Raw genomic sequence first — 44,624 nt, forward strand, 5'->3', positions numbered from 1 at the left:
TGCAACACAAGAAATGAAAGATAATTTAAAAGCTTTATATGGCCTTGATAAAGGTGTAGTAGAAGGGTATTTCGCATGGGCAGGAGATGCTATTAAAGGCGACCTTGGAACTTCTTTTGTATATAAAAAACCAGTAGCAGAAGTAATTGGTTCTAAAATGTGGACTTCATTCTTCTTAGCACTGCCAGCTTTTATTTTACAGCTTTTAATAGGGATTCCTTTAGGGATTATTTCTGCAACGAAGCAATATACAAAGACAGACTACTTTGTAACAGCATTAGCACTCTTAGGTATTTCTCTTCCAAGTTTCTTCTTTGCAGCAATCTTACAACGTGTGTTCTCAGTAGGCCTTGGATGGTTACCACTTCAAGGGATGATCACAGCACGTGCAGATTATACAGGTTTTGCCCTTGTTATGGATAAGGCAGTTCACTTTATTTTACCAATTGTGGTACTTACATTTACAAGTATGGGTGCACTTATGCGTTATTCAAGAACAAATATGCTTGAAGAAATTAATTCAGATTATGTACGTACAGCGCGTGCAAAAGGTTTAAGTGAACATAAAGTTATTTATAAACATGCTTTTAGAAACACACTTATCCCAATTGTAACTTTAGTAGGTGGGATGCTCCCATCACTTTTTGCAGGTGCCATTATTACAGAAGGTATTTTTGCTATTGATGGGATCGGTTATACAGCCCTTCAAGCTTTAAAAGCAGGAGATATTCCATTTATTATGGGCTTCAATATGTTCCTTGCAGTCCTTACACTTGCAGGTACATTACTTTCTGATATTTTATATGCTGTGGTAGACCCACGTGTAAGACTTAGATAAAGGAGGAGAAGAGATGGCAAATTTAGAAATGGCAGAAGATCGCATGCAAGATGTATCTGGTCAAGAAAAAGAAACAATTCAAGTTGAAAAAGTAATCACACCAGGTCAAATGGTTATGAAACGCTTTTTACGTAATAAATTAGCAATCGTAGGGATTGTACTTATTGCGGCAATGCTTATTTTCTCCTTTATTGGACCACTTTTCAGTTCATATGGAGAGTATGATATCTTCTTTACAAAAGATGGGGTAGAGCTTGCGGCTAATAGTGAAGATACACTTCAAGAAGGTACAAAAATTTTAACAAAAGCCCCTATTTCAAGTACACACCTTTTAGGAACAGACCGTGATGGGCGTGATGTTTTAACAAGACTTATGTATGGTGGACGTATCTCGTTAATGGTAGGAATTGTTGTTATTGCTATTGAAGTACTTATAGGAATTGTATTAGGTGGGATTGCAGGATACTATGGTGGCTGGATTGATAATATTATCATGCGTATCGTAGATGTATTTAACTGTATTCCAACACTACCTATTATGCTTATTTTAAGTTCTGCAATGTTAGCACTTGGTGTACCACAACAGTCTAAAATTTATGTTTTAATGCTAGCACTTGGTTTACTTGGGTGGGCAAGTGTTGCAAGACTTGTACGTGGTCAGATTTTAAGCCTTCGTGACCAAGAGTATATGGTAGCGACAGAAGCAATAGGACTTCGACCAGCACAGAAGATTTTTAAACATCTTATACCAAATGTTATGCCACAGCTTATTGTATTTGTAACACTTGGTATTGGTAATGTTATTTTAATGGAATCTTCATTAAGTTATTTAGGAATTGGGGTACCATTCCCATATGCTTCATGGGGGAACATGGTAAATGCCGTAACAGACCCTATTATTATGAAAGGTTTCTTAAATATCTGGGCACCACCAGGACTTTGCATCTTAATAACTGTATTAGGTTTCAACTTTATTGGCGATGGGCTTCGTGATGCCTTTGACCCTAAAATGAAAAGGTAGGTGATTGATATGGCAGATGCAGTAAGTAAAAAAGAAGTTAGAAAACATCTTAAGGCGATTGCAAAAGAAAATGCAAAGATTATTAAAGCTTATGAAAAAGAGAAAAAAAGAAAAAATGTCCCACCTAGTGAATATCAAACACAGATGAGAGACCCTAATAATATTATTGAAATCGATAATTTACAAACACATTTCTTTACAGATATGGGGGTTGTAAAATCAGTAAATGGTGTCACAATTGATATTCCAGCTGGTAAAACCGTCGCACTTGTAGGAGAGTCTGGATGCGGAAAATCTGTAACAAGTCTTTCGCTTATGAAGCTTGTTCAAGGCCCAACTGGCCAAATTGTAGGTGGACAAATTCGTTACAATCGCTCAAGTGGTCCAATTGATATTGTGAAAACACCAATTAGTGAGATGCAACATATTCGTGGGAATGAAATCAGTATGATTTTCCAAGAACCAATGACAAGCTTAAATCCAATCTTCAAGATTGGAATGCAATTAGATGAGACAATTGCTTTACATAATCCACAAATGAGTAAAGAAGAAGTTAAGGCAAGAAGTATTGAGATGCTTAAACTTGTAGGAATTGCGAGAGCAGAGGGAATTTATAATTGTTATCCACATGAACTTTCAGGTGGGATGAGACAACGTGTTGTGATTGCTATGTCACTTTCATGTAATCCTAAGATGATTATTGCTGATGAGCCAACAACAGCCCTTGACGTAACTATTCAGGCACAGGTTCTTGACTTACTTCGTGATTTGAAAGATAAGATTGATGCAAGTATTTTATTAATTACGCATGACCTAGGTGTTGTAGCAGAAATGGCAGATTATGTTGTTGTTATGTATGCAGGACGTGTTGTCGAACAAGGTAATGTACATGAAGTATTCTTAAATCCAAGTCATCCATATACAAAAGGGTTATTAAAAAGTAAGCCAGTTGTTAATAAGAAGGTTGATAAACTTTATTCGATTCCAGGTCAAGTACCAAATCCTATTAATATGCCAAGTCACTGTGCATTTAAAGATCGTTGTGAAGAATGCATTGCAGCATGTAGTGGCGATGTACCAAGTCTTACAGCGCTTACACCAACTCATGGTGTAGCATGCTGGTGTTATAAGGAGGGAAGATAACAATGGCAGAAAATATTTTAGAAGTTAAAGAACTCGTAAAATACTTCCCTATTAAAGCTGGTGTGCTTCAAAAAACAGTAGGGAATGTTAAAGCTGTAAATGGAATTTCTTTTAATATTGAAAAAGGGACAACAATGGGGCTTGTAGGTGAGTCTGGCTGTGGTAAAACAACTGTAGGACGCACACTTCTTCGCTTACAAGAACCAACTAGTGGTGAAGTTTTATTTGAAGGAAAAGATATCTTTAAATTAAATAAAAAGCAGATGCGTGAACTTCGACCTGAAATTCAGCTTATTTTCCAAGATCCATATAGTTCACTAAGTCCAAGAATGCCAGTAGGTGCAATTATTGGAGAAGGGGTAAGACAACATAATATCGTACCAAAAGAGCAAATAAAAGAATACGTACTTAAAGTGATGAAAGAATGTGGACTTCAAGAACATCATTATGACCGTTACCCACACGAATTCTCAGGGGGTCAAAGACAACGTATTTGTATTGCCAGAGCTTTAGCACTTAAACCAAAACTTATTGTAGCTGACGAACCTGTATCAGCCCTTGATGTATCTATTCAAGCACAGGTTATCAACCTTTTAAAAGATTTACAAAAAGAACATGGTTTTAGCTATCTGTTTATTTCTCATGACCTTTCAGTTGTAGAACATATTTCAGATAAAGTAGGTGTTATGTATTTAGGAAACTTGGTAGAAATGGGAAGTAAAGAAGATATCTTTAGTAACCCAATGCATCCTTATACAAAAGCACTCTTTAGTGCAGTGCCTATTCCGGATCCTACAGTTAAAATGAATCGTATTATTCTAGAAGGAGACATTCCTTCACCAGCAAACCCTCCAGCAGGTTGTAAATTCCATACACGTTGTAAAGAATGTATGGAAGTCTGTAAGAGTGTAGAACCTAAATATAAAGATTATGGCAATGGTCATTTAGTGGCGTGCCACCTTTATAATCAAGATTAATGAAGCAGTTTAAAGATGATGGGCGTACCATTGCGGATATGAATGTGGAGGGGATGCCATGGTACAAACCACATAAGAAAAATACGGCATCAAGTGAGCCACTACATTTAACAAGAGCTGAGAAAAGAGCCATGTTTATGGGGATTATGTCAGAACTTATTCCCTTGGTGCTCACAATAGTTGTTGTATTTACATTAGTTTTTTTAGCCTTAGATTTATTTTGGCTACGTTCATAAAGCTTAAGAAAAATTTTTAAGCTGATAGATCATTAAAGTATATATTAGAAAGAGCTACAGTAAATGTAAGCCTATACGGCAGTTTAAAGTAGCTCTTTTTATGCATTAATCTAAAAGAGGAAGCTAGACGCTGAAAATAGATGGTGTTAAGCTAAAGATAAAATGATAGAAAAGGAGAAACAGATGGAAAAGTTTAAAGCATATATGAAGCAGATGAGTGATTTAGGGCATGCGATTATGCTCATTGATTGGGATTTAAAAACCGGTGCGCCTAAAAATGCAGCACCAGCACATATTAGTGCACTTACAAATCTTTCAACACAGCAGTTTGAAATGAGTGTGTCTGATGAGATGGGAGCCTTTCTAGAAGAAGTTGAAGCACATCCTGAGAGATTTGATGAGGTAAGCATTTGGGCAGCTAAAAAATTACGAAAAGACTATGATGCCACTAAAAATATTCCAACAGCACTTTACAGTAAGTTTGTGCGTTTAACTTCTGAAAGCGAGCATGTTTGGGAAAAAGCAAAAAATAATAATGACTTTGCTGGATTTAAGCCTTATCTAGAAGAGATAGTGACGACTTTAAAGGAAATGGCGCATTATCGAAATCCGAATCAAAAACCTTATGATGTTTTACTAGATGATTTTGAACCAGGCCTTACAAGTGATGAAATTACACTTATCTTTAGGGAACTACGTGATGGTATTGTACCACTTGTAGAGGAAATCAAGGAAAAAGAACAGATTGATGATCGTATGCTAATAGGACATTTTAGTAAAGCAGAGCAAGAAAAATTGGCTTATTTTATATTAGATTACATGGGCTATCAAATGGATTCAGGAAAACTCTCAGAAAGTGAGCATCCATTTACAACAGGTACAGCACCTTTTGATGTACGTTTGACGACGCATTATATGCTAGATGATGCCCGTTCTTCTTTATTTAGTGTACTACATGAAGGTGGACATGGCATTTATGAGCAAAATATTAATCCAGCTTTTGAAGCAACACCGCTAGCAACAGGAACATCTATGGGGATTCATGAAAGTCAATCACGTTTTTATGAAAATATCATAGGTCGCAATAAGGCTTTTTGGGTGCCTATTTATGGCGAGGTACAAAAAATTATTCCTGGTTATAAGGATGTTGATTTAGATACGTTTTATCGTGGCATTAATAAAGTGACGCCATCACTAATTCGTACAGAAGCCGATGAATTAACATATAGCTTACATGTAATTTTACGTTTTGAACTTGAAAAGGCACTTTTTGAAGGCAGTTTAGAAGTGAAGGATTTACCAGAAGCTTGGCGTGAAAAAATGAAGCATTATTTAGGTGTAGTACCTGAAACGGATACGGAGGGTGTGCTTCAAGATACCCATTGGGCAGGTGGTGCTTTTGGCTATTTCCCATCCTATGCACTAGGCAATGTTTATGGGGCACAGTTTATGCAGCAAATAGAGAAAGAAGAAGGGCCACTAGAAGATTTGCTTGCAAAAGGTGAACTTGGCTGTATTACAAATTGGCTTAATAAACATATCCATCAATATGGTGCAGCTAAAACACCAATAGAAATTATTAGAGAAAGTTGTCATGAGGGCATTAATACAAGACCGCTAATTCGTTACTTTGAAGAAAAATATAAGAAACTATATCATTTATAAGAAATAAAAAAAGCTAGTACATAAGGCAGAATAATGTACTAGCTTTTTTGTTTGTGATAATAAGTTTTGTACCAAAATGTCTAAAAGGGATAAGCTTTTAAGAAAAAAGTTTATTAACGACGTAAAATATTATATAATATTTTAAAATTATAGTTTAGTATATTGATTTTCTGAAAAGTTTCGTTTATACTTACTTTATTAATTTATTACTTTATCATAGTAAAGTGAGGTCGAGATATGAAGAACTATACATTGCATATTCCAGAAGGGGTAAAGGATTATATTGGAGCAGAAGCAGCTCTTAAGGATAAGATTCAAAATCAAATAAAAGAGGTGTTTAGTCATTATAGTTATGATTTAATTGAAACACCTACTTTTGAATATTTAAATGTTTTTACAGTAGGAGAAGAAGATTTTCAACAACCTAGTTTATATCATTTAATTAGCCGTCAAGGGGAAATGATGGCACTTAGAAGTGATATGACGCGTGCCATTGCAAGAGTTGTTTGTACACAGAAAAGCAATACATCTTTGCCACAACGTTATGGCTATATGGCAAGTAGTTTCCGCTATCCAGCACGTTATCAAGGGAAGCTTCATGAATTCACGCAAGCAGGTGTAGAGTTAATTGGCAAAAACTGCTTAGAAGCAGATGCTGAAGTAATTAAGGTAGCGATTGCAGCTATTAAAGCAGCAGGACTTGAAGAGTTCAGCATTCATATTGGAAGCAGTCAATTTTTAGAAAATGTGCTAAGTGATTTAGGGTTAAGTGAAGGGGTACGTGAGCAAGTTTATGAAGTCATGGAACATAAGGATGGGGTAAAACTTCAAAATATTTTAAAGCTATCACAAATTGAGGATGAAACCTTGAGACTTTTACTAGAGCTTACACAATGTGCAGGTAGCATTGAATTACTTACAGCAATTAAATCAAAAATGACATCAGAAAGAGCACAAAAAGCTTTAAATGAATTGGAATCTTTATATGAACTATTAAAAGACTATGGTGTAAGCGAACATGTCTTATTTGATTTTAGCTTATTATCTTATGGGAAATATTATACAGGTATGATGTTCCAAATCTTCTGTGAAGGTGTAGGAAGCGCCCTTGCAGAAGGCGGACGTTATGATCATTTATTAAGTGAGTTTGGAAGAGACCTACCTGCTGTAGGATTTGGTATTAATATTAATATACTTATGCAGCGCCTTATGCAACTTCAGCCTTTAAGTGAAGCACAGACAAATCGTAGTTTAATTGTTTCCTATAAGAACACAAGAAAAGTAAGCATTGAGGTGGCTGAAGAGTTAAGAAAACAAAATATGGTAATTGAAAATAGTTTCTTTGATAATTTTGAAGAGGCATTGGCCTATGCAAAAGAAAAGAAAATAGGTGGTATTTTACACTTTATAGAAGCGGGTAGTATTGAGATTTATAATGTAGCAACAGACCAAGTAGAGGTCAAATCAGTAGATGAATTGATGTAGGGATAGAATAAGTATGTTAAAAATAAAGTAAGCGTATTATGGGAGGGTTTATATGGAACAAGTAACGTTTGCACTTGCAAAAGGAAGATTAGCTAAGCAAGCTATGGGATTATTAAAAGAACTAGGAATTACTTGTAAGGAGATGGAAGAAGAAAGCAGAAAACTACTTTTTACAAGTGATGATGGCAAATATCGCTTCTTTTTATCAAAAGCATCTGATGTGCCTACTTATGTTGATTATGGTGTGGCAGATATAGGGATTGTTGGGAAAGATACGATTTTAGAGGAAAATCGTTCTGTATATGAAGTATTAGATTTAGGCTTTGGGGCATGTAAGATGGCAGTAGCAGGAAAACCTGAAATGAAAGAACTTTTAGAGTCCGGAAAATTTATTCGTGTAGCAACAAAATATCCAACCATTGCAAAAAGCTATTTTGAAAAATTTCATCGTCCTGTTGAAATTATTAAATTAAATGGTTCAGTAGAGTTAGGTCCTATTGTAGGTCTATCAGATGTGATTGTGGATATTGTAGAAAGTGGGAAAACCCTTCAGGAAAATGGGCTTGTAGTACTTGCAGATATTGAACCACTTTCGGCAAGATGCATCGTAAATACTGCAAGTATGAAAGTTAAACATGATGCGATTCGTAATTTACTTAATAATATTGAGGACTTAAGGAGGAAAGCAGATGCTTAAAATAATTGAAACAGAAGGGGCAAAACAAGAATTTTTAGAAACACTTAAAGTACGTGGCAATATGGATACGAGCAAGTTTGCACTTGCAGCAAAAGAGATTGTGGAAGCAGTTCGTACTAAAGGAGATACTGCTTTATTTGAATATACAGCAAAATGGGATTGCAAAGAGATTACACCAGAAAATGTACGTGTAAGTAAAGAGGAGATGCAAAGTGCTTTTGAAGGCTTAGAAGAAGATTTACAAAAGGCCATGCTTTGTTCCGCAAAACGTATTACGGATTTTCATGAAAAACAGAAACAAAATACATGGTTAGATATTAAAGACAATGGCGAAATTTTAGGGCAACGTGTAACACCACTTGAAATAGCTGGTGTATATGTACCAGGGGGGAAGGCGGCTTATCCTTCATCTGTTCTAATGAATGTGATTCCAGCTAAGGTAGCTGGGGTAAAACGTATTGTGATGACAACACCTGCTTCTAAAGATGGTACATTAACTCAAGAAGTACTTGCAGCAGCCTATATTGCCGGTGTAGATGAAGTTTATAAAATAGGTGGAGCACAAGCTATAGCAGCTTTAGCTTATGGAACAGAGACTATTCCGAAAGTAGATAAAATCGTAGGACCTGGTAATATTTATGTGGCGATTGCTAAACGTGAAGTATTTGGTCATGTAAGTATTGATTCGATAGCAGGCCCAAGTGAAATTTTAATTGTAGCTGATGAAAGTGCTAACCCTACGTTTGTAGCAGCGGATTTACTTTCTCAAGCAGAGCATGATGAATTAGCTTCAGCTGTACTCATTACAACAAGCAAAGAATTAGCCAATCAAGTAGTGAAGAAAGTGGCTGAATTCGTAGAAACAATGCCTCGTAAGGCAATTTTAAATGAGTCTTTAAATAATTATTGTGCCATTGTTTTAGTAGAAAATATAGAAGAAGCTTGTAAGCTTTCAAATCAAATTGCACCAGAACACTTAGAGCTTGCAGTATCAGCACCATTTGAAGCACTGACTAGAATTACAAATGCAGGCGCTATTTTCTTAGGTCATTATACACCAGAGCCAGTAGGTGATTATATGGCAGGACCTAACCATGTACTGCCAACCAATGGTACGGCTAGATTTTTCTCACCACTTGGTGTAGATGATTTTGTAAAGAAAAGTAGTGTCTTATCCTTTACAAGAGATGCCTTACTGCCACTTGGTGAAGGTATTGTAAAATTTGCAGAGAGTGAAAGACTTTTTGCTCATGCGCTTTCTGTAAAAGTCAGATTAGATGAAGAGGTGAAATGATGAGATTTTTAAGACCTAGATTTCGAGACTTAAAGCCTTATCACAGTGCTTATGTGACAGAAGGTGTTATCTTAAATGCAAATGAAAGCCCTTATAAGGCACCAGAAGGTTTAGTACAGCATATGCAAAAATGGCTTTCAACTGAAATGCTCAGCTGTCGCTATCCAGATACAGATAGCTTAAAATTAAGTGCGGCACTAGCAGACAACTTTGGCGTAGATGTACGAAATATTGTATGTGGTGTAGGATCTGATGAACTTATTGACTGTATCTTAAGCAGTACGATTGAAAATGATGACAAGGTAATGATGCCTTATCCGTCATTTAGCATGTATGCACAATTTAGTATTTTAAACAGTGCAAGTTTAATTAAGGTACCATTAACGGCAGACTTTACTTATGATGTAGCAGCATTTATTGAGAGTGTTCAAAGGCATCAGCCTAAGGTTATATTTATTTGTAATCCTAATAATCCTACAGGATGCATTATGGCTAAGGAAGATATTAAGCGTATTCTAGAAGTAGCTAAGGGACTTGTGGTGGTAGATGAGGCTTATGCGGAGTTTGATGACTGCAAAGAAAGCGCAATATCTTTTATTAAAGAATATAGCAATCTTATTGTTTTAAAAACATTTTCAAAAGCGTATGCCTTAGCAGGGGCTCGTGTAGGTTATGGCATTGCTTGCTCAGAAGTCATAGATCTTATCAATACCGTACGTGTACCTTATAATTTAAGTATTTTTTCACAGGAAGCAGCGTTTTGGGCTATAGCAAACAAAGCACTTTATAAAGAAAACATTACAAAGATTATAGCAGAACGTTCAGTACTTGAAAAAGGACTTCAAGCTTTAGGCATTAAAACATATCCATCACATGCTAACTTTATTTGGTGTGAGCTTAAAGCGGGGATTTTTGAAGCCTTAGAAAAGAGGCAAATTTATATTCGCAAAATGAATGTAGAAGATAAACCATATTACCGTATTACGGTAGGTACACCAGCGGAAAATCAAATGCTGTTAAAGGCCCTTAAAGAAATGGAGACAGTTCTTTAAAATAGACGTTTAAGCTAGAGGATTTTTAAAATTAGAGATAATAAAATGCATGAAAATAAGGGTAAGAGGAGGAAACAGGAGATGAGACGTGCGGCAATTGGGCGTGATACGGCGGAAACAAGGATTAATCTTAGTTTAAACCTTGATGGTGAGGGGACTGTGAAAGTGACAACAGGTATCGGTTTTTTCGATCATATGCTCACACATATAGGTAAACATTCACTAAGTGATTTAGTCGTAAATGCAGAAGGCGATTTACAAGTAGATTGCCATCATACTGTAGAAGATGTGGGGATTGTATTAGGTCAGGCTATCAAACAAGCACTTGGGAATAAGGAAGGAATTAACCGTTATGGTCAGGCCATTATCCCTATGGATGAAGCACTTATTTTATGTGCGATTGACTTATCAGGACGTCCTTATATTGATGTAGATACACCTTTTACAACAGATCGAATTGGAGATTTTGATACAGAAATGGTAGAGGAATTTTTCCGTGCAGTTGGTGTAAATGCAGGGATGAATCTTCATATACAGGTACTTCGTGGGAAGAATAATCATCATATTGTAGAAGGTATGTGCAAAGCTTTTGCAAAAGCATTATTACAGGCAGTTACCTTAAATCCACGTATTAAGGGTGTACCTTCTACAAAGGGGATGCTAGAGGTCTAGAAAGATAGGAGGCAGGAAATGAAAATTGTAATTATAGATTATGGCATGGGAAATTTAAAGAGTGTCCAAAAGGCATTTGCAGCCTTGAATTTTGAAGCGGAGATTACACATGATCCTAAAGTTATTCAAAATGCACATAAGGTTGTATTACCCGGTGTAGGTGCGTTTAGAGATGCAATTAATCAGCTTAACGAAACAGGACTTACAGAAGCTATTCATCAGGCAGTTAAAGCAGGAAAGCCTTTCTTAGGCATTTGCCTCGGCATGCAGCTTTTATTTGATAAAAGTTATGAGTATGGTGAGTATGAAGGCCTAAAAATATTACCAGGCGAAATTATAAAGTTTAGAGAAGAAGATATGCACCAGGTAAATGGAGAAATGCTTAAAGTACCACATATGGGATGGAATACTTTAGAATTTACAAAGAAATCACCATTATTTGAAGGGCTTAAAGATGAAAGTAGTGTATATTTTGTCCATTCGTATTATTTGCAGACAACAGCTGATATTGTAAGCAGTTATACAACCTACGGGACGCGCATTGCCGTTTCAGCTCAAAAGGATAATGTGTATGCAACACAGTTCCATCCTGAAAAAAGTGGGGATGTAGGACTTCAAATATTAAGAAACTTCGGAGGGTTAAAAGGATGAAACTTTATCCAGCAATAGACTTAAAAGATGGTCAATGTGTCAGATTGCTACAAGGCGATTACAATGAGGTAACGGTTTATGGTAAAAATCCTGCTGAAATGGCAAAAAAATGGGAACGCCTTGGTGGTGCTTATTTGCACATTGTAGATTTAGATGGGGCCAAAGCAGGAGAAAGTAAAAATGCAAAGGCTGTAGCAGAGATTGTAGATGCAATCCAAATTCCGATAGAGCTTGGTGGTGGTATTCGCAATATAGCACAAATTAAGGCACAGTTAGATTGTGGTGTAGACCGTGTCATCTTAGGCAGTGCAGCCATTAAAAATCGTGCCCTTGTAAAGGAAGCTATCGAAACATTTGGGCCAGAACGCATTGTCGTAGGTGTAGATGCAAAAAATGGGCAAGTCGCAATTGAAGGGTGGCTTGAAGTCACGAATACCTCAGCACTTGATTTTTGCAAAGAGTTAGAGGTTATGGGTGTGAAAACAGTTATTTATACAGATATTTCAAAAGATGGTATGATGCAAGGACCTAATATTGAAGAAACAAAGAAACTTGTAGATGAAACTAATTTACAAATTATAGCATCAGGTGGTGTCTCTTGTATGGCAGATCTTGAGAGACTGGAACAAATTCATGTACATGGTGCAATTATTGGAAAAGCCATTTATATAGGTGCAATTGACTTAGAAGAAGCAGCAAAGCGTTTTAGTTAGGAGGTGGCAAGATGCTCAGTAAACGTATTATTCCTTGTTTAGATGTAAAAGGTGGCCGGGTTGTAAAAGGGGTTAACTTTGTAAACTTAATTGATGCAGGGGACCCTGTTAAAATTGCTAAGGCTTACAGTGATGCTGGCGCTGATGAAGTTGTATTTTTAGATATTACAGCTTCATCAGACGAGCGAAATATTATTTTAGATGTTGTGGAAAAGACGGCACAAGAAGTTTTTATTCCATTAACTGTAGGTGGTGGTGTAAGAAGCATTGAAGATATTCGTAATATTTTAAGTGCAGGCGCAGATAAGATTGGCATGAATTCAGCAGCTATTAAAGATCCAAGTCTTATTAACAAGGGTGCAGAACGCTTTGGTAATCAGTGCATTGTTGTAGCCATTGATGCAAAACGCAGATTGGATGGGAGCGGTTTTGAAGTTTATATTCATGGTGGACGTATTCCGACAGGCATTGATGCCATCGCATGGGCGAAAGAAGCTGAAAAACGTGGTGCAGGAGAAATACTTTTAACAAGTATGAATGCAGATGGCACAAAAAAAGGTTATGACCTTGCTCTTACACGTGCAGTAAGCGAAGCTGTTAATATTCCCGTTATTGCATCAGGTGGCGCAGGGAACAAAGCCCACTTTTTAGAAGCATTTGAAGAAGGTAAAGCAGATGCAGCACTGGCAGCTTCTTTATTCCACTTTAAAGAATTGGAAATTAAAGATTTAAAGACTTATTTAAGGGCAAATAATATACCCGTTCGCTTATAGTATAGCGTCGCAGGAATAAGGCAGTAATAAGTAGATAGACATAGGAAAAGGCATATTTAGGAGGAGAAGACATGAATCAAGCAGAATTTATCAAAGAAGTTAAATTTGACGAAAAGGGGCTCGTACCAGTTATTGCACAGGATTTACATTCTAAAAAGGTAAGAATGCTTGCTTATATGAACGAGGAGGCACTTCGTAAAACTTTAGAAACAGGGAAAGTACACTACTATAGCAGAAGTAGACAATCTCTTTGGCTTAAAGGTGAAACATCATCACACTATCAATATTTAAAGAGTATTAGTATAGATTGTGATGGCGATACATTGCTTCTTCAAATCGAGCAAGCTGGTGGGATTTCTTGTCATACAGGACACTCAAGCTGTTTTTATCGTGAACTAAAAGATGACTTAGTTGTAGCTGAACAAATCAAAACAGAAGGCAAGGAAGAAAAAGGAATGCTTTCAGAACTTTATGATGTCATTAGTGATCGTAAGGCAAATCCAAAAGAAGGTTCCTATACAAATTATTTATTTGATAAAGGACTTAATAAAATTCTTAAAAAAGTTGGCGAAGAATGTACAGAAGTTATTATTGCGGCTAAAGAAGAGGATTACAAAGAGATTACCTTTGAAATTGCAGATTTAATGTATCATCTTACGGTTATGATGGCTGAAAAAGGTTTAACATGGGAAGAGGTTGCAGAAGAACTTGCAAAAAGAAAATAGTAATAAACATAAAAATGGATAGATGTATAAAAAAAATGGTTAAGAGTGGTGGAAATAAGTTATAATAATAGGAGAATTTATTTGACATAAGGAGTAAACAGCATGAATAAACCTAAAGTTTGTATTATTTTTACCGGTGGAACAATTTCAATGACTGTAGATGAGGAGATTGGTGCAGCCATTCCTACTTTATCAGGAGAACAAATTTTATCAATGGTTTATAACATTGATAAAATTGCAGATATTGAAGTGGTGAATTTCTCCGAAATTCCAGGCCCACATATGACCATTAATAAACTTTTAGAGCTTAAAAAGTTAATTATAGAAAAGCTTAATGAAGAAGATATTACAGGTGTAATTGTAACCCATGGGACAGATACGTTAGAGGAAACAGCTTATTTCTTAGATTTAACAATAAATCATGAAAAGCCTGTTGTCGTAGTAGGTGCCATGCGTAGTAGTTCAGAACTCGGATATGATGGTTCAAGTAATTTAGCTGCCGCAGTGTGTACAGCTATCTCACCTAAGGCCCAAAATAAAGGCGTACTCGTTGTGCTTAACAACGAGGTGAATGCAGCAGCAGAGGTTACCAAAACAAATACGCTTTCGCTCAATACATTCCAGTCACCTTATGGACCACTTGGTATTATTGATACGAATGACTTTATTGTGTATCGCGATATTGCTTACCGCCAACATATTGATACAGATGTTGTAGAACGTAAAGTAGATCTTATTAAGGCCGTACTTGATATGGATGAACGTTTTATTCGCAGTAGTGTTGATCTTGGGGCAGTAGGCATTGTCATTGAAGCAATGGGAAGAGGTAATGTCTCTCCTAAAATGCTAGAAGGCATTCGTTATGCAATTGATAAAGGGGTAGTTGTTGTGATTGTTTCTAGATGTAACTCAGGACGTGTTTTTGAAAGCTATGGTTATGCAGGCGGTGGCAAAGAACTTTCTGATCTCGGTGTGATTATGGGCAGTGATATGCGTGGACCTAAAGCACGTCTTAAACTTATGTTAGCACTAGGAAAAACAAAAGATATCAATAAGATTCATGAAATTTTTAAAGAAGAAAATTATGATTTATAACAGATAAATAATAAATAGTTGTAAACAAAGCTTGTTAGATCTTAGCAAAATAAGACCTGATAAGCTTTTTTTGAGTAGAAGATTTCTATTTTTAATCTTCTTACGCCTAGGAATGTTGCATAAGCCTTAGCGTAAATAGGATTATGTAGCATCAGCAATAACTTATATACAAGTTATGTTAATTTTATTTACATTTTAGTAAAATAGTGAACAAAAATATGAAGAATATATTATAATCAAAAAAGCACATGTGCACAATGTGAAACGTTATTTACACGATTTTTAAAGCTAATTTGCATATTAAGTTTAGAATATTCTAAACTAATAAAGAAAAAACTAAAATGAGTATGTAAACAGATAGGGGGGCATTTTATGAGTTGTAAAAAGTTAAATCAAATATTTACAGTAGTCTTGGCATTTATGATGTTTATAGCAATAGGGTCTTATAATATAGTAAGCGCAGCAACGAGTGAAGCAACACTATTAAATACCTATGGTAAACTGTTTGGGAAAATTGGCGGTGAAGTAGTTTATTCAGAGTTATGCGATAGCAGCATACGTAACCATCTAAAGACACAGTACAATAGTACAACGATTGGAAATGAGATGAAACCGGATTATATTTTAGGATGGGCGCCAACGCTTATATCAGTAGAAGAAGCTAAAAGTCTTGGTTATTATATACCGGATAATTATAAAGAAAGTACAGTACCTAAACTCAACTTTAGTCAAGTTGATAATGTTTTAAAAACTTGTTATGAAAATGGCATTGCATTACGTGCACATACTTTGGTATGGCATTCACAAACACCTGATTGGTATTTTAGAAGTGGTTATAGCAAAACAAGTGATTATGTCAGTGAAGATGTGATGAATGCCCGTATGGAAATGTATATTAAGACTTATATGAACCATGTACATTCAAGCCAGTATGGCAGCGTTGTTTATGCATGGGATGTTGTCAATGAGTATTTACATGCGACTTCTTCAGGATGGTCTAAAGTGTATGGGACACCTGGTGTACAGGCTGAATTTGTTAAAAGGGCCTTTCAGTATGCCTATGATTGTATCTCTTACTTTGGACTCACAGATTCAGTAAGCTTATTTTATAATGATTACAATACATATATGACTGTAGATGATACGATTAAGCTCATTAATTATATTAATGCAGATAAGAAGATTTGTAATGGGATTGGTATGCAGTCTCATTTATCAACTACTTTTCCAAGCGTTGCATATTATACAGAAGCTCTTAAAAAATTTGCAGCAGCTGGATTTGAAATTCAAATTACAGAATTAGATGTTGCAAATACTTCAGATACTGAACTTGCTAACTATTATTATGATTTATTTACAGCCATTATAAATGCGAAAAAAGCTGGTGCTAATATTACAAGTATTACGTTTTGGGGTGTTTCAGATAGCAATTCTTGGATTGGTGATAAAAATCCATTATTATTTAGTAATATTTATACACCAAAAGCAGCGTATTATTCAGTTTTAAAAGCCTATACAGATGCAGGTTATTCAGAGGATAGTGGAGACAGCGGCAATAATAATGGTGGGAATAGTGATACAACGAATAATAATTATGTCACATTAAATGATGGATGGTATTATATTAAAAATACCAATGCACAGAAATATCTTCAAGTAAAGGATAACACAGGTGCCAATGGACAAAATGTAGAGATTAGTACTGGAACAGGTGTAGCGGGTCAAAAATGGTACTTAACCAATGTAGGAGAGGGTTATTTTACACTAAAAAATGCTTTAGGCTATATGTTGGATGTAGCAAATGGGACAAATACTGATGGGGCAAACATTCAAACTTATATAGCTAATAACATGGATGCACAAATGTTTAAATTGGTAGCAACATCTCAAAATGATGTGTATGGCATTTTAACAAAAAGTTCAAAAGATACGAAAGCACTTGATGTTTATAACTTTGGAACATCAGATGGCTCTAATGTTTGTCAGTGGTCTTATTATCAAAATGAATGTCAAAAATGGATATTAGAACCTTGCAGTGTAACAGGAGATAGTTCTTCAGATAATAATACAGGGGATTTAAATTCATCTAGCTGTAAAGTAGCACTTAAGGTTGTTTCAGACTGGACAGATGGTGCAACTGCTGAGATTACAGTTACAAATTTAACTGGCAATGACTTAAATAACTGGACATGTCGATTTACAACAAATCGTGAAATAACACAGGTGTGGAATGCTAATTTAGTAAGTAGTGAGGGAACAACTTATACAATTACAGGTCCAGAATGGAATGGTTATTTGGCAGCAGGAGAAAGCTATACATTTGGTTGCTCAATGGGAAGCGGTACTGCTAATGTTGAAATTACAGAGGCCTCTTTAAATTAAAGTACATGGGGGATTGATAATATGCGTAAAGGATTACAAATAACTATGAATAAGGCATTAAAACAAACAGGTACAAGTTTATTAGTATTAGGTCTTATAGTACAAGGTGGCATAATGACTTATGCAACAGATTCTGTAAGTTTATTTAATAATATATCACTTACTGAATCTTATAAGGACCTAAATGAAAATAATCCAATTGTTACACAAAGATACAGTGCGGATCCAGGTGTTATGGTTTATGATGATACCGTTTATATTTATTGTACCAATGATTCATTAGAATATAGTAATGGGAGCATAGGGGAGAATACTTATAGTAAAATTCAGACACTGAATTGTTTTTCCTCAAAGGACCTAGTAAACTGGACAGACCATGGGGTTATTCAGGTGGCTGGAAGTGCTGGCGTGGCAAAATGGGCAAGTTGTTCATGGGCACCCTGTGCAACGCATAAAACAATTAATGGGCAAGAAAAGTTCTTCCTTTATTTTGCGAATAATGCAGGTGGTATAGGCGTACTTGAATCAGATAGTCCTACAGGACCATGGACGGATCCTATTGGTAAAGCCCTTGTAGATAAGTCAACGGCTAATTGTGGGGATGTCGTATGGTGCTTTGACCCTGCTGTATTGGTGGATGATGATGGCAGTGGATACCTTTACTTTGGAGGGGGTGTACCTACTGGACAAAACGCGCATCCTAAAACAGCTCGCGTAGTAAAACTAGGTGATAATATGACAAGTTTAGCAGGAACACCTGTGACTATTGATGCACCTTATTTATTTGAGGATTCAGGTATTAATAAGATAGGTAATAAGTATTACTATTCATATTGTTCAAATTGGAATACTGCGGGATCAGGTATTAGCACAGCTGCTATAGAATATATGGTAGGTGATAGTCCTATGGGACCATTTACCCATGCAGGAGAAGTATTTAAAAACCCAGGACTTTATTTTAAAGAGTCAACTGGAAACAATCATCATACTATTTTTGAGTTTAAAGGAGACTATTATCTTGCCTATCACACAAGAACATTAGAGCAAGCTGCACTTGGTCAAAATAAGGGGTATAGAAGTACCCATATTGATAAACTGATAGTTAATAATGGTCAGATATCAGAAGTTAAGGGGACGATGACAGGCGTATCGCAAGTGACTTATTTAAATCCATATCAAAAAGTTCAAGCTGAAACAATGGCTATTCAAGCAGGTGTAAGTATTAGCGGTAGTGGTGATACAAAGGTTACAGATATTAATAGCGGTGATTGGATTGGCGTAAAGGGTGTAAACTTTTCTGAAGGGTTATCTAAGATAACTGTTTCAGCAAAAGCAAGCAGCAATGGTGTGATTAAAGTATGTGAAGGAAGTCCTTCTGGGCAAGTACTAGGTTATATCGAGGTGCCCAATACAAATGGCGCCTATAAAGAAGTGACAGGAACACTCTCAAATGTATCAGGTATAAAAGATATATACTTTGTATTTAGTGGCAGTATGGCATTAGATTACTGGCAAGCAATGAATCAAACAGATAGCAATATGCCAGATGATTCAACAGTAGAAAATTATGTCACACTTCCAGATGGATGGTATTATATTAAAAATACAAACGCTCAGAAATACCTGCAAGTCACAGAGAATGTAGGTGGGAATGGTCAAAATGTAGAAATTGCAACTGGCACAGGTGTACAAGGTCAAAAGTGGTATTTAACAAATGCAGGTAATGGCTACATAACACTTAAAAATGGTCTAGGTTATATGCTGGATATCTCAGGTGGCATAAATGCGGATGGTACTAATGTTCAAATTTATTCAGAGAATAATATGGATGCACAAAAATTTAAGTTAGTCCCTACATCTCAAGATAATGTATATGGTATTTTAACAAAGAGTTCAGGAGATACAAAATCTCTAGATGTATATAATTTTGGGACATCAGATGGTTCGAATGTTTGTCAGTGGACCTATTATAAAAATAGCTGTCAAACATGGGTGTTTGAAGCTTGCAACAATACTGAAGCACCTGATAATTCTAATGAGAGCCCATCTGATTCAAATTCTGATAAAGAGGCGTATGCAGTGCGTTTAAAGGTCACATCAGACTGGACGGATGGTGCAACTGCTGAAATTACAGTCACTAACTTAAGTAATAAAGATTTAAATGGATGGGAATGTACATTTACCACCAATCGTAACATTACTTCTATCTGGTCAGCAGATTTAAAAAGCAGTAATGGGACGACATACACTATTTCAAATCCCACATGGCAACCGGAATTAAAAGCAGGTGAAAGTTATACTTTTGGCTGTGCCTTGGGAAGTGGCCCGGCGGATGTTGTAGTAACAGGTGTAGCAATTCAATAAGCCAAAAAACCTGCTAATGAGGTCTTGATTTCATTAGCAGGTTTTATTTTTTATCCATCAATTATTTTGTCAAAAAATAAAGGGTGAGATTTGAATACTTTATGAAAAGTAAAAAGAATGATATAATAAGGCATTAATAAGTATACTACAGTCATAATGCCATGAGAAATGCGCATTGTAGAGTTATAAGGAGATACATGCATGGGAAAAACGTTAGTATTAGCAGAAAAGCCTAGTGTGGGAAAAGATATTGCCCGCGTTTTAAAATGTCATAAACAAAATGGAAGTTTTATAGAAGGCGATAAATATGTGGTGACTTGGGCAATGGGACATTTAGTAGGACTTGCAGACCCAGAAGCTTATGGTGATCAGTACAAAACATGGTCAATGGAAACATTACCAATGTTACCGCCTAAAATGAAGTTGACTGTTTTAAAAGGGACAGGTAAACAATATCAAGTGGTTAAAACACAGCTTCAAAGAAAAGATATTACAGATATTATTATTGCGACAGATGCAGGACGTGAAGGTGAACTTGTAGCACGTTGGATTATTGATAAGGTAGGTGTTAAGAAGCCTATTAAACGTCTTTGGATTTCATCTGTTACAGATAAAGCTATTTTAGAAGGGTTTAAAAATTTAAAACCAGGAAGTCAGTATGATAACTTATATCGTGCAGCCGTATGTCGGGCAGAAGGTGACTGGCTTGTAGGACTTAATGTCACAAGGGCACTCACTTGCAAATATAATGCACAGCTTTCAGCAGGACGTGTACAATCAGCAACACTTGCAATGATTGTAGATAGAGAGGAAGCTATTAAACACTTTGTACCACAGGCTTATTTTACCATAAGTGCTAAGGCTGTTAATCAAGAGGGGAAGGTATTTACTTTAAGCTATAAAGCAAAGGAACAAAAAACATTAAAAGATGAAAGCAAAGTAGATGCCCTTATTCAACAGATAGAAACAGGTGAAGCTATCATTACAGAGATTAGTCAAAGCAATAAAAAGCAATATGCACCGCAACTTTATGATTTAACAGAACTACAACGTGATGCAAATAAACTTTTTGGTTTTAGTCCAAAACAAACATTAGGAATTATGCAGCGTTTATATGAAAATTATAAAGTATTGACATATCCAAGAACAGATTCACGCTATATTTCAGAAGATATTGTACCTACCTTGAAAGAACGTTTAAAGGCAGTGGCGATTGGACCCTATAGAAGTTTTGCAAGTGAAATTATCAACAAAGGTTTTAAGGTGAGTAAAAACTTTGTTGATAACAGTAAGGTATCTGATCATCATGCAATTATTCCAACAGAAGAAAGTGCTATGCTTACACGTCTTAGTAATGAAGAACGTAAGATTTATGATCTAGTTGTAAAACGTTTCTTAAGTGTGTTAATGCGTCCGGTTGAATATACACAGATGAATGTAACAGTAGAAGTGGCAGGAGAAAGCCTTATTGCAAAAGGCAAGAACATTCAGGAAAAAGGCTGGAAGGCTTTATATGACTATAGCGTAGAAGAAGAAAATGATGAAGAAGTAAAAGATCAAAGTTTGCCAGTTCTTACAAAAGGCGAAAGTGTTAAACTCCAAAGTGTTGCAAAAAACAAATGCTTCACAAAAGCACCAGCTCGTTTTAATGAGGCAACACTACTTTCTGCTATGGAAAAGCCATACCTTTATGTAAATGTAGGTCAAAAGGCAGCAAAAACGTTAGGTGAAACAGGTGGTATTGGTACTGTTGCTACACGTGCAGATATTATTGAAAAGCTCTATAATATGTTTTACATCGAAAAAAATGGCAAGGATATCATTCCAACATCAAAAGGAAAACAGCTTATTGAACTTGTACCAGCAGATTTAAAATCACCACTTTTAACAGCTAAGTGGGAAAATGAATTAGAACTTATCAGCAAAGGCAAACAGAGTCCAAAGACGTTTCTGGAAAATATTCGCATTTATAGCAGCGGCCTTGTTAAAGATGTGAAGAGGTCAACAGATAAATACGTACATGATAATATGACAGGTAAACGTTGTCCTAACTGTGGAAAATTCTTGTTAGATGTTAAAGGTAAACATGGTAAAATGTATGTATGTCAAGACCGTGCGTGTGGTTATAAAGAAACAGTAAGTAAATTTACAAATACACGCTGTCCACAATGCCACAAAAAATTAGAACTGCGTGGGCAGGGAGATGGGCAGATTTATGTATGTACAACATGTACATTTAGAGAAAAATTAAGTACATTTAATAAAAGGTATCGTAGTAATAATGAAAAGGTAGATAAACGTTCTGTACAGAAGTATATGAAACAGCAACAAAAAGAAGATGAAGGTAACTTTGTATTTGCAGACTTGTTCTCAAAGTTAAACAAATAAGATACTTTTAAACACTAAATAAAATGGGTGTCGTAAATTTACGACACCCATTTTATTTATATTAGGCCAATTAAAGTGAGATAAAATAATGATTAATCTAAGAATGTAACATGACCATCTAAGTCATAGTAAGCCCCTACAACTTGAAGTTTGCCTGATTCAATGGCTTCAGCTACGACAGGATTTTGTTTAAGAGTCTCAATAGTAGCCTGAACATTTGTGTGAGAGGCATCTTCAATAGAAGAAGCATTTACAGCTTCTACGCTTGGTGTGATGGCAGCAACAAGTTCGCCGATGGCACCTTCGGGTTCTGATTTGGCTTCATAGGCTTCAAAGGCAGCAGTTACAGCGCCGCAGCTTTCATGTCCCATGACAACAAGAAGCGGGCAACCAAGATGTTCTACGCCATATTCTACAGAACCAAGTGCATATTCATCTAAAATGTTACCAGCAATACGAATTTCAAAAAGTTCTCCAAGTCCTGCATTAAAAACGTGAGATGGTGTAACACGAGAGTCAGAACATGAAATAACTACGGCATAAGGTGATTGCCCATTTTCAAGCTCAGTTCTTTTTGCAGAAGAAACATTAATGATTTCAGTATCATCAGCTACGAAACGTGCATTGCCATCTTTTAAAAGGTTAAGTGCATCTTCAGCAGTTGAAACGTTTGTATCGACTACAAGACTTTCGGCTTCATTTGGTGTAGATGCAGTTTCTGTAGTAGTAGATGGTGTAACTTCAGTAGGCTGGGCAGGTGTATTGGTATTACCACATCCTACGAAAGCTAGTGTGCTCATTAAAACAAATAAAAAAGCAAATTTTTTCATAATCAGTATTCTCCCTATGTAATGAATTAAATCATTGTAAGTGTTAAACACTTAGAAAATGATATTTAAAAATGTGACTTTTAAAAAATATCACAATAAAAACATATATTCAAATTATTTGTTTGAAGCTGTAGAAAATAAATTAGTAAGAAATAAGTAGAAAGAGCTTGTATGTTATAAATAAAATAGGTAAAAATGATTAAATAAAAAAAGAATATATCGATAAATTTAAAGAAAAATAGTTAAAAATAAAATCAAATAATTGATTCGTGTAAAATATTCAACAAATTTTAAACGAAATGTCAAAAGTTAAGACTGGGAAAGGTGGGCGTTGATTCAAGACAAAATATGACATATAATAATAGGCATATAGTGGAAATGTTTATCATGAAATTTATAATATACAAAAGAAAGAAGAGGATGTACGATGAATATCGTTTTACATGAACCAGAAATACCACAAAATACAGGAAATATTGCAAGAACCTGTGCTGCGACAGGTGCTACGCTTCATTTAATTGAACCATTAGGATTTTCATTAGATGAAAAACAAATTAAGCGTGCAGGTCTTGATTACTGGCATTTAGTAACAGTAAAAACTTATAAAAACTATCAGGAATTCTTAGAGAAAAATAATTATCCTAAAGTTTATATGGCAACAACTAAATCACGTCAAACTTACACAGAAGTAGCGTATGAAGAAGATGCTTATATTATGTTTGGGAGAGAGTCAGCAGGTATTCCAGAAGAGATTTTATTAGAAAGTAAAGAAACTTGTATTCGTATTCCTATGATTTCAGAAGCGCGTTCTTTGAACTTATCAAATTCTGTGGCAATTGTACTTTATGAAGCGCTCAGACAACATAATTTTGAGCATCTCAAAATAGCAGGTGAACTGCATCATTATCACTGGTAAGAGAAAATCCTCTTAAGGCTGTATAAAAAACGGAATATTGTGCAATAATTGCAAATGGAAGTTTTAGCTTTTAGGAGGAAATTATGAAATCTTTAATGAAGCGTGTTTTAGGAGTAGGACTAGCGCTTTTAATGAGTACCACACTTTATGCAAGTCCTGTAGAACGAAAGTCAATATTCCCTAAGTATACTGGCATAGTTGCCTCACTTCGTGATGCAAATACAGATATAAGGAGTTATCCAGATCAATATGCCGATATTTTAGGGACTACTTATAGTAAGCAAGTTCATATCATTGGCCAAAATAATGATTGGTATAAAGTGAGTTTAAATGGTGATGTTGGATGGATTCGTAAAACAAGTGTGGAAGTGACACAAAATGAATATATACCATATAGTAAGGTTTTAGGTGAAGAAATCGTAGATTACGGTAAACAGTTTATTGGTACGCCTTATGTATGGGGTGGTAATGACCTAAAAAAAGGAGTAGATTGTTCAGGACTCACCAAAGAAGTATATGAAACTTTTGATATTAACATTACGAGGCTTGCGGCAACACAGGTAAGAGATGGTAAAATCATTGACAAAGCAGAGCTTCGTCCTGGCGACCTTGTGTTTTTTGATACAACAGGTAAGAATACAGGAACGATTTCACATGTAGGGATATACGCAGGTGATAATATGTTTTTACATGCTGATGGTACCAATGGTGTGATGCTCAGTAGATTAGATAGTCCATATTATGCACGCAATTATGTCACAAGTAGTCGTATTATCAATAGTTAAAAAGACATGAGTTAAAAAAACATGAGGCTATGTCATTAGCCTCATGTTTTTTTATAGGAATAAGAAGGTTTAGTTTTTAATATTTGCAAAGCAGACAAATTGTGTCATAATAGAAATAACGTTAAATACAATATAAGAGGTTATAAAATGAACGCAAAAACACTCTATAAATTAGAATTTCATAAAGTACTTGAACTTGTAAAATCGCAAGCAGTGACAGAAGGTGGAAAGCATTTAGTAAGTCAAATGCTACCTTCTTCTGAACTTGAAATTGTTAAGAAGCTTCAAGATGAAACTGCTCAGGCTATGATGATGAGTATCAAGCAAGGAAAGCTACCACTTGCAAGTCTCCATGAGATGAAACCTATTTTAAAAAGAGTTGAAATGGGGGCAATACTTGGTAGTGGAGAACTTTTAGCAGTCAGAGATACTATGCGTATGACAAGACAGGCTAAAAATTATTATCAGGATGCAACAGCAACAGGGCAAACATATGAGGTGCTAGGTGAATATTTTGAAACATTAACACCTTATGCAATTATAGAACGAGAAATTAGTCGTTGTATTTTGGCGCCGGATCAATTTGCAGATAATGCAACACCAGAGTTATATCAAATTCGTCGTCAAATCAAAAATTTAAGTGTAAAGATTAAAGAAGTACTTCAAAACATAATTCATTCCAGTCATTATCAAGATATGATTCAGGACCCTGTTATTACAGTGCGTCGCGACCGTTATTGTATTCCCGTTAAAGTAGAATACAAGGGGCAATTTAAAGGGATTGTACATGATCAATCTGCTACAGGAGCAACTGTATTTATTGAGCCAATGACAGTTGTAGATTTAGGCAATGAAATTAAAAGCTTAGAAGGTAAAGAGCAAGAAGAAATTGAAAAATTACTAATTGATTTAACGAATCAAATTGCACCAATTACATTGGAGATGAGTGTAAATTACGATTACTTAATTAAGTTGGATGCAATTTTTGCACGTAGTGAATTTTCACTGAAGTATGATTGTCGTCAACCTAAGTTAAATAATAAAGGGTATATAAATCTTAAGAAGGCAAGACATCCACTTCTAAATAAAGAAACAGTTGTACCTATTGATGTTTATGTAGGTAAGGAATTTACAAGTTTACTTATTACAGGACCTAACACAGGTGGTAAAACAGTTACCTTAAAAACAATTGGGTTATTTACACTGATGGCAGCTATTGGACTTCAAATTCCAGCAGCTGAAGAAAGTGAAATTGCTGTTTTTGAAGGGATATATGCAGATTTGGGAGATGAACAAAGCATCGAGCAAAGCTTAAGTACATTTTCATCACATATGACAAATATCGTAGAGATTTTAAGAGATATGAGCTTAAATTCGCTTGTGTTATTAGATGAGGTAGGTTCTGGAACAGACCCTATTGAAGGTGCTGCGCTTGCAATGTCTATTTTAGAGCATCTTCGTAAACAGCAAATTCGTACAGTAGCAACAACTCACTATAGTGAGTTAAAGCTTTATGCGCTTTCAACAGATGGCGTAGAAAATGCTAGTGCAGAATTTAATGTAGAAACATTAAGTCCAACTTATAAATTATTAATTGGTGTACCAGGTAAAAGTAATGCTTTTGCTATCTCAACAAAATTAGGACTTCCTGCACATCTTATTGATGATGCCAAAACATTCCTTCAAAAAGAAAATGTAAAAATGGAAGACATTTTAGTAGATCTTGAGCAAAGTAAACGTATGGCTGAGATTGAAAGTGAACGTGCAAGAGCTTATCGTAATGAAGCGGAACGTTTAAAAGAGGAAATTCAAAATGAACGCAAGAAGATTGATAAGGCAAAGAAGAAAATTCTAGAGCGGGCTGAATTAAAAGCCAAAGAAATGCTTAAGGCAGCTGAGATGGAAGCCGATCAAACACTTAAAGAAGTACGTGCAGCAGCTAGAGATGCGAAGGTAATGATTGATGAACGTAGCCTTCAAGAAGCTAAACAAAAGATGACTTCTACAGTAGAAGGTCAAAAGAAACGTATGAGCAAAATAACAGGTAGTCATCGTAATGCACCTAAAAAACTGACAAGTGTAGAAGTAGGTGAAGAGGTAATGGTAGCCTCTCTTATGCAAAAAGGTATCGTTACAAAAGCGGTTGATAGTAGTGGCAAGGTAGAGGTACGCATGGGGATTATGCCAATGAAGGTTAACTTAAGTGATTTAATTCGCGTAGAAGAAACTAATGCTAATGAAGCACCTAAGAAAAAAGTTCGTGGTAAATCCAATACAAGTGGGGTAAGCTATGGTATAAGTAAAACAAGTACCATTTCTACAGAAGTAGACGTACGTGGTATGATGGTAGATGAAGCAAATCCTATAGTAGATAAATATTTAGATGATGCTTATTTATCTGGTTTAAAACAAGTAACAATTATTCATGGCAAAGGAACAGGGGCCCTTCGTGCAGGAATTACGCAAATGCTACGTCGTCACCCACATGTAGCATCACAAAGACCTGGTACTTTTGGTGAAGGGGAAATGGGTGTAACAGTTGTCACATTAAAATAAGAATGTAATGATAAAATGATAAAGTTGATATGAGTAGGACATGAAAAAGATATATTAAATGGCAGAAAGAATCAAAGAAATAAAGAAGAGAGAGGAATAGATATGCTTAAGATACTGATAATAGATGATGACACCAACATTTCCGAACTTATTTCCTTATATTTAAATAAGGAAGGTTATCAAACAAAGGAGGTTCATAGCGGACGTGCAGCCCTTGTAGCATTTGAAGAATATGGACCAGATTTGGTTCTTTTGGATGTCATGTTACCAGAAATTGATGGTTATGATGTATGTAAAGAAATTAGAAAGAAAAGCCGTACGCCGATTATTATGCTGACAGCTAAGGGCGAAGTATTTGATAAAGTTTTAGGGTTAGAATTAGGGGCAGATGATTACATGGTAAAACCATTTGATCCTAAAGAGCTCATGGCAAGGGTAAAGGCTGTGCTGAGACGTAATATCATGCCAGTAGAAACGATTGAAACCAAAAATCGTATTGTACTTGATAATTTAATTATTGATAAAGACAATTACTCAGTAACCTATGAAGGAAGTCTTGTAGAACTTCCACCAAAGGAATTAGAGGTTTTATACTTCTTAGCAAGTCATCCCAAACAAGTATTTACAAGGGAACAACTTTTAGATAAGATTTGGGGTTATGACTTTGTGGGTGATACACGAACTGTGGATGTACACATTAAGCGATTAAGAGATAAATTTGAAGGTGATCATACATGGAGCATAAAAACCGTTTGGGGAGTAGGCTACAAATTCGAAAAATAAAAGATACATTTGAATTTTCGTCTCTTTTTAGCCGTTTAGTAACAGTCTATATTAGCATTTTAACAGTCACACTTATTATATTATTTATTACTTTTACAAATACATTTCGCTCGTATTTTGTACAGTACACTCAAGATATGATGATTAAACAAGCACAAAGCTTAGCAGAAGAGTACTATAAGCTTGGACATTTTAGTAACTATCGTGAAGAAGGTGTGGAGAAAATCTTTTATCGTATTGAGGTAATGGAAAGTTATATGCAAGCAACCTCTTGGCTTGTTAGACAAGACGGGACGGTTCTTGCACTTTCAGATAAGGGCGTTGTACCTATTGATTATCAAAATATACTTAATAGACAAGATATTGAAAAAGTATTTGAAGGTAATATTGTGCGTATTGAAAATGGTTTTAAGGAATACTTTTCAACACCGGTTTTAACAGTTGGTTATCCGATTGAAATAAGGGAAGAAATTTATTTTGCTTTATTTATTCACACACCTATGCCAGTTATTTTAGAAACAATTGATGAGGTACGTAATATTATTTTACAAGTAGTTGGTCTTATCGGAAGCTTTTTATTTGTATGGATTTATTTTATTTCTAAGCAAATGACGCGGCCACTAAAGGAAATGAATGCAGTGGCTAAGACTATTGCTAGTGGTCAATTTGATAAGCGCATAGAAATTAGAGGGAAAGATGAAATTGCTGAGCTAGGAATGTCATTTAATAATATGGCACAAGAACTTGATAAGATAGAGGAAAATAGGAATAGTTTTATTGCAAATATATCTCATGATTTACGTTCACCACTTACGTCAATACAAGGCTTTGTGACGGCAATATTAGATGGAACGATTCCGCCAGAAAACCAAGAAAAATATTTGAAAATTGTACTTAATGAGTCAAAGCGTATGATTAATATGACTAATAAAATTCTGGATTTAAGTAAGTTAGAAGAAGGTCGTGTGCCAATTGAAAAGGTACCTATTAATATTAATAGGATGATTGAGACTGTGGCACTTACTTTAGAAAATCGTGCAAAAGAAAAAGATGTCCAGGTAAAGATTGAATTAGATACGAAATGCAATTATATATTAGGTGACATGGATGGGATTAGCCGTGTTTTACAAAATTTATTAGATAATGCTTTAAAGTTTGTAAATGAACATGGTGAAATTAAGATTATTACAACGAGTTATCGTAATAAGGTATGGGTAGGTATTTGCAATAGTGGACCAGCTATTCCAAGGGAACAACAGAAGATGATTTGGGATCGTTTTTATAAAGGGGACCGCTCGAGAGGTCAAGATAAGAGAGGTGTAGGTTTAGGTCTTGTCATTGTTAAAGAAATTTTAAAGCAACATGGTGAGATGGTTGGAGTACGTTCCGAACCGGGAGAAATGGTTACGTTTTATTTTTCTTTAACACCACAAAAAGAAAGTTATGAAAATTAACAAAAACTTCATAATTCGGCATTATACTGACCGAGAAGACAAGTTAAAGGGAGGAATACTTTATGAATGAGTCAAATGATTTTAATCAAAATGAGGAAAGCGTAAAGGAAGCTAATAATTTAAATTCAAGTGAGAATGAACATATTGAAATGACATATAATCCTGAAATCACTAAGGAGAACACGGAAGAGTTCGTGACTCCCTTCCCTAACAATGAAACCCAATCAAATAAAAAATCCACTTGGCCTAAGTTTGTGGCAGGTGTTGTAATAGGTAGTTTAGTAGGTGGTACTGCAATAGGTTCTAGCTTTGCACTTATAAGCTCAAAATTAGGTAACAACAATGGAAGTGGCCTTGTTGTACAGCAAGCTGTGACAGGCAATGGTACAGATGGCATCGTACAGCCTGTTGCACTTAATAATAATATTACAGATATTGCTAATAATGTAGGGCCAAGTGTTGTGTCTATTTATAATACAAAGGTTGTTTCCACTTTTTTAGGAGATTATGACCAGTCTGGTTTAGGTTCAGGTGTAATTTTCAAAGAGGATAATGAAAAAGTATATATGGTAACAAACTGCCATGTTGTAGAAGGTGCGACAAGTTTAGCTGTTAACTTTCTTGGCAATACAAAAGTAGAAGGAGAACTTATTGGACAAGATGCAACAACTGATTTAGCTGTTGTTGCTGTACGTAAGGAAAATCTAGATGCGGATACATTAAGTGGTATTCGTATAGCTACACTTGGTGACAGTGATCAGGTTCAAGTTGGACAACTGGCAGTAGCTATTGGTACCCCTATGGAAGCGGCTTTTAATAATACAGTAACAGTAGGTGTTATTAGTGCGATTAATCGTGAAGTCCAAGTAGATGCTTCTCGTACGATGACATTGTTACAAACAGACGCTGCTATTAATCCTGGGAATAGTGGTGGGGCTTTAGTTGGACCTACTGGAGAAGTAATTGGTATTAACACCGTTAAATTGGTAGATAGTAGTGTAGAAGGTATGGGATTTGCTATTCCTATTAATTCTGTAAAGCCAGTTATTGAAGAAATACTTGAGAATGGTACAATTGAAAGACCAAGCTTAGGAATTATGGGAAGCAATGTAAGTAGTGATGCTTCAAATATGTATGAGTTACCAATTGGTATTTATGTGGCACAAGTTACACCAGGTGGTAGTGCAGATATAGGTGGTATTGAGGCCGGTGATATTTTATTTGAGTTTGATGGGACACAAATTACAGATATGAACCAACTAAAATCACTAATTGCAAATAAACGTGTAGGTGATAAAGTAGAAGTGAAGGTTGTACGTAATAAAGAAAAGAAAGTTTTAAATATTACACTTAAGGCGACAAGAGTGACGACAACAACGAACTCTAATCCTACCAGTTTATATTAATTAATGTCTATAAGAGCTGCTTTGCTAAGTAATTTAGCTTTGGAGCTCTTTTTACATTGAAATTATAGGTTAGATTTGGTACTATTACTTGTAGAAGCAAATAGGGAGAGATCAATATGATGACAATTAGTGCATTAAAACCTCAAGAGACAATTAAAGGCACATATTTATGTAAGTATAAACAAATATTAAAAAATAAAAATGGAAAAGACTATTGCACTGTACGCTTTCAAGATTGTACAGGAACAGTAGATGGTAAGATTTGGTCACTGCATAGTGGTATTATGCCATTTGAAGTAGATGATGTGGTAGAAGTTGAGGGTGAAGTGATTTTATATCAAGAAAATCTGCAACTCAATGTAAATAGTATAAAGAAAGCAGAAGAAGGAACATATAACTTAAAAGATTATTTGCCACATACAAAAAAAGATGTGGATATCTTAGAAAGTGAATTACTAGGTATTATAGATCAAGTTCAAGATATGTATATTAAAAAGCTTTTAGAAAGTATATTTTGTGAAGAAAGTATTTACGAGCGCTTTATAAATCATAGTGCAGCTAAAAGTGTTCATCATGCCTATTTGAGTGGTTTATTAGAGCATACAGTAACTGTGACTAAAATAGGTATGCATATGGCAGATTTATATGAAGGTGTAAAGAAAGACTTTGTCATTGCAGGTTGTTTACTTCATGATATTGGCAAGCTTTATGAATTAACACCATTTCCTAAAAATGATTATTCAGATGAAGGACAGCTCATAGGACATTTAGTTATCGGTGCAGAAATTATTCATGATAAGGCAAGGGAAATATCTGATTTTCCCAAAGAAACAGAAATGCTCTTAAAACATATTGTGATTGCCCATCATGGAGAATATGAATATGCATCACCTAAACGTCCAAAATGTATTGAGGCTATGATTGTGCATTTAGCAGACTACTCAGACTCTAAGCTCAAGATGTTAGAAGAAATGCTACAGGCAGCACCAATAGATGAGTGTTATATTGGGTATAATAAAATATTAGGTAGAAATATTCGTCAAATCAAATGATGAAGAATAAAAATTCTAAGAATCAAGGACCTAAAAATGCGAGTCTAAAAATATCTGCCAATGAGATTAATCGCTTTGTATATTGCCCTTATCAGTGGTATTATAGTCGTTATTATGGTCAAAAGGATTTGAAGGAAAGATATAAAGCACTCAAAGATAAAAATAGTCAATTAGAGAGTAATTTCAAAAAAGGCTTACGTTTTCATAAGAATTACTACTTAAGTTATCGTTTTCAAAAATGCATACGTTGGATTATCGCACTAACGGCTCTTGGGTTTATGATTTGGGTGGTGATAAAATGTCGTTAGTAGGACAAATAGTAGGAATTGGACTCATGACAAGCGTTCTGTGGATTAGTTTTCGTCCAACTATTAAAGAAAAGCATAAGAAAGATATAGGTGTAAGAGGGGCGAGTCCTATTTATGCCGATGAAAAAGGGGCTAAGCTTTTAGTGGCACCAGAATATAATTTACAAGGTAAGCCAGATTATATTTTTGAAACATGGTGTTTAAAACGTTATATTCCGTTAGAGATTAAAAGTGGCCGTTTAAAAGAAGATGAAGAACCACATCCAGGGGACCTTTATCAGCTCGTGGCATATTTTTTAATTATAGAAGAGATTTATGGTAAAAGACCGCCTTATGGGAAATTAGTGTATGCCAATAAAACATTTACCATAAGGAATACGGCAAGACTAAGACGTGAACTTAAAGAGATTTTAAAGCAGATGCGTGGTATGCTAACGGGAGAATCTATGCCCTTAGCAGAGCCTAATTTTATGAAATGCAAGAACTGTGTATGTCAAAGAACAGTCTGTGAATTTCAAGAATAAGGAGGGGGGAAAGTGAAAGAAAAAGAAAATAAGTCAAAAAAGGGTTCAGCACTTTTAGATCATATGATCCAGCGCAATATAAGTAGTTCTATGCAGAATGTGGATGATAAAGTGATTGCACAGGCTATAAAAACCCTTTTAATGAAAGATGACAATAAATATATGAACTAGGAGTATTCATGGAACAACCAATTTTAAAAAATCAGCATTATGAAATAGAAATAATAGACCTTGGGGCACAAGGAGAAGGTATCGGAAAAATCGGTGAATTTACTGTATTTGTACCAGATGCTATTACAGGTGATAAGGTAGAAGTACGCCTTGTTAAAGTAAAAAAGAGCTATGGTTATGGCAAAATGATGAGGCTCATCACGCCATCACCATTTAGAGAAGAACCAACTTGTCCTGTGGCTACGAAATGTGGCGGATGTCAAATCCAACATATGAAATATGAGGCACAGTTAAACTGGAAGACAAACAAAGTAAGGGCATGCCTTGAACGTATAGGTGGCTTGAAAAATATTACAGTAAAAGATACATTGGGAATGAAAGTACCATACAACTATCGTAATAAAGCGCAATATCCTATTCGTAAGGAGGGAGATACTGTAGAGATGGGATTTTTTGCTCAAAGAAGCCATCGCATTGTGCCATCTAATAAATGCAGTATTCAAAATCCTAAAAATGAAGAAATTATGCGTATCGTAACAGACTTCTTAAATGAAAATAACATTGCTATATATAATGAAGAGACACATAGGGGGCTTGTACGTCATCTAATGATTAAGACAGGTTATCATACAGGTGAAATTATGGTTTGTCTTGTGATTAATGGGCGTAAATTACCGAAATCGGAGGAATTTGTTACAGCACTTAAAAAGGTAGAAGGCATCAGTAGTATTTTACTTAACCATCAACTTGATAAAACAAATGTTATTTTAGGCTATGAGACAACACTTCTTTATGGAAAAGAATATATTATTGATAAAATAGGTGATTTAAGCTTTAAGATTTCGCCTCTTTCATTTTTCCAAGTTAATCCACTTCAAACAGAAGTCCTTTATAAAAAGGCACTTGAGTATGCACAGTTAACAGGAGAAGAGACAGTATGGGATGCGTACTGCGGAATTGGAACGATTTCACTCTTCTTAGCACAGAAAGCAAAAAAAGTATATGGTGTAGAGATTGTACCACAAGCCATTGAAAATGCTAAAGAAAATGCTAAGCTTAATAATCTTACGAATGTAGAGTTTTATACAGGGAAAGCAGAAGAAGTTATCCCAAGACTTTATAAAGAAGAAGGGGTTATTGCAGAGACAATTGTCGTAGACCCACCACGTAAGGGTTGTGATATGTATCTTCTAGAGACACTTAAAGTAATGGCACCGCAAAAAATTGTCTATGTTTCTTGTGATCCAGCAACACTTGCACGAGATTTAGCTTATCTAACAGAAGAAGCAGGTTATACTGTAGAAGAAGTACAACCTGTAGATATGTTTCCTCATACCACGCACGTGGAGTGTTGTGTGTCGTTAAAAAAATTAAATAGAATCTGAAGGGAGGGTAAACCTATAATTAATCGTAGGTTTACCTTCTTTATCAATTACAATTGAATTGATGAACTGTGTAAGGATTTCAGCGTTAAGCTCTGTAATGGTGCCATAAGCTGAAATCCTTTTTATTTCTTTAAGATAGCTATTTTTATCTAATCCATCTAGGGATTTTTCGTATTCAGATAAGTCTTCCTTAAGTTTAATGATTTGAGAAGAAATATCTTGAGTAAAAATCTGATATTCCTCTTTCGTAATAATATCATTAATTAAATGGCCTAGAGCCTTATTTTTTTGCTCATTTAAACAAGCTATTTGATTTTGACAGTTTGTTATGAGAGACTCTAGTTTCTCAGCAGAAGAGAGTAGAGAAGTTTCTACTGATTTAAGCTGAGAGGTATTGGAACTATTCTGAATAAATTGATTCAGTTCCTTAATAACAGTTTCAGCAAGAGCAGCTTCTCTAACTCTATGGCTAGAACAAACCTGATTACCACGTCTGTCATAGGTGCCACATACATACCCTTTACTATTGGCTTTATAATGAAAACCTTTACCACACTGATCACAAATCAGTAGATTAGAGAAGAGATGTGTATTAGATCCAGTAATGACCTTTCTTTTTTTATTCAACCGATGCTGCACGTTATTAAACAGTTCTTCATCAATAATGGCTTCATGTGTATTTTCTACAATAATATGTTGCTCAGCAGGAAGTTCTTTCCGAGCTTTTGAAGTTACACTAATGGTGGTTTGACGTCCTTGTACCAGATGCCCTAAGTAGTGAGGATTATGTAGTATAAGTTTAATACTAGAAGCATGCCACTCATTAGAAGCATTTGCCTTACCAGCTACTTGAGCAGGTGTAGGAACACCTTCTCTGGTAAGTTCATTCGCTATCAACGTTTGACCTTTTCCACTTAAATAGTCTTTAAAGATTCTAATCACGATATTTTTGCAGTATTCGTCTCTAATCTGTAGCTGACCATCTACTATTTTATAGGCATATGGTGGAATAGAGCCTTTAAATTCACCACGCTTAATTTTATTAGTAAGAGAGTGTTTAACACGTTCAGAGATACGCTGAGATTCCTGTTCATACAGCCAAGCATAAAGACCAAACATGCTACGATTTCCTTCAAGTGTATTAATAGCATTATCTAGGGTCACAATATCAATTTTATTATTCTCAGCTAGGTTCTTAATGCGATAAGAAAGTTCACCATTACGAGCCAATCTTGAAAGCTCTTTAGCTAAGATGATGCTAAATTTTCGCTGTTCCATATCTTTAATTAATCGATTCAAATTTTCACGATTAGATGTTGTCCCTGACTCTATATCAACATAGAAATCATAAAGTTCCCAATTACGTTCTTGAATGAAGTTAATAAAAAGTTCTCTTTGATTTTTTAGAGAAGCCTGTTGCTCAATTTTTTGAGTGCTTACGCGAATATAAATTGCACATTTCATAGTTTATTACATCTCCTTTGTTAATTGAGATGTAGTTTGTTTACCTAAGTCAATTATAGAAATAAGGGAACTAAGTTGTCAAATTATATCTAAATAACTATTAAATATAACGACTTAGTAGTAAAATCGAATATATGCTATAGAAAGTACTAGGTAAAATGTAGGAATTCAATAAAGAAATGAAGTTCCAAGAATTATTAAAAGAAAATATTGATTTAGAGTTGCTGTTTATTAAGTACTTACTGGATCGTGAAGTGACAGATGAGAAAATGGGCGAGTATGCATTAAACTATACAACGCTAACAGATGATTAAAAGTGGGAATTTGCAATGTTTTACAAGCAAGAATTAAATAGAAATATGTTTATATGGCCAGATTTCCTACTAAATATGGAAATGCCGATGGAGATATTTAGAAAGAATATGAAGTTGTCAACGCTTGAGATTACAAAAGACAGGACTGAATAAGAGGAGTAAAGTAAAAGGAGACGTGAGAAGAGCAATGATATTTGTAACAGGAGATACACATAGGGAGTTAGATCTTGAAAAACTACACACTTCTCATTTTCCAATGCAGAAAGAGTTAACTAGAAATGATTATCTTATAATCTGTGGGGACTTTGGTGCAGTTTGGAATAATAGTAAGTATGATGACAGTACACTTGATTATCACAATAAAAAGCCCTATACAACGCTCTTTGTAGATGGAAATCATGAGAATTTTGACTTGTTAAATGGATATAAAATAGAAGAATGGCATGGTGGAAAGATTCATCGTATTAGGGAAAATGTAATACACCTAATGAGAGGGCAAATCTATACAATAGATGATAAGAAATTCTTTGTTATGGGAGGAGCAAGCAGTATTGATAAAAATAGCCGGATACCATTTGAGTCTTGGTGGCCTCAAGAGTCACCCACTATGGCAGAATTAGATGAAGCACAAACAAATTTAGATAAGCACCAATGGGAAGTGGATTATGTGTTATCCCATACGACATCTAATATAGTGATGCAAGAATGTATTGAATTTCAAAAAGAAAAGGAATCAGTGAATGAGTTTTTTGATATCTTACAAAGGAAGCTTAAATATAAATGGTGGTTCTTTGGGCATTTCCATATAGACGAGATTTTTGAATCTCATAAATCTACTTGTTTATATGACCTTATCAGAGACTTAAACAATATTGAAGTTGGAGGGTTAAAACAAAAAGATAATATTTATTTTTCAGAGGATAGCATGCGGATGGAAAGCCTTGCGAATATATTGCTACATGCTATAGAACTTATCAAATACAACTATGATCAAGAAACCTGTGACAATAGAACAGAGGGCTTACTAACAAAGAGTGATTGGTATAGACTGTGTGAAGACTTTGAAGATGTCATTAATCAAGAGATAGCATCTGAAGCCACCAAGGTAGAACTCATACATGCTATGATGACAGATGAGTACTGGAAGAAATGGTATGAGAGAACGTGTAAATCATAGTAACCCAAAAGGCACAATTTAATTGCAAGAGATTAGATTGTGCCTTTTGGCATGATAAGATTACATTATAATTTTATATTGCCTATCTCTCTGAGAATATTATAAATTTTCAAGTACCTTTCTTATACAAGTTGATTAGTTTTTGTATTTGTAGTAAACATCAATGTGCTGGCTATCCTGAATTTCTATTTTTTCAATGAATAGATTAAGAATAGTAGGGCTTAGTGTAGAAACTTGCCTTTGATGAATAAGTTGCTGGAGGTCATCTAATACAGTAGATTTATTGAGCTCTGTTATCAATAGGCTATTAGAATGTAGTTTTGTCTCTAGCATTTCTGTAGACTGACTATCTAAACTAATAAAGGAAGTGTATTGCTCATTTGTAATATCCCCTTTAATAAGCTTTTTTAAGGCTGAATTGTTTTCAGACTGAATCTGCTTGAGCTGTTTTTGAAGAGAACGATTATATTTAGTTAAGGTACTTACTTCTCTTTTTATATATTTCTTCAAATCTGAGATGGAGCAATTGATAGTGGCATCCTTTAATAGTTGATTAATATCATCTAAAATAGCAGTAGTCAAAGCATTTTCTTTGATACTATGAGAACTACAGTAATCCTTGCCTTTTTTATTATATGTACCACAAATATAGCCTAAACGGTTAGCACTATAGTGCATGGCCTTTTCACAATCTTTACAAAAGAGTAGATTAGAGAATAAGTGAAGTTGAGGAGCAGGTCTTGCTTTTTTGCGATTGCTTAGCATAAGCTGAACGGCATCAAACATTTCCTTAGTGATAATAGGATCATGCATATGAGGAACGACAATAAAATTGTCTTCTTCAATTTTTTTGCGTTTTTTACAAGTTACACTAATAGTAGATTCTTTTCCTTGAACTAAGTCACCTACGTAATGTCTATTTTGCAAAATGGTTTTTATGGTAGATCCATACCAATATATAGAGGCGTTACGTTTATTAGCAGTTTGGCTAGGTGTTGGAATCTTTTCTAATGTTAGGTTACGAGCTATTTTATCACAGCCTAATCCCGCTAGATAATCTTGAAAAATACGACGTACTATATGAGGTGTGTGATCGCTTCTAATTAGTAATTTTTTATTTTCAATGCGATACCCATATGGAGGAATAGAACCCATGAAATGCCCGGCTTTAGCGTTAGTTCTTAATGCAGTTTTTGTACGTTCACTTGTCTTTTGTGCTTCATTCTCGTAAATCCAAGTATACAATCCAAACATTTCATTGGAACCTTCAAGCATGTTGATAGCTCTATCTAGAGTTAACAGCTTAATATTGTATTTTAGAGCATTATCTCTAATTTGATAAGCTAAAGCTCCGTTTCTCGATAGCCTGGAAAGTTCTTTAGCTAAGATAATATCAAATTTATTCTTGCTCATATCATTTATTAGACGTTGTAAGTTTATTCTTTTAGAAGTCGTACCAGATTCAATGTCTATATATTCTTCAACAATTTCCCATGAATGGTCTGCAGCATATTGTTGAAATAGAAGATGCTGATTTTCAATAGAACTTTTTTGTCCTTCACTGTCTTTACTAATTCTAATATAAACTGCACATCTCATGCTGCCACCTCCTCAGTGTCTGCTTCAGGATTAACTGATTTAGTTATTTTTGCAATAAATTCATTTATTAGTAAATCTGTAAGAACAGATGAAAGATCATCTAGAGAATGTGTTGATGTATCACTAAAGATTCTTTGTATTTTCATAAATTTAGTCTCCTAGTTAATAATTTAATGTCATAAATAAATAGTTCATATAACCCAGTTTGGGGTACATGAGAAAGATTATAGCATACTGTACAAGCCCCTCAAAGTGAATTTGAACGTTTTGAGTATAGGCATTGAGTATCAAAGGCTATAGGAGTTGATTGTGTGAAAAGATTATAAATATTTGATGTCTGTATTTCACAAAATTAGTTTCCTAGATAAAAAATTAATGCCTTAAATAATAGTTTGTATAATGGGATTTAGGACACATGAGAAAGATTATAGCATACTGTACAAGCCCCTCAAAGGAGAATTGAAGGTTTTGAATACAGATGTTGATTATCAAGGGGGATAGAAGGTAGTGATGTAAAACTCACTACAAATGTTTAGATAAATTATAGGATTTCATTTTGAGTTGGAGGAGATTATAGGATATTCAAAAGTGCCCTCAAAGTGAAAATAGAATTTTTTAAAATGAGAGCTAATTCTTATGTTTATTTAAAAATATATTCTGAATAACATAAAAAAATGTACATGTAAAATTCCCTTGCATTGGCTATTTGAGAATAGTATGATTGATTTTACGTTCTCAAAAATGGAAAATTTTGAGGGCAAAATCTTAAATAATAAATATACGCCATTGTTGCAAAAAAAGAGATAAAAAAACTCATATAAACATTGATTTTGCAATAAAAGTAGAAAGGGACGACCTATGGTACATACATTAGAATTTTACGTAAATATAACACACGTAGAAAAAGAACTTGTAGAGCGAAAGCATGGACAATATATAAAAGGAGTTATTAGAAAACTTGAAAGACAATTTAGTAAATTTAATATAAGAATTGGGAAACCGATGTGGAATGGGAGTTATAATATCTATCTTCAGTTTGATGCAGTTGAGTTGTTAGGGCGAACAGAAGATGGAGAGATTGTTCCAGATGATTATGAACTAATACAATTTCATATTCTGGAATTGGAACATCAATTATTTGATTTCCCAGATAGACATTTTATTCTGAACCGCATTGATTATAGAGTGGATTTAAAAGTGGAAAATAAGGAGCATCGTAAAATCTTATTTAAGTTATGGAGAAAAATAGCAAAAAGCTATGGACATTTAAAGAAGAGAACTAAGAAGAATGCAACTAGAGAACAGAAAGATGGCAAGGAAATCTATAGATCAGAGAAATCCTATCAAACCACAATATATTTAGCTTCAAAATCGTTAGTCGTTTGTTTGTATGACAAAGAAGAAGAGAGAAGAAGCAAAGGAATGGAACCTTTGCCATATGAAAGAAATGTTATTAGATTTGAAGTTAGATTAATGCGAAATCATCTCGCATATAAGGCTAGAGAGGAGAAGGTATATAAAGATAAAAATAAAAAGAAGAAGGAAACAAGAGAAAGAAGTTTAGAAGCTTACATGGAGAAGAGATGCTTTGATGAATACATAAAAAAATACATAGTCACCATATTTGGAACGGAAGATTTTCATAAACTTGATGTTATTAAATCAAAGCTTATAGAAGCAGAAATAAAGAATGCTCAAAGAGACAAGCTGATTAACTTTATCAATATCATTGCACGAGCTGGAGTGGAAGGAGTAATTAATTATAGAGGCACGAAAAGTAAGAAGAAAGGAAGTTGTTCTAGGTATACCATGAAAAGATACCGACAGATTCTCAGTGAACTTGATATACATATTATATCTTTACCATTAAAAACAAAAGGTGTAGGAAATATCCTTGAGAATCCTTTAGGGAAATGGAAGATGAATAATGAATAACTATACTAAAATATTTTTCATAAAGTATAAATTTACAGTTTGTGAAAATAGAAAGGAGACAATATGCAACAAAATTGTATAAAGATACACAATGGCACCAAGGAGTCTAGAAGTATTATAGAGATTCAAAACTATATTACTCAGCTAGAAATAAATGATTATAGACTGAAAAAGAGAATCAAAGATATGGAGCAGCTGAGTGGAAAATATGAAAAACTGGTTTCTGATTACGAAAGCGTAATGGAGCAGCTAGAGCATGTGAATATAGAGCTTGCTTATTATCAAGCTATAAGCATTGCTAAAAATAATGGTCGTCCTGGAAAATTATCCACACAAGAGGTTTATGAAATAAGAGAGTTGAGAAAGGCAGGAAACACATTACAACTGATAGCCGAGCAATATCATGTTTCAACTGCTTTAGTGCATAAAATCACTAAAGATATTAAAACTGATAAGCATAAAAAGTGATAAAAGCAATGTCGCACAGTAAAGAATGATAAAACGGATAAACATATTGAAAAATAAGGATTTTAATGTGCTAATATCCTTGTTAAAATCAATCAACTTTTTAATTTAGGATAATAGAAGTGTACATTGAATAACAAAAAATAAATCGAGAAAAAGGAGAATATAGATATGTGTAAAATCATTTCAGTTATAAACGAAAAAGGAGGAGTAGCAAAGACAACAACAGTTTATACTGTTTCTGAATGCCTTGCTAAACAAGGAAAAAGAGTGTTAATGATAGATTTTGATCCACAATCGAGTCTTACAGTTATGGCTGGGTTTGAAGAAATAAATCAAATGCCTAAGACTATCGCCCATTTAATGAGTGATTCAATAGATAAAAGGGAAAATCTAAATCTTAATTATGATATCGCGGAATTAAGAAATGGTGTGTTTTTTATACCTGCTAATAAGGAATTAACAGCTATAGAAGTGTCATTAGTAAATGTTATGAGTAGAGAATATGTGCTAGCTGATATACTTGAACAGCTCAAGTCAGATTATGATTATATTATTATAGATTGTTCACCGTCTCTAGGTTTACTAACTATAAATGCATTAGCTACAAGTGATTCAGTTATTATTCCTGTTACTGCAGAATATTTATCTGCCAAAGGTCTTGAAATGCTTTTGGAAACAATTTTACGTATCAAAAGAAGGATTAATCCGCAGTTAGATATTGAGGGAATTCTGTTTACACAATTTAAAGAGAGAAATAGATTAACAAAAGCAGTAGTAAAAATGATCGTTGATGCGTATGGTGGAGTTATACCAATATTTCAACAAACAATAGCATATTCTACAAAGGTAGCACAAGCAGCAATGTATCAAAAAAGTATTGTAGAGTATGCACCACAACATAAAGCTGCACAAGCTTATATTCAAGTAGCAGAGGAGATAATAGCAAATGAAGAATAGTACATTAAAGAAATTAGATAACTTATTTCAAGATACTGCTATACTTGAGCTACATATTGAACAATTAATACCTTATCATGATCATCCATTTAGATTATATGAAGGTGAACGTTTAGAGAATATGATTCATAGTATTAAGGATTTAGGAATAATAAATCCAATTATTGTAAGACCTACAAAACAAGAAAGGGGGAAATATGAAATACTAGCTGGGCATAATAGGGCCAATGCAGCAAAACTAGCTGGACTAACAATGGTTCCTGCCATAATCAAGGAGCATATATCGGATGATGAAGCAAGATGGATTGTTACAGAGTCAAATCTTATGCAACGTTCTTTTAATGATATGAGTTATTCAGAGAGGGCTACCGTACTTTATGAACATCATGAAATGTTAAGATGCCAAGGAAGGAGAATGGACCTGCTTAAAGAAATTAATGAATTTTGTGGTGAAGATACTTCTGGCCAAATTGGCCAAAAGTTAGAGAGCAGAGAAAAGGTAGGAAAAGAATTTTGCTTAGCATCTAGGACAGTGAGTCGATATTTAAGAATATATAAGTTGGATGATAAGTTAAAACACTTATTAGATGAAGAGAAGATAGCTTTTACTGTTGCAGAAAACATATCTTATTTATCTTTATCTGCTCAACAACTACTTGCAGAAGTTATTGGAAAGCTTAAGATTAAAATTTCAAATAAGCAGGCGACAGAACTAAGAGAATTAGCTAATGAGAAAGAAATAACGATGGAGATTATAAGTGATATATTGTGTTCTAAAGAAAAGAAACATTCTAAAAAGACAATCAAGATAGAAGTAGAAGTATTTGAAAAATATTTTACGAAAGAAAGTAATGATGAAATAAGTGAAATTGTAGAAAAAGCTTTAGAAGAATATTACGCCAATAAAAGTGCATAACCTATACTATTGCCCAAGATTATAATAGACTCTTAAAAAAGTGAATAACAATGCCCCTAAATGCCTCATAATGCCGTTAGTTGCTAGTACAACTGTGCATTATGAGGCATTTTAGGGCATTTCAATATGAAATAAATACTAATATAGCATAAATTAATGATGAATTAATAATGAAGGATTGGAAAAATGATAAGCATAGTAGAGAATGGAAAAAATTAATTTAAAAGTGGTTATATGTGATTTCATCTTGCGTATAGTAAACTATCTTGAATATCAAGTAAAGAAATAGAAGAAAGCAGGAGAAATGATGAAATTACGTAAAGAAGAAATAAGAGTGCTTATAGCAGACTGGAGTTTAAGTTATATGAAAAACTTAAAAACAGAATTAGAGGCTAGGAGATTTAAGCAGATAGAACAATGTAATGATGGGGAAGCAGCAATAGCTCTTATAAATGAATTTGAACCACATATTGTAGTTGTAGATCAGGAGATAAAATATAGTGATGGCTTATCTATTCTACAATATATTGCAGAACAGAAATTAGAGATAGAAATAATCTTTACCTCATCTTGTACATCTGAAATTTTATTCCGTAAAGCTAATATGTTAGGAAGTAAATTTATTATCACAAAGCCAACCCAGGTAGAGCTCATTGCAGAGCGAATAGAAGATATTTATGAAATTATAGGATTTGATAAAGTAGAAGAGAAAGATATTGGAGAGTATTTTTCAGATGACGATTATGAACTTGAAGAAGACCCATTAATGCTTGTAGGTGAAATTGGGCTTGCAAATAATATTGGGCGTATTTTATTAGGGTTTGGCATAAGAGCTAATCTTAAAGGCTATAAATATTTAAAAACTGCCATATTGATGACAGTGATGAATCCAAATGTGACGAATACAATGACCAAAGAATTATATCCAATGCTAGCTCAAAAATATCATACTTCTAGTACAAGTATAGAAAAAGATATGCGACATGCAATAGAATTAGGATGGGCTAGTTCTCACAGTAAGTACAAAGAGTCCTATTTTGGAAGAGGTGTTATGCAAAATAGTGGGTGGAAGAAACCAAGCAATGGTCTCTTTATTGATACTGTAGCTGAGAAGATACGACATAATTTAAAAGGGCAGATTTCATTGATGAGTTTGTAAAAGAGGCTACCTTAATTATATAAAGCGAATTGAAAAATAGGTTCCTATAGTGTTATAGATTATAGGAACCTTTTAATTGTATTAATAAATAGGATTAATAATAACTAATACTTAATGGAAATTAATATAACGATATGTGCTAGTTAATCTTTAATTATAGAAAGGATAAATATGGTAATCCTAAAAATTATAATATCCTTGCAATAATTAAACAGTAGTTTATTTATCAAAATATTAAATGTTTAATCTGTGTAGTTGCCTGATTACCAAGGCATTTGTTTATGAAACAACAGA

General features: G+C 34.5%; 42 protein-coding genes (1 of these 42 only partly in view). 38 read left to right on the forward strand and 4 right to left on the reverse strand.

Translation table 11 applies throughout. The annotated features are described in order from the left end of the window. The 19 genes from AC1VAQ_RS06360 to AC1VAQ_RS06450 form a co-directional block, all read left to right on the forward strand. A protein-coding gene (locus tag AC1VAQ_RS06360) for an ABC transporter permease (RefSeq protein WP_302596586.1) crosses the window boundary here: on the forward strand, positions 1–838 show its 3' portion. 131 nt of this gene lie to the left of the window's left edge; the window shows 838 of its 969 coding nt (coding positions 132–969); its start codon lies beyond the left edge, outside the window; its stop codon occupies positions 836–838. A 13-nt stretch (positions 839–851) separates the two neighbouring features. After that, on the forward strand, positions 852–1,859 hold the full coding sequence (locus AC1VAQ_RS06365; RefSeq protein ID WP_302596585.1) for an ABC transporter permease: 1,008 nt from the start codon (positions 852–854) through the stop codon (positions 1,857–1,859). Positions 1,860–1,868: 9 nt separating this feature from the next. Next, entirely contained in the window at positions 1,869–3,002 is a 1,134-nt protein-coding gene (locus tag AC1VAQ_RS06370) for an ABC transporter ATP-binding protein (RefSeq protein WP_302596584.1), read from the forward strand. A 2-nt stretch (positions 3,003–3,004) separates the two neighbouring features. Beyond that, positions 3,005–3,979, forward strand: a complete 975-nt coding sequence (locus AC1VAQ_RS06375) for an ABC transporter ATP-binding protein (RefSeq protein WP_302596583.1) — start codon at positions 3,005–3,007, stop codon at positions 3,977–3,979. Next, positions 3,979–4,215, forward strand: a complete 237-nt coding sequence (locus AC1VAQ_RS06380; RefSeq protein ID WP_302596582.1) for a hypothetical protein — start codon at positions 3,979–3,981, stop codon at positions 4,213–4,215. The genes AC1VAQ_RS06375 and AC1VAQ_RS06380 overlap by 1 nt, the downstream gene beginning before the upstream one ends. 183 nt (positions 4,216–4,398) lie before the next feature. Further along, positions 4,399–5,880 carry a carboxypeptidase M32 gene (locus tag AC1VAQ_RS06385; protein WP_302596581.1) on the forward strand — a complete coding sequence of 494 codons (1,482 nt, stop codon included), beginning with the start codon at positions 4,399–4,401 and terminating at the stop codon, positions 5,878–5,880. Between the two features lie 237 nt (positions 5,881–6,117). Then, positions 6,118–7,365 (forward strand): ATP phosphoribosyltransferase regulatory subunit, encoded by a 1,248-nt coding sequence (gene hisZ, locus AC1VAQ_RS06390; RefSeq protein ID WP_302596580.1) that lies wholly within the window; start codon positions 6,118–6,120, stop codon positions 7,363–7,365. A 52-nt stretch (positions 7,366–7,417) separates the two neighbouring features. After that, on the forward strand, positions 7,418–8,062 hold the full coding sequence (gene hisG / locus AC1VAQ_RS06395) for an ATP phosphoribosyltransferase (RefSeq protein ID WP_302596579.1): 645 nt from the start codon (positions 7,418–7,420) through the stop codon (positions 8,060–8,062). Continuing rightward, a complete protein-coding gene (gene hisD / locus AC1VAQ_RS06400) occupies positions 8,055–9,356 on the forward strand; it encodes a histidinol dehydrogenase (RefSeq protein ID WP_302596578.1) in 1,302 nt (433 codons plus the stop codon). The genes hisG and hisD overlap by 8 nt, the downstream gene beginning before the upstream one ends. Further along, positions 9,356–10,408, forward strand: a complete 1,053-nt coding sequence (hisC, locus tag AC1VAQ_RS06405) for a histidinol-phosphate transaminase (protein ID WP_479903654.1) — start codon at positions 9,356–9,358, stop codon at positions 10,406–10,408. Before hisD ends, hisC begins: the two co-directional genes overlap by 1 nt. Before the next feature lie 81 nt (positions 10,409–10,489). Then, positions 10,490–11,080, forward strand: coding sequence for an imidazoleglycerol-phosphate dehydratase HisB (hisB, locus tag AC1VAQ_RS06410; protein WP_302596576.1), 591 nt, complete (start codon positions 10,490–10,492; stop codon positions 11,078–11,080). A gap of 18 nt (positions 11,081–11,098) precedes the next feature. Next, on the forward strand, positions 11,099–11,731 hold the full coding sequence (gene hisH, locus AC1VAQ_RS06415) for an imidazole glycerol phosphate synthase subunit HisH (RefSeq protein WP_302596575.1): 633 nt from the start codon (positions 11,099–11,101) through the stop codon (positions 11,729–11,731). Beyond that, positions 11,728–12,444 (forward strand): 1-(5-phosphoribosyl)-5-[(5-phosphoribosylamino)methylideneamino]imidazole-4-carboxamide isomerase, encoded by a 717-nt coding sequence (gene hisA, locus AC1VAQ_RS06420; RefSeq protein ID WP_302596574.1) that lies wholly within the window; start codon positions 11,728–11,730, stop codon positions 12,442–12,444. Before hisH ends, hisA begins: the two co-directional genes overlap by 4 nt. Before the next feature lie 11 nt (positions 12,445–12,455). Then, positions 12,456–13,217 carry an imidazole glycerol phosphate synthase subunit HisF gene (hisF, locus tag AC1VAQ_RS06425; protein WP_302596573.1) on the forward strand — a complete coding sequence of 254 codons (762 nt, stop codon included), beginning with the start codon at positions 12,456–12,458 and terminating at the stop codon, positions 13,215–13,217. A gap of 71 nt (positions 13,218–13,288) precedes the next feature. After that, positions 13,289–13,942, forward strand: coding sequence for a bifunctional phosphoribosyl-AMP cyclohydrolase/phosphoribosyl-ATP diphosphatase HisIE (gene hisIE, locus AC1VAQ_RS06430; protein ID WP_302596572.1), 654 nt, complete (start codon positions 13,289–13,291; stop codon positions 13,940–13,942). Between the two features lie 102 nt (positions 13,943–14,044). Beyond that, positions 14,045–15,037 carry an asparaginase gene (locus AC1VAQ_RS06435; protein WP_479903655.1) on the forward strand — a complete coding sequence of 331 codons (993 nt, stop codon included), beginning with the start codon at positions 14,045–14,047 and terminating at the stop codon, positions 15,035–15,037. A 372-nt stretch (positions 15,038–15,409) separates the two neighbouring features. Further along, on the forward strand, positions 15,410–17,419 hold the full coding sequence (locus AC1VAQ_RS06440) for an endo-1,4-beta-xylanase (protein ID WP_302596570.1): 2,010 nt from the start codon (positions 15,410–15,412) through the stop codon (positions 17,417–17,419). A 21-nt stretch (positions 17,420–17,440) separates the two neighbouring features. Further along, complete coding sequence (locus tag AC1VAQ_RS06445; RefSeq protein ID WP_479903656.1) at positions 17,441–19,783, forward strand: family 43 glycosylhydrolase; 2,343 nt, start codon at positions 17,441–17,443, stop codon at positions 19,781–19,783. A 201-nt stretch (positions 19,784–19,984) separates the two neighbouring features. Beyond that, positions 19,985–22,171, forward strand: a complete 2,187-nt coding sequence (locus AC1VAQ_RS06450) for a DNA topoisomerase III (protein ID WP_302596568.1) — start codon at positions 19,985–19,987, stop codon at positions 22,169–22,171. A 92-nt stretch (positions 22,172–22,263) separates the two neighbouring features. On the opposite strand, the gene AC1VAQ_RS06455 is transcribed toward AC1VAQ_RS06450, so the two are convergent. After that, positions 22,264–23,001, reverse strand: coding sequence for a carbonic anhydrase (locus AC1VAQ_RS06455; RefSeq protein WP_302596567.1), 738 nt, complete (start codon positions 22,999–23,001; stop codon positions 22,264–22,266). Positions 23,002–23,428: 427 nt separating this feature from the next. Here AC1VAQ_RS06455 and trmL point away from each other — a divergent pair, with 427 nt between their 5' ends. From trmL to rlmD, 11 genes are all read left to right on the forward strand, one after another. Continuing rightward, positions 23,429–23,917, forward strand: a complete 489-nt coding sequence (trmL, locus tag AC1VAQ_RS06460) for a tRNA (uridine(34)/cytosine(34)/5-carboxymethylaminomethyluridine(34)-2'-O)-methyltransferase TrmL (protein WP_302596566.1) — start codon at positions 23,429–23,431, stop codon at positions 23,915–23,917. A gap of 83 nt (positions 23,918–24,000) precedes the next feature. After that, entirely contained in the window at positions 24,001–24,702 is a 702-nt protein-coding gene (locus AC1VAQ_RS06465; protein ID WP_302596565.1) for a C40 family peptidase, read from the forward strand. A gap of 147 nt (positions 24,703–24,849) precedes the next feature. Beyond that, positions 24,850–27,258: an endonuclease MutS2 gene (locus AC1VAQ_RS06470; RefSeq protein ID WP_302596564.1), complete on the forward strand. Its 2,409-nt coding sequence runs from the start codon at positions 24,850–24,852 to the stop codon at positions 27,256–27,258. A 102-nt stretch (positions 27,259–27,360) separates the two neighbouring features. Beyond that, the gene (locus AC1VAQ_RS06475) at positions 27,361–28,041 is read left to right on the forward strand and encodes a response regulator transcription factor (RefSeq protein ID WP_302596563.1); all 681 of its coding nucleotides are present in this window, start codon (positions 27,361–27,363) and stop codon (positions 28,039–28,041) included. Continuing rightward, positions 27,993–29,495: a sensor histidine kinase gene (locus AC1VAQ_RS06480; protein ID WP_302596562.1), complete on the forward strand. Its 1,503-nt coding sequence runs from the start codon at positions 27,993–27,995 to the stop codon at positions 29,493–29,495. The genes AC1VAQ_RS06475 and AC1VAQ_RS06480 overlap by 49 nt, the downstream gene beginning before the upstream one ends. 62 nt (positions 29,496–29,557) lie before the next feature. Further along, the gene (locus tag AC1VAQ_RS06485; RefSeq protein WP_303244312.1) at positions 29,558–30,901 is read left to right on the forward strand and encodes a S1C family serine protease; all 1,344 of its coding nucleotides are present in this window, start codon (positions 29,558–29,560) and stop codon (positions 30,899–30,901) included. A 116-nt stretch (positions 30,902–31,017) separates the two neighbouring features. Continuing rightward, positions 31,018–31,953 (forward strand): 3'-5' exoribonuclease YhaM family protein, encoded by a 936-nt coding sequence (locus AC1VAQ_RS06490; RefSeq protein WP_302596560.1) that lies wholly within the window; start codon positions 31,018–31,020, stop codon positions 31,951–31,953. Then, the gene (locus AC1VAQ_RS06495) at positions 31,950–32,261 is read left to right on the forward strand and encodes a hypothetical protein (RefSeq protein ID WP_479903657.1); all 312 of its coding nucleotides are present in this window, start codon (positions 31,950–31,952) and stop codon (positions 32,259–32,261) included. The genes AC1VAQ_RS06490 and AC1VAQ_RS06495 overlap by 4 nt, the downstream gene beginning before the upstream one ends. Then, positions 32,252–32,785: a CRISPR-associated protein Cas4 gene (gene cas4, locus AC1VAQ_RS06500; RefSeq protein WP_302596559.1), complete on the forward strand. Its 534-nt coding sequence runs from the start codon at positions 32,252–32,254 to the stop codon at positions 32,783–32,785. Before AC1VAQ_RS06495 ends, cas4 begins: the two co-directional genes overlap by 10 nt. A gap of 12 nt (positions 32,786–32,797) precedes the next feature. Further along, entirely contained in the window at positions 32,798–32,956 is a 159-nt protein-coding gene (locus AC1VAQ_RS06505; RefSeq protein WP_302596558.1) for a hypothetical protein, read from the forward strand. 8 nt (positions 32,957–32,964) lie between these two features. Beyond that, positions 32,965–34,341: a 23S rRNA (uracil(1939)-C(5))-methyltransferase RlmD gene (gene rlmD / locus AC1VAQ_RS06510; RefSeq protein ID WP_302596557.1), complete on the forward strand. Its 1,377-nt coding sequence runs from the start codon at positions 32,965–32,967 to the stop codon at positions 34,339–34,341. On the opposite strand, the gene AC1VAQ_RS06515 is transcribed toward rlmD, so the two are convergent. After that, complete coding sequence (locus AC1VAQ_RS06515; RefSeq protein ID WP_302596556.1) at positions 34,327–35,805, reverse strand: recombinase family protein; 1,479 nt, start codon at positions 35,803–35,805, stop codon at positions 34,327–34,329. The genes rlmD and AC1VAQ_RS06515 overlap by 15 nt on opposite strands. Before the next feature lie 179 nt (positions 35,806–35,984). Between AC1VAQ_RS06515 and AC1VAQ_RS06520 the strand changes: the two genes are divergently transcribed. From AC1VAQ_RS06520 to AC1VAQ_RS06530, 3 genes are read left to right on the forward strand one after another with little or no spacing between them, the layout of a single operon-like run. Continuing rightward, positions 35,985–36,119, forward strand: coding sequence for a hypothetical protein (locus AC1VAQ_RS06520; protein ID WP_302596555.1), 135 nt, complete (start codon positions 35,985–35,987; stop codon positions 36,117–36,119). 15 nt (positions 36,120–36,134) lie between these two features. Further along, positions 36,135–36,272, forward strand: a complete 138-nt coding sequence (locus tag AC1VAQ_RS06525) for a hypothetical protein (protein ID WP_302596554.1) — start codon at positions 36,135–36,137, stop codon at positions 36,270–36,272. Positions 36,273–36,294: 22 nt separating this feature from the next. After that, positions 36,295–37,296, forward strand: coding sequence for a metallophosphoesterase family protein (locus AC1VAQ_RS06530; protein WP_302596553.1), 1,002 nt, complete (start codon positions 36,295–36,297; stop codon positions 37,294–37,296). A 135-nt stretch (positions 37,297–37,431) separates the two neighbouring features. Here AC1VAQ_RS06530 and AC1VAQ_RS06535 read toward each other — a convergent pair whose 3' ends face one another. Next, positions 37,432–38,895: a recombinase family protein gene (locus tag AC1VAQ_RS06535; RefSeq protein ID WP_302596552.1), complete on the reverse strand. Its 1,464-nt coding sequence runs from the start codon at positions 38,893–38,895 to the stop codon at positions 37,432–37,434. After that, positions 38,892–39,041, reverse strand: coding sequence for a hypothetical protein (locus AC1VAQ_RS06540; protein ID WP_302596551.1), 150 nt, complete (start codon positions 39,039–39,041; stop codon positions 38,892–38,894). The genes AC1VAQ_RS06535 and AC1VAQ_RS06540 overlap by 4 nt, the downstream gene beginning before the upstream one ends. A 712-nt stretch (positions 39,042–39,753) precedes the next feature. Here AC1VAQ_RS06540 and AC1VAQ_RS06545 point away from each other — a divergent pair. The 5 genes from AC1VAQ_RS06545 (at position 39,754) to AC1VAQ_RS06565 (ending at position 44,330) form a co-directional block, all read left to right on the forward strand. After that, the gene (locus tag AC1VAQ_RS06545; protein WP_479903658.1) at positions 39,754–40,830 is read left to right on the forward strand and encodes a hypothetical protein; all 1,077 of its coding nucleotides are present in this window, start codon (positions 39,754–39,756) and stop codon (positions 40,828–40,830) included. Positions 40,831–40,893: 63 nt separating this feature from the next. After that, entirely contained in the window at positions 40,894–41,298 is a 405-nt protein-coding gene (locus tag AC1VAQ_RS06550; protein ID WP_302596549.1) for a helix-turn-helix domain-containing protein, read from the forward strand. 168 nt (positions 41,299–41,466) lie between these two features. After that, positions 41,467–42,255 carry a ParA family protein gene (locus tag AC1VAQ_RS06555; RefSeq protein WP_302596548.1) on the forward strand — a complete coding sequence of 263 codons (789 nt, stop codon included), beginning with the start codon at positions 41,467–41,469 and terminating at the stop codon, positions 42,253–42,255. Continuing rightward, entirely contained in the window at positions 42,245–43,171 is a 927-nt protein-coding gene (locus tag AC1VAQ_RS06560) for a ParB/RepB/Spo0J family partition protein (protein WP_302596547.1), read from the forward strand. The genes AC1VAQ_RS06555 and AC1VAQ_RS06560 overlap by 11 nt, the downstream gene beginning before the upstream one ends. A gap of 307 nt (positions 43,172–43,478) precedes the next feature. Continuing rightward, on the forward strand, positions 43,479–44,330 hold the full coding sequence (locus tag AC1VAQ_RS06565; protein ID WP_479903659.1) for a sporulation initiation factor Spo0A C-terminal domain-containing protein: 852 nt from the start codon (positions 43,479–43,481) through the stop codon (positions 44,328–44,330). The last annotated feature ends 294 nt before the right edge of the window (positions 44,331–44,624 follow it).

It is taken from the genome of Cellulosilyticum sp. (genome assembly GCF_982396655.1).

Bases quoted from the DNA above. Each gene is read 5' to 3' on its own strand.
- trmL (WP_302596566.1), top strand. From the start codon at position 23,429: ATGAATATCGTTTTACATGAACCAGAAATACCACAAAATACAGGAAAT.
- hisZ (WP_302596580.1), top strand. From the start codon at position 6,118: ATGAAGAACTATACATTGCATATTCCAGAAGGGGTAAAGGATTATATT.
- AC1VAQ_RS06525 (WP_302596554.1), top strand. From the start codon at position 36,135: ATGTTTTACAAGCAAGAATTAAATAGAAATATGTTTATATGGCCAGAT.
- AC1VAQ_RS06495 (WP_479903657.1), top strand. From the start codon at position 31,950: ATGATGAAGAATAAAAATTCTAAGAATCAAGGACCTAAAAATGCGAGT.
- AC1VAQ_RS06540 (WP_302596551.1), bottom strand. From the start codon at position 39,041: ATGAAAATACAAAGAATCTTTAGTGATACATCAACACATTCTCTAGAT.
- AC1VAQ_RS06555 (WP_302596548.1), top strand. From the start codon at position 41,467: ATGTGTAAAATCATTTCAGTTATAAACGAAAAAGGAGGAGTAGCAAAG.
- AC1VAQ_RS06535 (WP_302596552.1), bottom strand. From the start codon at position 38,895: ATGAGATGTGCAGTTTATATTAGAATTAGTAAAGACAGTGAAGGACAA.
- hisD (WP_302596578.1), top strand. From the start codon at position 8,055: ATGCTTAAAATAATTGAAACAGAAGGGGCAAAACAAGAATTTTTAGAA.
- AC1VAQ_RS06485 (WP_303244312.1), top strand. From the start codon at position 29,558: ATGAATGAGTCAAATGATTTTAATCAAAATGAGGAAAGCGTAAAGGAA.
- AC1VAQ_RS06550 (WP_302596549.1), top strand. From the start codon at position 40,894: ATGCAACAAAATTGTATAAAGATACACAATGGCACCAAGGAGTCTAGA.
- AC1VAQ_RS06490 (WP_302596560.1), top strand. From the start codon at position 31,018: ATGATGACAATTAGTGCATTAAAACCTCAAGAGACAATTAAAGGCACA.
- hisIE (WP_302596572.1), top strand. From the start codon at position 13,289: ATGAATCAAGCAGAATTTATCAAAGAAGTTAAATTTGACGAAAAGGGG.
- AC1VAQ_RS06375 (WP_302596583.1), top strand. From the start codon at position 3,005: ATGGCAGAAAATATTTTAGAAGTTAAAGAACTCGTAAAATACTTCCCT.
- AC1VAQ_RS06385 (WP_302596581.1), top strand. From the start codon at position 4,399: ATGGAAAAGTTTAAAGCATATATGAAGCAGATGAGTGATTTAGGGCAT.
- AC1VAQ_RS06470 (WP_302596564.1), top strand. From the start codon at position 24,850: ATGAACGCAAAAACACTCTATAAATTAGAATTTCATAAAGTACTTGAA.
- hisA (WP_302596574.1), top strand. From the start codon at position 11,728: ATGAAACTTTATCCAGCAATAGACTTAAAAGATGGTCAATGTGTCAGA.
- AC1VAQ_RS06515 (WP_302596556.1), bottom strand. From the start codon at position 35,805: ATGAAATGTGCAATTTATATTCGCGTAAGCACTCAAAAAATTGAGCAA.
- AC1VAQ_RS06450 (WP_302596568.1), top strand. From the start codon at position 19,985: ATGGGAAAAACGTTAGTATTAGCAGAAAAGCCTAGTGTGGGAAAAGAT.
- AC1VAQ_RS06560 (WP_302596547.1), top strand. From the start codon at position 42,245: ATGAAGAATAGTACATTAAAGAAATTAGATAACTTATTTCAAGATACT.
- AC1VAQ_RS06380 (WP_302596582.1), top strand. From the start codon at position 3,979: ATGAAGCAGTTTAAAGATGATGGGCGTACCATTGCGGATATGAATGTG.
- hisF (WP_302596573.1), top strand. From the start codon at position 12,456: ATGCTCAGTAAACGTATTATTCCTTGTTTAGATGTAAAAGGTGGCCGG.
- AC1VAQ_RS06545 (WP_479903658.1), top strand. From the start codon at position 39,754: ATGGTACATACATTAGAATTTTACGTAAATATAACACACGTAGAAAAA.
- AC1VAQ_RS06520 (WP_302596555.1), top strand. From the start codon at position 35,985: ATGAAGTTCCAAGAATTATTAAAAGAAAATATTGATTTAGAGTTGCTG.
- hisH (WP_302596575.1), top strand. From the start codon at position 11,099: ATGAAAATTGTAATTATAGATTATGGCATGGGAAATTTAAAGAGTGTC.
- AC1VAQ_RS06475 (WP_302596563.1), top strand. From the start codon at position 27,361: ATGCTTAAGATACTGATAATAGATGATGACACCAACATTTCCGAACTT.
- rlmD (WP_302596557.1), top strand. From the start codon at position 32,965: ATGGAACAACCAATTTTAAAAAATCAGCATTATGAAATAGAAATAATA.
- AC1VAQ_RS06455 (WP_302596567.1), bottom strand. From the start codon at position 23,001: ATGAAAAAATTTGCTTTTTTATTTGTTTTAATGAGCACACTAGCTTTC.
- AC1VAQ_RS06565 (WP_479903659.1), top strand. From the start codon at position 43,479: ATGAAATTACGTAAAGAAGAAATAAGAGTGCTTATAGCAGACTGGAGT.
- AC1VAQ_RS06465 (WP_302596565.1), top strand. From the start codon at position 24,001: ATGAAATCTTTAATGAAGCGTGTTTTAGGAGTAGGACTAGCGCTTTTA.
- hisC (WP_479903654.1), top strand. From the start codon at position 9,356: ATGAGATTTTTAAGACCTAGATTTCGAGACTTAAAGCCTTATCACAGT.
- AC1VAQ_RS06480 (WP_302596562.1), top strand. From the start codon at position 27,993: ATGGAGCATAAAAACCGTTTGGGGAGTAGGCTACAAATTCGAAAAATA.
- AC1VAQ_RS06445 (WP_479903656.1), top strand. From the start codon at position 17,441: ATGCGTAAAGGATTACAAATAACTATGAATAAGGCATTAAAACAAACA.
- AC1VAQ_RS06365 (WP_302596585.1), top strand. From the start codon at position 852: ATGGCAAATTTAGAAATGGCAGAAGATCGCATGCAAGATGTATCTGGT.
- AC1VAQ_RS06370 (WP_302596584.1), top strand. From the start codon at position 1,869: ATGGCAGATGCAGTAAGTAAAAAAGAAGTTAGAAAACATCTTAAGGCG.
- cas4 (WP_302596559.1), top strand. From the start codon at position 32,252: ATGTCGTTAGTAGGACAAATAGTAGGAATTGGACTCATGACAAGCGTT.
- AC1VAQ_RS06435 (WP_479903655.1), top strand. From the start codon at position 14,045: ATGAATAAACCTAAAGTTTGTATTATTTTTACCGGTGGAACAATTTCA.
- AC1VAQ_RS06440 (WP_302596570.1), top strand. From the start codon at position 15,410: ATGAGTTGTAAAAAGTTAAATCAAATATTTACAGTAGTCTTGGCATTT.
- hisG (WP_302596579.1), top strand. From the start codon at position 7,418: ATGGAACAAGTAACGTTTGCACTTGCAAAAGGAAGATTAGCTAAGCAA.
- hisB (WP_302596576.1), top strand. From the start codon at position 10,490: ATGAGACGTGCGGCAATTGGGCGTGATACGGCGGAAACAAGGATTAAT.